The organism is Pantoea osteomyelitidis, assembly GCF_044342975.1.
Lineage (GTDB): Bacteria > Pseudomonadota > Gammaproteobacteria > Enterobacterales > Enterobacteriaceae > Pantoea > Pantoea osteomyelitidis.
Genome location: NZ_JBGFSN010000004.1, coordinates 394,892 through 451,330 on the forward strand (window position 1 = coordinate 394,892; position 56,439 = coordinate 451,330).

Sequence of the window (56,439 nt, forward strand, 5' to 3'; positions counted from 1 at the left end):
ACCTGACCTCGCTGGCCGATCTCAGCGGCTATCTGCATAAGGGCGGCGATTTCAAACTGGCCGCCTCGGCGGAATTTATCGAGCGCAGCGATGCGCTACCGGCGTTTGAAAAATCGTACGGCTTCAAGCTCACTCAGGATCAGCTGCTGTCGCTGGCGGGGGGCGATACGGCGGTCACCATCAAAGCCGCTGCGCAGCAAACCTCCGGCGTGAATGCGGCGATGGCCTACGGCACCGACGGCCCGGTGGCCGCGCTGGGGCTGGAAACCCTGAGCGATCCCAAAGGGGTACAGCCGATCTACGCGCCAACGCCGGTCGTGCGCGAAGCGGTGCTGAAACAGTACCCCGATATGGGTCGCTGGCTACAGCCGGTATTCGCCTCGCTGGATGCCAAAACCCTGCAGCAGCTTAACGCGCAGATTGCGGTAGAAGGGCAGGACGCCAAAAGCGTGGCGGTGAATTACTTACAGCAGAAAAAGCTGCTGTAACCTGAGCGGATCGATCGGGGAATGCGCATTCGCTGTCACCATCCGGTGCCGTTGCTGCTGCTGGCGCTGCTGAGTATTACGCTAAGTAGCCTGCCGTTTCTGACTTATGCCGCCAACCGGCTGGTCTCCGGCCAGCCGCTGACGCTGTGGCAAATCGCCCACGGCTGGCTGCTGTTGCTGCCGCTGGCGCTGCTCTGGCTGCTGGCCGCACGAAGGCCCATGGCATCCACCCGCCTTCTGATGTTGCTGCTGGCGGAACTGCTGCTGGCCGGCATGATTTTCCTCAGCGGCCAGCACGCCGCCTCGCTGGCCCTACAGGGCAGCGCGCTGGCCCGCACCGCCTTCGGCAGCGGCCTGTGGCTCTCCGCCGCGCTCTCCCTGCTGCTGGCCGCCGACGCCATCCGCAATCTCACGCGCAACGCGCTGTGGCGGCTGTTGCTTAACGCTCAGATGTGGCTGCTGCCGCTGCTGATGCTGCTCGGCGGCCAGCTGGCGCAGCTCTCTATCCTGAAAGAGTATGCCAACCGCCAGCAGGTATTTGATCAGGCCTTCTCCCGCCATCTGATGCTGCTGGGCGGCACGCTGCTGCCCGCGCTGCTGGTTGGCGTGCCGCTCGGCATCTGGCTGTACCGACGGTCGCGCTGGCAGTCCGGGGTATTTGGCGTGCTGAACGTGATTCAGACCGTGCCCTCCGTGGCGCTGTTTGGCCTGCTGATTGCGCCGCTGGCGGGGCTGGCGCAGGCGTTTCCAACGCTGAGCAACTGGGGCATCGGCGGCATCGGCGCCGCGCCCGCGCTGATCGCGCTGGTGCTTTATGCACTGTTGCCGCTGGTGCGCAGCGTGGTGGCGGGTTTGCAACAGGTTCCCGCCGAGGTTATTGAAACCGCGCGCGGCATGGGCATGGGGCCGCTGCAGCAGTTCTGGCATGCGGAAGTGCCGCTGGCGCTGCCGGTCTGGCTGGCCGGTTTGCGCGTGGTAGTGGTGCAGACGCTGGGGATGGCGGTGATCGCCGCGCTGATTGGCGCAGGCGGCTTTGGCGCGATCATCTTTCAGGGGCTGCTGAGCAGCGCGCTCGATCTGGTGCTGCTTGGCGTGATCCCGGTGGTGGCGCTGGCGGTAATCCTTGATGCGCTGTTTCGCCTGGTTATTTCCCTGCTGGAGAGAAAAACCGATGATTCATTTTGATCGGGTAAGTAAATATTTTTCCGGCAAGCCCGCCGTGAAAGATCTGACGCTGGAGATTGCCGCAGGGGATTTTACCGTGCTGATTGGCACCTCCGGTTCGGGCAAATCCACCACCTTAAAGATGATCAACCGGCTGATTGAGCATGACGAAGGGCAGATTCGCTTCGCAGGCGAAGAGATTCGCCGTTTCGATGAGCGCACGCTGCGTCGCCGCATGGGCTACGCCATTCAGTCTATCGGTCTGTTTCCCCACTGGACGGTGGAAAAGAACATCGCCACCGTGCCGGTGCTGCTGAAGTGGCCGAAGGCGCGCATCCGGGCGCGGGTGAATGAACTGCTGGCGCTGCTGAATCTCGACCCCACTCTGGCCACGCGCTATCCCCATCAGCTTTCCGGCGGGCAGCAGCAGCGCGTCGGCGTGGCGCGCGCGCTGGCCGCCGATCCCGAAGTACTGCTGATGGACGAGCCTTTCGGCGCGCTCGATCCGGTGACGCGCGGCGCGCTGCAGCAGGAGATGCTGCGCATTCATCGCCTTTCCGAGCGTACCATCGTGCTGGTGACGCACGATATCGACGAGGCGTTAGCGCTGGCGGACCGGCTGGTGCTGATGGACGGCGGCGAAATCATTCAACAGGGCAAGCCAGTTGAGCTGCTCACCCAGCCGAAAACCCCTTTTGTGCGCGACTTTTTTGGCCGCAGCGAGCTGGGAGTGCGTCTGCTTTCCCTCGGGCTGGTGGGAATGTCTGCACGGCGCGGCGAGTGGCTGGACGGGGAAGCGATCGCCGCCAGCCTGACGCTGCGCGAGGCGCTGTCGCAGTTTATTGCCCGTCAGACCGATAAGCTGCCGGTGGTGGACGATCGCCAGCAGCCGCTGGGCGTGCTGCACTTTGCCGATCTGCTGCGCCAGCGCGAGGTAAGCTGATGCGCTGGCGCAAAGATCCGCTGCTGTGGCTGGTGCTGTTATTTATCGCGCTGTTGCTGGCAATGCCTTACAGCGGCCCGCTGTTTGCCTGGTGGTTTCCGCAGTTGCAGCGCCCGCTCTATCAGCAGGACAGCTTCTGGCAGCTGGCGTTGGCGCACATTGTATTGGTGTTTTCAGCCAGCGCGCTGGCGTTGGTGATCGGCGTGGGCAGCGGCGTGCTGGTGACCCGGCGTCACGGACTGCCGTTTCGTCCGCTACTGGAGACCCTCGCCGCCGCCGGACAAACTTTTCCGCCGGTCGCGGTGCTGGCGATCGCCGTGCCGGTGATGGGCTTTGGCGCCTGGCCTGCGGTGATCGCGCTGCTGCTCTATGGTCTGCTGCCGATTTTGCAGGGCACGCTGGCGGGTCTGGATGGCGTGCCCGCCAGCAGCCGCGAAATTGCCGAAGGGGTGGGCATGAGCGCCTGGCAACGGTTATGGCAGGTGGAGCTGGCGCTGGCGGCGCCGGTGATCATCGCCGGGGTGCGCACCTCGGTGATCATTAATATTGGCACGGCGGCCATCGCCTCGACGGTGGGGGCAAAAAGTCTCGGCTCGCCGGTGATTATCGGTCTGAGCGGCTTTAATACCGCCTATGTGATTCAGGGCGCGCTGCTGGTGGCGCTGCTGGCTATCGTCAGCGATCGCCTGTTTGAGCGCCTGCAGCGTTGGCTTAGCGTGAGTGCAGCACGATAGTGTATCCCACCAGCATCATGCCGCCCATGCCGCCGATTGCCATGATGAGAAACAGAAGGGTGATGAAGATTTTTTGCCAGTTCATGAAAAAACCTGATGCGTGTCAAAGAGCAGCGATAATAACGCGGACCGGGCGCAGCACAAAGCGCCGTGCGTGCGTTTTCCTCAGCAACAGAGGGGCAAAACCAGAGCAGAATCAGTCGCTGCCGTGAATATGCACCGAAAAACCCTGCTCCTGCCAGTGACTTAGCTGCTCCTGCTGGCGACGCGTCAGTTTTTTACCGGTCCAGAGAAACAGCGTCTGCCCCGGAAAGAGTTCCGGGCGCGGAATTTCCAGCGGCTCCGCCAGCACATCCACCCGCCAGCCGTGTTGAGAAAGACGCCAGGCTTCCAGCCAGATGCGGGTGCGATCTTCGACGCCCCAGCCAAGAATCAGCGCATCTTTGCCCGCTTTTTTCCGTGCGCCTGTCAGACAGAACGCCACGTAGTCGATCAGCGCGCCATCCAGCAGACTGCACATGGTGCGCGCGGTATTCTGATCCAGACCGAGACGCTGGCGTACCGGCATAAAGACCTGGTCGATCAGCACATCAACCGGGTTTTCGCGTCCGAGCGTGGCGATCTTTGCCCGCAGCTTTGAGGCTTTTGCATGGCGCAGCACGCTCATCAGATCTTCCTGCAGAGGCGCCCAACCGTCATTGACGCTAAGCTTCTCGCCTTCCAGCAGCGCTTTTACCTTACCAACGGGCACGCCGCTCTCTATCCAGCGTTTGATCTCTTCAATACGTTGAACATCTTCATCATCGAACTGACGGTGACCTCCCTCGGTGCGCTGCGGCTTTAACAGGCCATAACGGCGCTGCCACGCACGGAGTGTTACCGGGTTGATGCCACAGCGCTCAGCAACTTCGCCGATACTGTATAAGACCATGTGTTCACCATATTAAGTGCTTTAGCTCTGTTTACCTTAACGAAGCCGGGCAACTTGTACAAACTATTTTGCACTGTACAACTTGATCCCACGCATACTTTCACGCTTAATCTCATACATGAGATATTATTCCCATATATGAGAGGAATCCAATGCAGCAACCTGATACTGAACAGCGTCTGGCCGCACGGCTGGCGGAATTACGCATCACGCGCGGCTGGTCGCTTGATGAACTGTCGCTGGCGACCGGCATCAGCCGTGCCTCATTGTCGCGGATTGAGCGTGGAGAAACCAGTCCCACTGCCGCATTACTGAACCGACTCTGTGTGGCCTATGGCTTAACCATGTCGCGTTTGCTGAGCGAGGTGGAGGAAGAGGCTGCGCTGTTGCTGACGCCTGAACAGCAGCCGCTCTGGCAGGACGAGGAGAGCGGCTTTTATCGCCGCAACCTGTCACCGCCTGCGAATGGCTTCCGGGCCGAGATGGTGGAAGCACAGCTACGCGCCGGGGCGCGTATCGACTACGATGCACCGCCGGTGCAGGGCCTTGAGCAGCATATCTGGCTGCTGGCGGGCGCGCTGGAGATCACCATGGAGGCGCAGCGCTGGACGCTGAGAGCAGGGGATGTGCTGCGCTTTCATTTAACCGGGAAATCCGCGTTTCAGGCCTCTGACATTGAAGGCGCGCGCTATGTGCTGGTGGTATGCCGACCATGATTGATTATGAAGAGTTGAACGCGCCGCAGACGCAACAGGAACTGTCGGCGCTGTGCGAAGTGCTGCGCGCCTGCGTGGCCGACGGAGCGAGCGTGGGCTTTATTAATGCTGCCGACGGCGAGGCGATAGCGCGCTTCTGGCAGGATAGGGTTTACAGCATTGCCAGCGGGGATTGTCAGCTACTGGTGGCGCGGGAGGCGGGACGCATCGTCGCCACCGTGATGGTGTGCTACAGCGGCATGCCTAACGGGCGTCATCGGGCGGAGATCAGCAAGCTGCTGGTGCATCCGCAGGCGCGGCGTCAGGGCATTGCGCGTCGGCTGATGCAGCAGGCGGAAGCGCTGGCGCAGGAGAGTGGGCGAAGCCTGTTGGTGCTCGATACGCGCAGCGGCGATGTCGCCAGCGACCTCTATCTGTCGTTGGGCTGGCAGATTGCCGGGGCGATTCCGTTTTATGCTGAATCCACAGAAGGCGTACTCGACGCCACCACGCTGATGTACAAAAAGCTGGTGTGACCATGAGAATCGGGGAGTCGTCAGATTCCCCTTTTTAGTGCAGATCTTCGCTTTCGGGAATCGCCAGCGCCTGCATAAACAAACGGATAATCTGGTTTATTTTCCGCCCTTTTTTAATTATCAGGCAAAAAGGCGTTTTTAGCCGCAGCGCCTCATCGCTTAATTCCCGTAGCTCGCCCTGTTGAATATAGCGCGCCGCGTAGTGTTCAGGTAAATAACCAATAAAGTGACCGGTAAGAATCAGCATGGCGACGGATTCAACCTGAACCGCCTGAATATGGCTCTCCTGCCGGGTAAAGAGCCGGTTTTTATAACGCTGAGAGACATAAAGATGGTTGATCATCACCTGCTGCTGCAATATTTCTGGCGAAATGGCCGCAGGGCTTAAAGAAAATAAAGTGTGATCCCGTGCGCAATAAAGCCGCGACTGCTCAATATAAAGCGGGAAATAATCAAACTCATTCTTATATTCATAGGCGGGCGCAATAGCGCAATGAAAACGGCCCTCGCTGATACCGCGTTCAATATCATCCAGCTGGGCGGTTTGCAGGCGAATGTGCACTTTTGGGGCGAGCCGGTGCAGCTTTTGCACCGCGCTGGTGACGGGGGAGCGCGGGTCGGAAATGGTGTTGTCCACCACGCTGATGGCGATCTCGCCGAGGATTTCATCGCGACTGTTATGCAGGCGTTCGCGAAAATGATTCAGAGAAACAAACAGCTCAAGCGTGGCCTGATAAACATTCACGCCATATTCCGTCAGCTCAAAGCCCTCACGCCCGCGGCTGCACAGGGTCATGCCGAGGCGGATTTCCAAATCGGAAAGCTGTTTGCTGATTGCCGCCAGGCCGATATTCAGTTCATTGCTGGCTGCGGTTAATCCGCCCGCTTCGACCACGCATTTAAACACACGCAGTAATTTTAAATCGACGTTACTTAATGCCAGAACGGCATTATCACTGCGCGCAGCCGCATTGTTTCCAGATTGGGAAACTTTACTTTCCATATTTGCTATTCAACTCCGGAATTATTGCGGTGAAAGTACAGTGAACCTGAAATGAATACCATTTTCCAGCAAGAAGAAGAAAGAAGTTCTTTCTGTTGCTGCGAACCCGCGCCGATTAAAAATTATTTGTTCCGTTGAAGGGGAATCCGCATGTCTGACAATGCCGAACTGCTGTGGGGCGCACGTTTCAAAGCCGCCCCTGCCGATACCTTAACCACCTTATCGCGCAGCCCGGATTACTATTTCGCTCTGGCTCCTTACGATCTTGCTGGCTGCCGCGCCCATGCCCGTGAGCTGGCGCGCGCCGGACTGCTGAGCAATGACGAACTGGCGACGATGCTGGTCGCGGTAGATGCGCTGGACGCGGATTTTCGCGCCGGTCTGATTGCGCCCATCGCAGCGGACGAGGATGTGCACACCTTTATCGAACGCGCCCTGACCGAGCGTCTCGGCGCGCTGGGCGGCAAGCTGCGCGCCGGTCGCTCGCGCAACGACCAGACGGTGAACGATCTGCGTCTCTATCTGCGCGACAACGGCCGCAAGCTGGTAAGCGCGCTGCTGCAACTGCAACAGGCGCTGGTGGATCAGGCGGCGCAGCATCAGCAGAGCATCGCTCCCGGCTTCACCCATCTGCAACAGGCGCAGCCGATTTTGTTTGGTCATCAGCTGCTGGCCCACGCTCAGGCTTTTTCCCGCGACATCGAACGCATGCAGGACTGGGATCGCCGCAGCGCCTTCTCGCCGCTGGGCGCCGCCGCGATGGCCGGATCGGCGATTGCGCGCCAGCCGGAACAGTCGGCAGCGGAGCTGGGCTATCGCGCCCCCTGTGAAAACTCCATCGACGCGGTGGCGAGCCGCGACTACGCCGCTGAGTTTCTGTTCGTTACCAGCATGATGGGTATTAATCTGTCGCGCCTGTGTGAAGAGATCTGCATGTGGGCGTCACGCCAGTTCCGCTGGGTGGAGCTGCACGACAGCTACGCCACCGGCAGCTCCATTATGCCACAGAAGAAAAATCCGGATATCGCCGAGCTGACGCGCGGCCGCAGCGGTCGCCTGGTCGGCAACCTGATGGCGATGCTCACTACCATGAAGGCGATGCCGCTCTCCTATAACCGCGACCTGAGCGATGACAAACGCAACGTGATTGATGCCGTTAACACGCTGCTGATGGTACTGCCTGCCATGGCTGGCATGGTGGAAACCCTGAGCTTCAACCGGGCGGTGATGCGCGAGCAGGCGCCGGACGGCTTTACCCTCGCAACCGAAGTGGCGGACTGGCTGGCGATGCGTGGCGTGCCCTTTAAGCAGGCGCACGAAATTACCGGCCAGCTGGTGCAGCTGTGCGAGCAGGAAGCGATCGCGCTTTCCGATCTCAGCGACGCGCAGCTACAGGCGGTGGACAGCCGCCTGACGCCCGAGGTGCGCGAAGTGCTGACGCTGGAAGCGGCGATTGCCGCCCGCTCCGGCTACGGCGGCACGGCATCGGCGCGCGTGGCGGAACAGCTGGCGCGTCTGCAAACCCTGATGCAACAGCAACAGCAGTGGGCGGAGAGCTATACGGGGCCGCGCGCCTGAGGAGAAACGGGATGAACAGTCCAACGCAGGTCTCACCGGCAGGCACGCCGGGCAGCGCGCCCGGCTACGACCTTGACCGCTATCACTATGTGCCGCGCCGCTATTACGGCCGCATCTGCGCCTCGATCGCCATCGTTATCGTGCTGGCGGTGCTGGTCAACGCCTTCGCCCACGGCAATATCGAATGGTCGTTTGTCGGGCAGTTCTTTACCGCCAAAGCGATCCTCGACGGCGTGATCAACACCCTGATCATGTCGGTGCTGGCGATGGCGCTCGGCATCCTGTTCGGCGTGGCGGCCGCCATTATGTACATGTCGCCCAATCCGGTGCTGCACTACATCGCGGTAGGCTACGCCTGGATTTTTCGCGGTACGCCGTTGATTCTCCAGCTGCTGCTCTGGTTCAACCTGGCGCTGGTGTTTCCGGTCATCGCCGTGCCGGGCCTGTTTGAAGTGCAAACGGTGCAGATCATGACCCCGTTTCTCGCCGCGTTGCTCGGGCTGAGCATCAACCAGGGGGCTTACACCTCGGAAGTGGTGCGCGCCGGTCTGCTGTCGGTAGATACCGGCCAGTATGAGGCGGCCAAGGCGATCGGCATGCCACGTTTGCAGGCGCTGCAGCGCATCATCCTGCCGCAGGCGATGCGTGTGATTCTGCCGCCGGTGGGCAATGAATTTATCAGCATGATCAAAACCACCAGCCTGGCCAGCATGATCCAGTACTCAGAGCTGCTCTACAACACGCAGAACATCTACTTCGCCAATGCGCGCGTCATGGAACTGCTGTTTGTGGCTGGTATCTGGTACCTGATCGTGGTCACGGTGCTCTCTTTTGGCCAGAGCCAGCTGGAGCGCTACTTCTCACGCGGCCAGCGTCGTCGTCAATGATTCGGGAGCCTGAGCAATGAGAAACATCGTGCGCGCCGTCAAGGTGAACAAATATTTCGACCAGTTCCATGCCCTGAAGGATGTCAGCCTTGAGGTGAACTATGGCGAAGTGATGTGCATTCTCGGCCCTTCCGGCTCGGGGAAAAGCACCTTTCTGCGCTGTATTAACCAATTAGAGAAAGTGGATAAGGGCGGCATCTGGGTCGACAACGAGCTGGCGGGCTATCGCATCGCCGGTAACAAACTCTTTCCGCTGAGCGATCGGCAGATTGCGCGCCAGCGCCTGCAAACCGGCATGGTTTTTCAGCGTTTCAACCTCTTTCCACATAAAACCGCGCTGGAGAACATCATCGAAGGACCGTGCCGGGTGCTGCTGCGCCCTAAGCGTGAAGCGAGCGAAGAGGCGATGGCGCTGCTGGATCGCGTCGGCCTGGCGCACAAAGCCCACGATTATCCGCAATCGCTTTCCGGCGGCCAGCAGCAGCGGGTCGCTATCGCGCGTGCGCTGGCGATGAAACCCAAACTGATGCTGTTTGATGAGCCGACCTCGGCGCTGGACCCCGAAATGGTGGGGGAGGTGCTGGCGGTGATGCGTCAGCTGGCGAAGGAGGGCACCACTATGCTGGTTGTGACCCATGAGATGGGCTTCGCGCGCGAAGTGGCGAACCAGGTGGTGTTCATGGACGAGGGGCGCATCATTGAGCAGGGCGCGCCCGAAGATATCCTGCTGAATCCGCAAAATCCACGCATGAAAAATTTTATCAACGCGATTCTTCTTTAACGCTGACCGGGGTGAATACCATGAAAAAGATGTTGTTAGGTACCGTTGCTGCTGCGCTGTTAATACAAACCTCCACCTGGGCCGCACCCGTGCTGCCGCAGGCGATCAAAGAGAAAGGGGCGCTTACCGTCGCCATTATGCCGAACTATCCGCCGATGGATTTCAAAGATCCCGCCAGCAACCAGCTGACCGGGGTGGATTACGATCTCGGCATGGCGATTGGCGAAAAGCTGGGGATCAAAATCAACTGGCAGGAGATCGCCTTTGAACAGATGGTCAACGCAGTGGTAACGAAACGCGTGGATATGGTGCTCTCCGGCATGACCGACACCAAAGAGCGCCAGAAAGTAGTGAGCTTTATCGACTACTTCAAAACCGGCCCGCAGTTTTACACGCTCGCCGCACGCAGCGAGCTGAAAAGCGCGATGGATCTCTGCGGCAAGCGCGTCGGCACCAGCCGTCGCACCACCTTCCCGCAGGAAATCGCCAGCTGGAGCAAGGCGCACTGCGAAGCGGCCGGCAAGCCCGCCATTGTGGTGGTCGGGGCGGAAGGCAGCGCCGATGCGCGTACCCAGCTGCGCCAGCGCCGTCTGGATGCAGCGGTGCAGGGCAGCGAAACCCTGCCTTACATCATGAGTCTGGAGAAGAACACCTATAAGCCGCTGGATAAAGCCTTTGCCTTCCAGTACACCGGCATGGCGATCGATAAAAACAACCCGGCGCTGGTGACGGCCGTACAGCAGGCGATCGACGCGATGATCGCTGACGGCAGCTACGGCAAAATCCTTGCTAAATGGGGCCTGAGCGATAACGGCATCACTGCCGCGATGGTCAACCAGGGCTGACGGCGGAGAGAACAATGCAACAGCAGAGATCGCCGCGCTGGCCTGAGGGCAAACGCGGCTGTATGGCGCTGGCTTTCGATCTTGATGGCCCCACCGGCGATGCCATGCTGAATGGCAGCCTCTGGTCAACGCCGGAATATTTTACCTTCGGCGCCTATGGCCCGTTTCGCGCGCTGGGACGTCTGCTTGATCTGCTGCGGGCGTTTCAACTGCCCGCCACCTTTTTCGTTCCGGCGTGGGTGGTGGAACAGTGGCCGCAGCAGTGTCAGGCGATCGTTGAGCAAGGGCATGAGGTGGCTTATCACGGCTATCGCCACGAATCTTTCTACGCCCTGAAGCCGGACGAACAGCGCGCGGTCATGGCGCAGTCGGCGGCTATCTTCTCCCGCTACCTCGGCATCCGCGCCACCGGCTTTCGCACGCCGTCCGGGGACTGGCACAGCGAAACGCCGACGATTCTGAAAGAGGCGGGGGTAATCTACTCCAGCAGCATGCGTGGTGACGATCGGCCCTACGCGATTTCGGTGCCCGGCCACGCGCCGCTGGTGGAGATTCCGGGAAAATGGGAGATGGATGATTACGCCTCGCTGGCCTATACCCGCCAGCCCGATTTCCCGAAGGGGGGCGACCGCATCGCCAGCTATGCCTTAACGCTGGATAACTGGCGGCGCGAGTTCAACGGCGCGATGGCAGAAGGCTTATGCCTCACTACGCTGTTTCATCCCAAAATCTCCGGCCAGCCGGGACGCATTTTGCTGCTGGAGCAGCTGTTTGATGATATGACGCAGCGCAAGGATGTCTGGTTTGCCCGCTGCGATGCCGTGGCGCAGTGGTATTTGCAGGAGCAGCATGATGAATGAGACGAGTCGCTGGCCGCACGGACATCGCTCCGCCGCGGTGATTACCCTGGATTTCAACGATATTCACGGCATTTTAACCCAGGCGCCCGCCGTGGCCGGGCGCGAAAAAACCCTTTCCGTCTGGCGCTACGGCACGCTGCGCGGCGTGGATCGTCTGCTGAGGCTGTTGGAAGAGAAAGCGGTGATGGCGACCTGGTGCCTGCCTGGCGTGGTAGCGGAGGAACAACCGCAGCTGCTGCAACGCATCGTCGCGGCGGGACACGAAATCGCCTGCAGCGGCGACCGCCATGAGGATTTTTCTGCGCTGTCGCTGGAGGAACAAATTCTCAGCGTTCGCTGCGGCTGTGAGCGGCTGGAAACGCTGAGCGGCCAGCGGCCACGCGGTTTTCGTACTCCGGCCGGGCAGTGGAAGCCCGGTCTGGCACAGGCGCTGACGGCGCTGGGCCTGCGCTGGTCATCCAGCTGGCGCGGCGACGATCTACCCTATTTTCATCCCGGCACCACGCTGGTGGAGCTGCCGCTGCACTATGAGTTGGAGGATGAGCCTTATTTCGCCTTCAACCTCAGCCCGGCGATTCCGCCCGGCCAGTCGCGCATCGCCTCTTATCAGGAAACCCTGAACAATATGAAGCTCGATTTTCAGGGCTTTCACCGCTTTGGCCTCTGCTATCTGCTGCGCCTGCATCCGGAAATCATCGGCACCACAGGACGTATCGGCCTGCTGAGCGAGCTGCTGGATGAGCTGCAACGGCATGATGTCTGGCTCGCCACTGCCGGTGAGATCGCTGAACACTGGCAGCAGCAGCCCGCTAACGATGCGGCGCATCCCGCTGAGGTATTTGCCCGCCTGTCAGGAGTCGCACATGAGTAATGAACTGGCGCAGCTGGCGACCTTTATCGCTGAAACCGCTTTTGCGCAGCTGCCGACGCCGCTGATCGAGCGGGCGAAACGGCATCTGCTGGATACCTTCGGCGCCGCGCTGGCGGGCAGCGACAGCGATATCTGGCGGCGCTGCGCCGAACTGGCGGCGGCGGAGGGCGGAACGGCAGAGGCGGCGCTCTGGGGCAGCAATCAGCAGGTCAATGCTCGCCAGGCTGCCTGGCTGAACGGCGTCGCGGCGCATATGTATGAGCTGGACGATACCGGCGGCTGCGATCACTCCGGCGCGGTGGTGGTGCCTGCGCTGCTGGCGGTACTGCCGCACTGCGCGCAGCCGGTCAACGGCGAGGCGCTGATCGTGGCGATGGTGATCGGTTATGAGGTAGGGCGGCGCGTGCTGGAAGCGTGCGGCGGCTATTCGGCGCATAACAGCGCGGGATGGCACTCTACCGCCAGCTGCGGGGTATTTGGCGCGGCGGCAGCGGCGGCGTCGCTGATGCAGTTGAACATCGCGGAGTGCGCGTCGGCGTTAGGCATTGCGGCCAGTTTCAGCGGCGGGCTGTGGGGCTTTATTCATGACGGTTCGCAAACCAAAAAACTGCATGCCGGTCGCGCCGCCGAGGCAGGCGTCCAGGCGGCGCTGCTGGCGCGTGCGGGGATCAGCGGGCCAGAGGCGGTGTTCAGCGATCGCTGGGGCAGCTTTCTCAACACTTTCGCCCCGACGACGCAAAATCCCGCCGCGCTGGTGAGCGATCTCGGCGCGGTATGGAAGCTGGCGCGCTGCTCCATCAAACCTTACGCCTCCTGTCGCGGCACCCACGCCGCGATTGATGCGTTAGGCATACTGCTTGAGCGGCATCAGCTGGTTACGCGCGACATTCGCTGCATCCGCGTGCGGCTCAACCCGTTCCTGTTGGAAATGTGCGGAGGCCGCGAGGTCGCCAGCCTGGCGGCGGCGCAGATGAGCCTGCCTTACGCGCTGGCGGCGCGCGCGCTCTATGGTGCGCCCGGTCTGGACGCTTATGCAGAGGCAAGGCGGCTAAGTCCCGAGACGCAAAGCCTGATGCAGCGTATTGTGCTGGAGCCGGACCCCAGCCAGAGCAACGACGAGGAGCCGCGGGTTTTAGTGGAAACAGAGCAGGGCGCACGCTGGCAGCAGCATGTGCCGGTGCCGTCGGGCGCGCCGGGCAATCCGCTGAGCGATGCGGCGCTGTTCGCCAAGTTTCAACTGCTGGCGCGCCGCGTGCTGCCTGAGGCGCAGGCGCAGGCGTTGCAATTACAAGTACTTGAGCTGGAGCAGTGCGCTGATGTCACAGGCTTAACAGACCTGCTGCGTCTGCGTTAAAAAGGCGCCCGAACGGGCGCCTGAGCGGTCAGAGCCGGGCAGCGAGCGCCGTGACGCGGGCAATCGCCTCGTGTAAACGCGCCTCACTGACCGGTTCACTCATATTCTCCATATCGGGCGCGCGTACTGATTCATGGACAATCAGCGCCAGCTCCTGCGCATCGAGCGGCGCAATCTGCGCCAGCGTCAGCGGTACGCCGCAGGCGCGGGCCAGCGCCATCTCCTGTAACAGCTCCGCATCGTCGCGGTTTTCCAGCGCCAGCAGGCACAGGTTGCCGAAACCCACCAGCAAGCCGTGACCAAATTCGCGCGTTTTGTCGCAGAAGGTGAAACCTTCATAAATGGCGTGCGCTGCCGCCGCGTGCGCGCCGTTGCTCATCAGCGAGGTGAGGCCAGCCCAGGTAAAAATCGCATCGAGCACCTGATCGAGCGCCGCACTGCTGTTGCCGTTCTGCACGGCGGCGTAAGCGTCGGGCCCATGTTCAGCGATAACGTCATAACAGATTTTGCTGTGCGCCAGCGAGGAGAGGGCGTTGCCGCTGCGCGCCGGATGACGCTGGCTCACCGCGCGGAACTCGTACCATTTGGCTAAGGTATCTCCCAGCCCGGCGGCCAGCCAGCGCGGCGGCGCGTTAGCCAGCAGGTCGCTGTCGATAAACACCGCTGCGGGCGCCTGCGGCAGCGGGAAAATATCGACAAAGTTGCCGCTGTCATCGTAGCGAATGCTCAGGGGCGTCACGGCGGAGCAGGTGGCGGCGATGGTGGGTATGGTGATAACCGGCAGGCGAAGCTGCGCCGCTACCGCTTTACAGGTATCCAGCGACTTGCCGCCGCCGACGCCAATAATCACCTCCGCCTGCAGCTGGCGGGCCATTTCCGCCAGACGCGTAATGTGCGTCAGCGAGGTTTCGCCGCCAAACCACTCCTGCGCCAGCAGCTCGACGCCCGCGGCGTGGAGCTGAGCGCGCACCGGGGTTTCCACGGCGCGCAGCGCCTGTTTGCCGCCGATCAGCAGGGCGCGGTGGCCCAGATCGGCGCACAGCGCGCCAAGCTGATTCAATACGCCGGCACCGCGCAACACGCGGGCCGGAAAGGCCAGTTGAAGTTGGCTCATTTTTTTATCTCCGGGTAACGGACGCCGGGCAGCACGCACAGCATTTCATAAAGGATATTGGCGGCCAGCTGCGACGTGGTGCCGCTGATGTCATAAGGTGGGGAAACCTCCACCAGATCGCCGCCAATCAGATTCAGGCCACGACAGCCGCGCACGATCTCCAGCCCCTGCATCGACGTCAGGCCGCCCACCTCGGGCGTGCCGGTACCCGGTGCCCAGGCGGGATCGAAGCTGTCGATATCATAAGAGAGGTAAACCGGGCCGCTGCCCAGCCGGTCGCGCACCTCTGCCATCAGCGGCGCGAGGGAGCGATACCAGCACTGCTCGGCGGGAACCAGATGAAAACCGCGATCCACGCCCCACTGAAAATCATCCGCCGCGTAGCCCTGCGCCCGCTGGCCGATCTGCACCACGCGCGCGCAGTCAAGCAGCCCTTCCTCAACGGCGCGGCGAAAAGTGGTGCCGTGGGCGATTTTTTCACCAAACATCTCGTCGTTGGTATCGGTATGGGCATCCACATGAATTAACCCCAGCGGGCCATGCTTTTTCGCCAGCGCCCGCAGGATGGGCAGCGTCAGGGTGTGATCGCCGCCGAGCGTCAGCGGCGTTAATGGGTAACTATTCAGATGAGTATAAAACGCCTCAATGATGGTTACCGACTTTTGCAGGCTGTAGGTGTTGATCGGCACGTCGCCCAGATCGCCGACTCGCAGCGACTCAAAGGGGGCGGCGCCGGTGGCCATATTATAAGGGCGGATCATTACCGAATCGGCACGAATCGCACGCGGGCCGTAGCGCGTGCCGCTGCGCTGGGAGGTGCCGATATCAAGTGGCACGCCGATAAAGGCGACGTCGAGATTGTCCGGCGACTCGACGGCAGGCAGACGCAGCATGGTGCCGCGCCCGGCAAAGCGCGGCATCTCATTGCCGCCCTGCGGTTGTGGAAAGGAAGAAGCGAAATCACTCATCAGCGAACAGCCCCGACAGTAAACATAAAGGCTCATCATGGCGCGCCGCCGCGTCGGGAAAAATCCTTGACAGCAGATAATCAGTTCAGGGATTACTTAACTAACGAGCGCAAATTCTGAAGGAAGAACGGCTGTGCATAATCTGCCTAATCTTAAACTGCTGCACATTTTTACCAGCGTGGTGCGCTGCCAGGGCTACTCACGCGCGCAACAGACGCTGAATATGACGACCCCGGCTATCAGCGGCTATATGAGCGAGCTGGAGACGCAGCTGGGCTTTGTGCTCTGTCAGCGCGGACGCGGCGGCTTCTCTCTCACGGCGAAGGGCGAGCAGTTTTATCATTACAGCGTTGAGATGCTGGAGACGCTGGAAGGATGGCAGCAGCAGGTGGAGACGTTGAAAAACCAGCAGGGCGGCACTTTTTCCCTCGGCGTGGTCGATGCCACCGTGACCGATGCTACTCTGGGTCTGCCCGCCGCCATCGCCTGTTTTAATCAGCGCTTTCCGGCGGTGTTTCTTAACCTGAGCGTGCGCGATCCCAACGAGCTACAACAACATCTGCTGGAGGACCGGCTCGATCTGGCGGTGGGCCATTTTCCGCTGCGCGCCAGTAATCTGGTAACGGTACCGCTGTATGAGGAGCAGCACTGGCTCTACTGCAGTCCCGCGCACCCGCTGGCGCAGCGCGCAACCAGCGTGGCGGAAGTGCAGCGCACCGGCATGGTGACGCGACGCTACTGGAATCAGGCGGAGCTGAACAAGCGCGGCTTCCGACAGAGCAACGCCTCGGTGGAGAGCATCGAGGCGCAGCTGACGCTGATCCTATCCGGGCGCTATATTGGCTATCTGCCGGCGCACTATGCGCACAGCTGGGAGCAGAAGGGCGCACTCTGCCGCTTGCTCCCTGACCATTTTCACTTCCGCGCGCCGTTCTCCTTCGCATTTCGGCGCGGTCGCAGTCGGGAAGTGCTGATCCGCGCGATGCGCGAAATTCTGAATACATCCCGAAAAATCATAACGGAAAGCTGACGTTGTCAGCATACTGTGTAAAAATACAGGCCATTTTCCACGGGCAGTGACGGTTATGGCCTTAACAGCAGCGATAAAAAGCCAGATAGCGCAGTGGTACAAAGCGCTGCAACAGCAGGTGCCCGATTTCATTCCGCGCGCGCCGCAGCGTCAGATGATTGCCGAAGTGGCGAAGATCCTGGCGGGCGACGAGGGACGGCATCTGGCCATTGAAGCGCCGACCGGCGTCGGCAAAACGCTCTCCTACCTGATCCCCGGCATCGCGGCCAGCCGCGCTGGCGAAAAGCGGCTGGTGATCAGCACCGCCAACGTGGCGTTGCAGGATCAGATCTTCAGCAAAGATCTGCCGCTGCTGAAAAAAATCATTCCCGATCTCTCCTTTACCGCCGCCTTTGGCCGCGGGCGTTATGTCTGTCCGCGCAATCTCGCCGCGCTGGCGGCAGATGAGGATCAGCAGGGCGACCTGCTGCTTTACCTGGATGACACCCTCAGCTCCTCGAAAGAAGAGCAGACGATCTGCGGTCGGCTGGAGAAATCCCTGAGCCGCAACCAGTGGGATGGCCTGCGCGACCATACTGATGAAGCGATCGGCGACAGTCTGTGGCAGCGCCTCTCCACTGACAAAGCGAACTGCCTGGGGCACCACTGTCGCTGGTATCGCGAATGTCCTTTCTTTGTCGCGCGCCGGGAGATTGAGCAGGTTGACGTGGTGGTGGCGAACCATGCGCTGGTGATGGCTGCGATGGAGAACGAATCGGTGCTGCCGCCCGCGAAAAATCTGATGTTAGTACTGGATGAAGGCCACCATCTGCCGGAGGTGGCGCGCGATGCGCTGGAGATGAGCGCCGAGATCACGCCGGGCTGGAGCAGCCTGCAGCTCGATCTGTTTGTGCGTCTGGTTGACACCATCATGACGCAGTTTCGTCCCAAATCGCCGCCGCCGCTGAGCAATGCGGAGCGGCTGAAGGCGCACTGCGATGAGCTGCGCGAGCTGCTGAACGTGCTCTGCGCCGCGCTGACGCCGCTGCTGCCGCCGGACAATCAGCCGGGCGAATTCCGCTTTGTGCTTGGCGAGCTGCCGGAGGAGCTGCTGGCTATCTGCGCGCGCCTGTTCAAGCTGAGCGATGCGCTGCGTGGGCTGGCGGAAGGGCTGCTGAACGAACTGGGCGAGCAGACCGGCAAGGCGGATGTGGTGCGCCTGCACCGCACGCTGATCCAGCTTAACCGCCACTTCGGCTGGCTGGAGTCGATCAGCAAACTGTGGCGGCTGGCGGCGCTGGAGAAGGCGTCCAATGCGCCGGTGTCGAAATGGATTTCGCGCGAGCTGCGCGAGGGGCAGGCGCATCTGCTGTTCCACTGCGCGGGCATTCGCGTCAGCGATCAGCTGGAGAAACTGTTGTGGCGCAAGGTGCCGCATGTGGTCGTGACCTCCGCTACGCTGCGCTCGCTGAACAGCTTTAACCGTTTGCAGGAGATGTCCGGGCTGAACGAAAAGGCGGGGGATCGCTTTGTGGCGCTCGACTCGCCGTTCAACCATGTCGATCAGGGCAAGCTGGTGATCCCGCAGATGCGCTATGAGCCGTTGATGGCGAACGAGGCGGAACACATTGCCGAGATGGCGCACTTCTTCCGCCAGCAGATGGCAGAGAAGAAGCACAAGGGGGTGCTGGTGCTTTTCGCCAGCGGGCGCGCCATGCAGCAATTTCTCTCTCACGTTACTGATTTACGCCTTTCTATGCTGGTGCAGGGCGATCAGCCGCGCTACCGGCTGGTTGAGTTGCATCGCAAGCGCGTGCAAAAAGGCGAAACCAGCATTCTGGTAGGGCTGCAATCCTTCGCGGAGGGGCTGGATCTCAAGGGCGAACTGTTGTCGCAGGTGCATATCCATAAAATCGCTTTTCCGCCGGTAGACAGTCCGGTAATTTTGACGGAAGGGGAGTGGCTGAAAAGCCTGAAGCGCTACCCGTTTGAGGTACAGAGTTTGCCCAGCGCCTCCTTTACCCTGATTCAGCAGGTGGGACGCCTGATTCGCAGCCATCAATGCTATGGCGAAATCGTGATTTACGATCGACGGCTACTCAGTAAAACCTACGGCTCGCGGCTGCTGGCGGCGCTGCCGGTGTTTCCGATTGAGCAACCGGCGATGCCGGAAGGCAAAGCGCCGAAAAGCGCGCCAGGCCGAAGCGGAAAACCGCGTCGATCCACGACCAGGAAAAAGGCGTAACCTGACGGCGCCCTGATGATTTGACTTTACACTGTGGCCGCGTCTGGCACGCGGCCCCCGGAGCGGGAAGCGAGTGATGGAACTGAATAAAATTATCAAAGAGGTGGGGCGCGGTAAAAATCACGCCAGGGATATCGATTTCGCCACCGCGCAGGCGCTTTACTGCGCCATGCTGGCGGGCGAGGTACCGGATCTGGAGCTGGGCGGTTTACTGATCGCCCTGCGCATCAAAGGCGAAGGCGAAGAGGAGATGCGCGGCTTCTACCAGGCGATGCAGCAGCAGATGATGCGGCTGCAACCTCCCGCCGGGCGCGCCATGCCGGTGGTGATCCCCAGCTATAATGGCGCGCGTCGTCAGGGCAACCTGACCCCGCTGCTGGCGCTGCTGCTGGTTAAACTTGGTTTTCCGGTGCTGGTACACGGCGTCAGCGACGATCCCACGCGCGTCACCAGCGAAGCGGTGTTTGCTGAACTGGGCATCGCGCCGGTGGAAAGCGCCGATCAGGCGCAGGCGAAGCTGGATAACGGCGAGCTGGCGTTTATCACCATCGATACGCTCTGCCCGCCGCTGGCGAAACAGCTGGCGCTGCGCTGGCGCATGGGGGTGCGCAACAGCGCCCACACGCTGGCGAAGCTGGCGACGCCCTTTGCGGAAACCGCCGCGTTGCGTCTCTCCAGCGTGTCGCACCCGGAATATGTGCCGCGCGTGGCGAAGTTTTTCAGTGACATTGGCGCGCCGGGCATTCTGCTGAACGGCACCGAAGGGGAGGTTTACGCTAATCCGCAACGCTGCCCGGCGATCAGCTTTATTCGTGGCGCAGAGGCGGAAGCGGAAGTCTGGGTTGAGCGTCAGCCCGAGGTGAGCGTGACGCTGCCCGCGTCGAAAGAGGCGGCGGTCACGGCACGCTGGATTGAGCAGGTACTGGAACAGCGTATTCCGCTGCCGCAGGCGTTTCGTCTGCAGATCGCCTGCTGTTTACGGGCGACCGGTCGCAGCAGCTCGCTGGATGAGGCGCTCGCCACGCTGGACGCAGCAGGCTACTGATCCACAGGGCGGCCTGCGTGCCGCCTTATCGCTTCAGTACGTTCTCCACCAGCGCCTGCCAGAAGCGGATAGCCACGGGGATCAGCGCATCGTTGAAGTCGTAGCAAGCGTTATGCAAGGGCGCGGACGGGGTTGCCCCATCGGCGCCCAGCCAGAAGTAGGCGCCCGGACAACTCTCCAGCATACAGGCGAAATCTTCAGACGCCATCGACGGATTCACCTGCCAGCGCACGTTTTCGCTACCCAGCATCTTCTGCGCCGCATCGCGCACCTGTTCCGCCGGTTGCGCATGGTTTGCCGTGACCGGATAGCCCGGATACCAGTGAATTTCGCCTTCCACCGCAAACGGACGGGGCAGGGAGGTGACAAACTCTTCGATCAGGCCGCGCACCTTATGGCGCACGTCGCTTTGCAGACAGCGCACCGTGCCGCGCAGCGTGATTTGCTCTGGGATCACATTAATCGCTTCGCCGCCCTGAATTTGCGTGACGCTGACCACCGCCGAAGCGAGGGGCGACAGGCGACGTGAGGGGATCGTTTGCAGCGCCAGAATCAGCTCAGCGGCTACCACCATGGGATCGGCGCCGCTTTCCGGCATCGCGGCATGGCAGCTTTTGCCGCTCAGGGTAATTTCAAAGGAGTCCAGCGAGGCCATCATAGCGCCCGGATTCACCGCCAGCGTTCCCAGCGGTAGGCCCGGCCAGTTATGCATGGCGTAGATGTTTTCCATCGGGAAGCGTCGGAACAAACCCTCTTCTACCATCTTGCGCGCGCCGCCAAGATTCTCTTCCGCAGGCTGAAAAATGAAATGCACCGTGCCGCTGAACTGCCGCGTCTGCGCCAGCTGTTTTGCGGCGGCGAGCAGAATGGCGGTATGACCATCATGACCGCAGGCGTGCATCACGCCCGGACGCTGCGAGCGCCAGGGGGAATCGCCTTTTTCCGTGATCGGCAGCGCATCCATATCGGCCCGCAGGCCAATGGTCGGGCCGGGGCCATTTTCCAGCGTCGCAATGACACCGGTGCCCGCCAGGCCGCGATGCACCTGCAGGCCGAAAGCGGCGAGCTGCTGCGCAACAAATTCGCTGGTCTGGTGCTCCTGATAGCCAAGTTCAGGCTGGCGATGAAGCTGTTGGCGCCAGCGGATGGCTTCTTCGATCAGAGCAGTCGGCAGGGTCATAACGGATGAAATCTCCTTGCGGCGCGATGCGTCCGACACGGCGGAACATCGAAAAATTCTGAATCTTCACTGTAGTGGCAAGCGCAGGGGGACGTCTATCTCAACAAAGGAGAAAAGTGGCTCAAGGCTAAATCAAAATGGAATAAGTCAGAACTAAAAGGGGAGGGGGCCAGCCTGTTGGCCGCGAAGATTGCCAGGGGGCTTTTGATTCGGCCCCCTGGCACGGCCACATGTGCTGCGGCCCCTGAAACTGCCTGCCGCCCGGCCAGGCGGCCCAACTCACCTCTGCATCGGCAGCTTTAACCCATGCTCTTTCGCGCAGGCCTGCGCCTGCTCATATCCCGCATCGGCATGACGCATAACGCCGGTGGCGGGATCGTTCCACAACACGCGGGCGAGTCGCACGTCGGCGGCTTCGCTGCCGTCACAGACAATCACTACCCCGGCATGCTGGGAAAAACCCATGCCCACGCCGCCGCCGTGATGCAGGCTGACCCAGGTTGCGCCGCCTGCGGTATTCAGCAGGGCGTTAAGCAACGGCCAGTCGGATACCGCGTCAGAGCCATCCTTCATCGCTTCCGTTTCCCGGTTAGGTGAGGCGACGGAGCCGCAGTCCAGATGGTCGCGGCCAATCACAATCGGCGCCTTCAGCTCGCCGTTGCGCACCATCTCATTAAAGGCGAGACCAGCACGGTGACGCTCTCCCAGACCCAGCCAGCAGATGCGCGCCGGTAAGCCCTGGAAGGCGATGCGCTCCTGCGCCATATCCAGCCAGCGATGCAGGTTTTTATCTTCGGGAAACAGTTCTTTCAGTTTGGCGTCGGTTTTATAGATATCTTCCGGATCGCCCGACAGCGCCACCCAGCGGAACGGCCCTTTGCCTTCACAAAACAGCGGACGGATATAGGCGGGAACGAAGCCCGGAAAATCGAAGGCGTTAGCGACCCCTTCATCCAACGCTACCTGCCGAATATTGTTGCCGTAGTCCACCGTCGGCACGCCCATATGGCAAAAATCAAGCATCGCCTGCACATGCACCGCCATCGAGGCGCGTGCCGCTTTCTCTACCGCCTTCGGCTGGCTGGCGCGTTCCTGCTGCCAGCGCGCCAGGCCCCAGCCGATGGGCAGATAGCCGTTCACCGGATCGTGCGCCGAGGTCTGATCGGTCACGATATCGGGCTTCATGCCGCCCGCTTTGGCGCGTTTCACCAGCTCAGGCAGCACTTCCGCTGCGTTGCCCAGCAGGCCCACAGAGATCGCTTTCTTCGCTTTGGTCGCCTCGTCGATCAGCGCCAGCGCCTCGTCCAGCGTCCAGGCTTTGTGATCCAGATAACGCGTGCGCAGACGAAAATCGATGCGTGACTCCTGGCACTCAACCGCCAGCACGCAGGCGCCGGCCAGCACTCCTGCCAGCGGCTGCGCGCCGCCCATGCCGCCCAGGCCCGCCGTAAGGATCCAGCGGCCACTGAGGTCGTTGCCATAATGTTGACGGCCCGCCTCGACAAAGGTCTCGAAGGTGCCCTGAACGATGCCCTGAGCGCCGATATAGATCCAGGAGCCCGCCGTCATCTGGCCGTACATCATCAGGCCCGCTTTATCCAGCTCGTGAAAATGGTCCCAGTTGGCCCAGTGCGGCACCAGGTTGGAGTTCGCCAGCAGCACGCGCGGCGCATCCGCATGGGTACGGAACACTCCCACCGGTTTGCCCGACTGAATCAGCAGCGTCTCTTCCGGCTGCAACGCGCGCAGGGAACGCAGAATCTGCTCAAAGCATTCCCAGTTGCGCGCCGCTTTGCCAATGCCGCCATACACCACCAAATCTTCCGGGCGCTCGGCGACCTCAGGATCGAGATTGTTCTGGATCATGCGGTATGCCGCTTCAATCAGCCAGTTGGCGCAGTGCAGCTCGCTGCCATGCGGGGCGCGTACTTCTCGTGCTATCGCCTGGGTCAGGGTTTCGCTCATTCTCTGTTCCTTAATTCAGTGATTAATCAAAGGGCGCGGCTCGGCAGCAGCGCGGCAAGCGGTTGTGGCCAGCTGTAGCGGCTGGCCCACTGGCGCATCTTCTCGATATCGGGCGCCAGTAAGCGATCCTGATCGAGAAAGGCCACCTGTTGACGAATGTCTGCCAGCTCCTGCTCCAGCAGCGCGGAGCTTTGCAACGGACGGTTGAAATCGATGCCCTGCGCGGCGGCCATCGCCTCAATGCCCACTACCGCGGCGGTGTTGAAGCACATGCTGCCGAGTCGGCGTGCGGCATAGGTCGCCATGGAAACATGATCTTCCTGGTTGGCGGAGGTCGGCAGGCTGTCGACGCTGCCGGGATGCGCCAGAGATTTGTTCTCAGAGGCCAGCGCGGCGGCGGTAACCTGTGCGATCATAAAGCCGGAGTTGATGCCACCTTCACGCACCAGGAAGGGCGGCAGGCCGGAAAGGCCGGTATCGAGCAGCAGCGCCAGACGACGCTCAGAAATCGCGCCGATTTCCGCTACCGCCAGCGCAATGATGTCGGCAGCAAAGGCCACCGGCTCGGCATGGAAATTCCCGCCGGAAATGACGTCGCCGCTGTCGCTGAACACCAGCGGGTTATCGGAGGCGGCGTTGGCTTCAATTTGCAGCACGCGCGCCGCATGGGTGAGATTGTCGAGGCAAGCGCCCATCACCTGCGGCACGCAGCGAACAGAGTAGGGATCCTGGACGCGACCGCAGTTGGCGTGCGAGCCGAGAATTTCGCTGCCTTCGATCAGCGAGGTGACCGCGGCGGCCACGGCAATCTGTCCGTGTTGCCCGCGCGCCTGGTGAATACGCGCATCGAAAGGTTTCAGCGATCCTTTAATCGCCTCCAACGACAGCGCGCCAGCCAGCAGGCCCGCCGCAAAGACGTTCTCCGCTTCGAACAGGCCGCGCAACGCCAGCGCGCCGGAAACCTGCGTGCCGTTCAGCAGCGCCAGACCCTCTTTCGGGCCGAGTACAAACGGCTTCAGGCCGACACGCGCCAGGCCTTCAACCGCCGGAATCAGTTTGCCCTCAACCCGTACTTCGCCTTCGCCCAGCAGCATCAGCGACAGATGGGCCAGCGGCGCCAAATCGCCTGATGCGCCTACCGAGCCTTTTTCCGGAATGCAGGGCATTACGCCAGCGTTAAACAGCGCAATCAGCGCATCCACCAGTTCGATACGTACCCCGGAGTGACCGCGCGCCAGGCTGATAACTTTGGTCGCCACGATAAGCCGCGCCACGTTATCGGGCAGCAGATCGCCCAGCCCGACGCTGTGAGAGAGCACCAGATTACGCTGGAGTTCCGCCAGCCGTGCCGCGGGGATCTCTGTTTGCGCCAGCTTGCCGAAGCCGGTATTGATGCCGTAAACCACCTTGCCTGAGGCGACGATCGCCTCGACCGTTTCCCGCGCCTGCAGAATCGCCTCGCGAGCGCCCTCATCCAGCGCAATGGTAACGCCGCCCTGATACAGGGTGCGCAGCGTATTGAGATCAACCTCACCGGGAATAAGGCGGCATACCTGAACCGAACCTGACATAATCTACTCCTGTCTATACAAGATTACTGCTGACGACGCGCTTCTGCCGTAAGGTCTTGAGCACGCGTCCTGTTATCGATAAAGCGAGTGAAACATAAGTGTCTATTCTTGTCTATACAAGTAGCAAAGCCTGTGCCAAATCGATCACAGTTTTTTCAGTGCCGTTGCAGCGCTGTTAACCCGAAAGCAGCGCAGGCTCTGCACCACCAGCTGGCAAGGGATGCACAATAAGCGTGCCGTGAGGCCGTTTAGATGTATATACATTTGCGGGCGGATACAGTAAACTTGCGTCATTATCAGGGGAAGAGAGGAAAAGGATATGGTCGAGCAGACGGCAATTGCACAACTTGCGGCAGCCATGAGCGATGAGCCTGCCCCCATCTACCAACGCGTTAAACAGGCGATCGTCAGCCAGATTCGTGACGGCAACTGGAAAGCGAATCAGCGTGTGCCTTCCGAGAGCGAGCTGGTGAATGAGCTGGGCGTCAGCCGCATGACGATTAATCGTGCGCTGCGCGAGCTAACCGGCGAAGGCTTTCTGGTGCGTATGCAGGGCGTCGGCACCTTTGTGGCCGAGATGAAAGGCTATACGGCGATGCTGGAAGTGCACAATATTGCCGATGAAATTGCCCAGCGCGGCCATCTCCACAGCAGCACGATTTTATCGCTCGGGCAGATAAAAGCCGATCCTGAGCAGGCAGCGGTGTTGGGCTTAGCTACCGGCCAGACCATTTTCCATTCGATGATCGTCCATTACGAAAACGATCTGCCGGTACAGCTTGAGGATCGTCTGGTGAACCCGCTGGTAGCGCCCGACTATCTCAGTCAGGATTATCACAGCCAGACCCCTTACACTTACCTGATGCGCGTCGCGCCGCTGACCGCCGGGGAGCACATTGTGGAAGCGGTGCTGCCGGACATCCGCCAGCGCAAGCATCTGGCGCTGGATGAGCATGAACCCTGTCTGCTGATCCGCCGACAGACCTGGAGCGATAACAAGATCGTCACCTATGCGCGCCTGCTTTATCCCGGCTCGCGCTATAAGTTACTCGGGCGCTTCAAGGCACACGGCTGAGGCGGATAAACAGCAGGCTGGCCTCTGCGCTGGCGGGCGTGAGTTCACTATTTTCATCCACCCACCAGATGCCTTCACTCTGTTGCAACGGCTGTGCGCCATTCAGCAGCCAGCGTCCGGCCAATACCTGGCAAACGCCATGTTCGCTTTGCCGCGCGTCTGACGTAACTTCGACGACTGCGTTCCAGGCTCCGCGACGCGTCATAATATTAAAGTCTTCGCTGCGTCCGCCGCTGAGCCGGGCATGCAGCGCCAGTTCGCCCGCAAAGGCCCAGGGCTGAAGAGGCACAAGCTGATGCTGAAGGCTATCGCCTGATAACGTGACAGGGTCACCCTTTAGCAACGTGATCACGCGATCGATGCCGGGAAAAAGGGAAAAGTCTCCGTCCGCCGCCAGCGTCGCAATGCTGGCGCGCCAGGCAAATTCCGCTTCGCCCGGCGGAAAGCTGATGATCTCGCGCGTTTCGCCGCCGCCGTTGCGCCAGCGGCTGACCGGCAGATCCTGATAGCGATAAAGGGCGTTCATCGCAACGCCTCCATCGCCTGCATAAAGCGGTCGGCACAGGCTTCCTGCTGCGCATGCTGCCCTTGCTGAATCACCGCGTGGCCCGCGACATAGACGTCGCGAATCTGATCGCGGCGACCGGCAAACAGCCAGCGGTTGAGCAGGGCGCTTTCATCGACGCTGCTCAGCCAGGCATCTTGCTGTAAAACCAGCCAGTCGGCACGATAACCTGGCGCCAGTGCGCCGCTGCGAATGCCGCACGCCTGCGCACCGCCGCGTGCCGCTTCGCGCCAGAGCAGGTCGCCCACCGAGGGTTGTCCGGGAGCGACGATGCGGTTTCGACGACGATCGCGCAGTCGCTGTCCATACTCCAGCCAGCGCAGCTCCTCCTGCACATCCAGCGAAACGTGGCTGTCAGAGCCGATGCCCCAACGTCCCGCCTGCGCCACGTACTCCACGGCGGGGAAGATGCCGTCGCCGAGATTCGCTTCGGTGGTAGGACACAGCCCGGCGACCGCGCCGCTGGCGGCGAGGCGGGTAATTTCGCTGCTGTCCAGATGCGTGGCGTGGATCAGGCACCAGCGGGCATCGACGTTAAAGCGATTTAGCAGCCAGTTCACCGGACGTTCGCCGCTCCAGGCAAGGCAATCATTTACCTCTTTTTCCTGCTCTGCCACATGAATATGCACTGGCAGCGCGGTATCGCTGGCCGCCAACACCTCGTGCATCTGCGCTTCGCTCACGGCGCGCAGCGAATGAAAACAGAGTCCCTGATTGTGCAGCGGCTTATCCTGTAGCCAGCGCTGCAATCGCGCCTGCTGTTGCAGATAATGTTCTGTTTGCTGAATAAAGCGGCGCTGACCCGGCTGCGCAGGCTGCGCGCCGAAGCCGCCATAGCTGTAGAGCACCGGCAGCAGCGTCTGGCCGATACCGGCGCGCTCCGCTGCTGCGATGAGCTGTTGCAGCATGGCATCATCGGCATAGGGCTGGCCCTGCGCATCGTGATGAAGATAATGGAATTCAGCAACCTGGGTATAGCCGCCTTTCAGCATGTCGATATAGAGCCAGGCGGCGATATCACCCATCTGCTCCGGCGTCAGGCGTCCCACCATGCGGTACATCAAATCGCGCCAGGTCCAGAAGCTGTCTTGCGGATCGCCCGCCACTTCAGCCAACCCCGCCATGGCACGTTGAAAAGCGTGCGAATGCAGATTTGGCATCCCTGGCAGCAGTGCGCCATCCAGCGCCACGGCACCTTCCGCGCTCGCCTGCGAGGCGATGTCGCTGATAAATCCTGCCTCATCCACCGTGATGCGCACCTGCTGATGCCAGCCATCAGCCAGCAGGGCGCGCGGGGCAAAAAAAATCGCCATGGTTGATCCTCATGCGCTGTAGTTGTATATACATATACATACTTTAACCCACAGTGTAAATCGCACTGCGTAACGAGGATGGCGGGATGGCAGAGGAAAACAGCGTCGACACGCTCTGGCTGGGCGCCGATCTGGTCACCATGCGTGACGGTAACTACAACCTGATCCCCGATGGCGCGATCGCGGTCAGGGATGAGCAGATCGTCTGGATCGGGCCGCGTGGGGAGATGCCCGCCTTTAAGGCCAGGAAACGCACCGAGTTTGCTGGCGGCATCATCACGCCGGGGCTGGTGGATTGCCATACGCACCTGGTATTCGGTGGCGATCGCAGCCAGGAGTTTGAACAGCGGCTGAACGGCGTGAGCTATGCGGAGATTGCCGCGCAGGGCGGCGGCATTCTCTCCACGGTGCGCGCTACGCGGGCGGCGTCGCAGGCTGAACTGGTAGCCTCGGCCCGCTGGCGGCTGCAGCGCTTGCTGGCGGAAGGCGTCACCACGGTTGAGATCAAATCGGGTTACGGGCTGGATGAGGAGAGCGAGCTGCGCATGTTGCGCGCGATTCGTCAGCTGGCGGAGAGCGTAGCGGCGGATGTGCGCGCTACCTGCCTGGCGGCGCACGGTTTTCCGCCGGAGTTCAAAGAGAACCCGCAGGGTTGGGTCGACCTGATCTGTGAGCGACTGCTGCCGCGCGTACAGCAGCAGGGGCTGGCAGATGCGGTGGATGCCTTCTGCGAGCATCTGGCCTTTTCGCCGCAGCAGGTTGAGCAAGTTTTCCGCGCCGCGCAGGCGCTCGGGCTGCCGATCAAACTGCATGCCGAGCAGCTCTCCCCGCTGGGGGGCGCGGCGCTGGCGGCGCGTCTCGGCGCGCTCTCCGCCGATCACCTTGAGTACGCGCAGGAGAGCGATGTGCAGGCGATGGCGGCGCATGGTACGGTAGCGGTGCTGCTGCCGGGCGCTTTTTATCTGCTGCGTGAAACCCAGCGGCCGCCGGTTGAGTTGTTCCGTCGCTATGGTGTACCCATGGCGCTGGCGAGCGACGCCAATCCCGGCACCTCGCCCGCGCTCTCGTTGCGTCTGATGCTCAATATGGGCTGCACGCTGTTTGGCATGACGCCGCAAGAGGCGCTGGCGGGCGTGACCCTGTGGGGCGCAAAAGCGCTGGGACTGGAAAAAACGCACGGTTCGCTGGAGGCGGGCAAGGTGGCGAACTTTGTTCACTGGCCGCTGGCGCGCCCGGCTGAGCTGGTTTACTGGCTGGGGGGCGAGCTGCCCTGTGAGGTAATTTATCGTGGAGAAGCGCAATGACACCTTTTCATTTTACCCAGGGTAAGCTGCCGTTGCTGGTGAGCATTCCCCATGCCGGGACGTTGCTGACGCCGGAAGTGGAGCAGGGACTCAGCGAGGCGGCGAGCGGCCTGCCCGATACCGACTGGCACATCCCGCTGCTGTTTGATTTTGTCCGCGACCTGGGCGCCAGCGTGTTAATTGGGCGCTATTCGCGTTTTGTCATCGATCTGAACCGCCCGCCAGATAACCAGCCGCTCTACACCAGCGCCACCACCGGGCTGTTCCCCGAGACGCTGTTTGACGGCACGCCCACCTTTGCGCCCGGAAAGACACCAACGGCGGCGCAGCGCCAGCATTATCTGGACGCCATCTGGCATCCTTATCATCAGCAGATTCAGCAGGAACTGGCGCGCATCAAAGCGGAGTTCGGCTATGCGCTGCTGTTTGACGCGCACTCCATCGCCTCCGTTATTCCACGTTTGTTTGACGGACGGCTGCCCGATCTCAATATCGGCACTAATGATGGCGCCAGTTGCAGCGCGGCGGTGAGCGCTGGTTTGCAGGCGGTCTGTGAACAACAATCTGACTACAGCTGGGTGATCAATGGCCGCTTCAAAGGGGGCTACATTACCCGCGCTTACGGCAGGCCGGAGCAGGCGCAGCAGGCGGTGCAACTGGAGTTGGCGCAGTGTAACTATATGGATGAAACGCCGCCGTTCACTTGGCGACAGGAACGCGCCATGCAGCTGCAAAAAACACTGAAGCCCTTGATCCACGCCCTACTGGAGCAGGGCGCAGAGTCGGTCAGGCTTTAGATTTGCGCGCGTCGGGACGGGTGAGATCGAAACGCTGCGCCTCGCTGATGGCGTAATAGGCGGAAGGGCCGCCAGCGCGCAGGATCGGCTGCGCTTTGGCGGTCTGATAGATACCTTCCTCCAGCAACGATTCATCGATGTGGATCGCGACGGCTTCGCCCAGCACCAGCCAGCTGTCGATCTTCTCTCCCTGCGCATCCAGCAGCTGGATGCACTGCGTCAGGCGACACTCGAAATTCACCGGACTTTCCGCCACCAGGCTCGCTTTAACCAGCGTGGCGGGCAGCGGCGTCAGGCCCGTCAGGGCGAACTCATCCTGTTCCGCCGGAACTGAAGCGGAGCTTTCGTTCATCGCTTCAGCCAGTGGTCGCGTCGCCAGATTCCAGACAAACTCTTTGGTTTCGCTGATGTTGCGCACGCTATCTTTCCAGCCGGTGCTGGAGAAGCCAATGATCGGCGGGTGATAGTTAAAGCAGTTAAAAAAGCTGTAGGGCGCAAGATTACGCGCGCCGCTGGCGCTGACGGAGCTGATCCAGCCGATCGGACGCGGGCCGATAATCGCGTTCAAGGGATCGTGCGGCAGGCCGTGACCGGCCCGGGGCTGATAGGTGTAGCGTTGGCGCGTCATAACGTCTCCGGAAAAGGAAAAGGATTTACTAACATAGCTGCTCAGCATCCGGTGAGAAAGGCTGAAACGGGTAAGCGAATTGTGCGGGTTTATTTCCCCGCCTGGAATCGGTATCTTACGCGCGCCGCGTTAACCTGAGAGAAGCCATGAACAAGCCCGCCGAAAAAAACGTTTTCCATCCGCGCAATCGCCATCAGGGCGAATACGATTTTGCCGCTCTGACGGCCGCACATCCGCCGCTCGCGGCCAAAGTGCGGCCCAACGGCTGGGGCGCGCTGTCGATCGATTTCGCCGATCCTGAGGCGGTGCTGCTGCTGAATCAGGCGCTGCTGAAGCTGTTTTACCAGCTGGAGTGGCAGCTGGCGCCGGGCTTTCTTTGCCCGCCGGTGCCGGGCCGGGCCGATTATCTGCACTATCTGGCGGATCTGCTGGCTGCGGACAGCGCCGGTGCGATCCCGCGCAATATCGATCTGCTGGATATTGGCTGCGGAGCAAACTGCATCTATCCGCTGATTGGCAACGCGGAATATCACTGGCGCTTTACCGGTTCCGATATCTCAGAAGAGGCGTTGAAAGGCGCGAATGCCATTATCGCGGCGAATCCGGGCTTGCAACGCAGCGTGCGTCTGCGTCGCCAGAAGCGCGAGGACGCGATTTTTCAGGGTATCATTCATAAGAATGAGTTCTACCACGCCACGATTTGTAATCCGCCGTTCCACGCCTCCGCCGCCGAGGCGCAAGGCGTTTCTCAGCGTAAAGCGCGTAATCTCGGCCTGAAAAAAAGCGCGCCGCTCAACTTTGGCGGTCAGCACAATGAGCTGTGGTGTAAGGGCGGAGAAACGGCCTTTATCAGCCAGATGATGCGTGAGAGCGTGGAATTTGCCCGCCAGTGCGTCTGGTTCACCTCGCTGGTCTCGCGCAAAGAAAATCTTCCCGTGCTGCGTGACCAGCTGAAGGCGCTGTCGGTCAGCGATATCCGTATCATTGAAATGGCGCAGGGGCAGAAGCAGAGTCGCTTTATTGCCTGGAGCTTTATGCCGCAGGCGGCGCGGGCGCAGCGGCTGAAAAAATAATTGCGGTCATGCAGAGCGGCGGGCCAGGCCCGCGCGCTCTGCCAGGGAGTTACAGCGGTGGCGGCAGCGCCGGTACGCTGGCTGCCGCTGCCACATCGCTGCCGGTCTGCATCACTTCCACCGTTTGATGCGGCGCTTTGATCCCGGCGGCATCAAAATGCTTTTTCACCTGGTCATCCAGCGCAAAGCGCACCGTCCACTGCTTCAGCGGCAGGGTGGTGAAGGAGACGCGCACGGTAAAGGCCTGATTGGTTAAGCCGACCAGCCCGGCAAAGTTGGGTTCGCCAATCACCAGCGCGCGGATCTCCTCGTTTTTCAGCAGCTCCTTCACGGCTTCCTGCAGCGCCGCTTTTACCCGTTCGGTATCTTCGTTGCGATCGACATCATAATTGGCGACGAACGAGCCGATGCCGCGCACAAAGTTGGCGAAGGTGGTGATCGAGGACCAGGGAACAATATGATATGCCCCGGTATCCTGACGCACTCCGACCGAGCGGATCGACATACGCTCCACCGTGCCGGTCAGCGCGCCGATGGTCACCAGATCGCCGGTGTTCATGCCGTTCTCAAACTGGATAAAGATGCCGGTAATGATATCTTTCACCAGCGTTTGCGACCCGAACGATACCGCCAGACCGAGCGCACCGGCTCCCGCCAGCAGCGGCGCGATGTTGACGCCGATTTCCGACAGCAGAATCATAATGGTAATGGTGCTGATCACCACCGCCAGCGCGTTACGGAACAGGGTCAGCAGGGTGCGCGTGCGTGCGCTGGGCATCGGTCGGCCGTGGGAATCAGAAGCGAGTCGGCTCTCGATCAGGCTGGCCAGCACCGTCCAGCCCACAGCGGAAAGCAACAGGATCATCACGATACGGATCAGGATATCCACCAGCCTCTCCCCGGCGCCCACCGTCAGCCAGTGCCAGAGATCGAACAGATTCCAGGCGTTAAGCAACAGCAGCAGCGCGGCGAATACCGTCAGAATGCGCGCCAGCTTCAGCATCATATTTACCCAGTCGTTGACGCGCTTTTGCAGCTCCGGATAGTTCCGACGCAGCTCCGGCGACAGGATGATGGTTTTGGCAATCCAGCGCGACAGCACGCCGGAGATAATGGCTGCAATGCCAACAATGGCCAGGCTGCGAACCGTGGCGGACATCATAAATTTCAGGCTGTCGCCCGGATTGAAGATAGAGAAGAGGAACAGCGCAATAAAATAGGCGCTCGCCAGCCAGTGCCAGACCATCGCAAAGGCGCGGATGAACAGGGCGAAAAAGGCCAGCGATCGGTTGGCGAGGGCGAGCAACGCCTGCTGAATAGTCCGTTTGTTATGGAAAATCAGCCACAGCGCCCAGCTGGTCATAATGCCCATAATCACCACGTTAAGCAGCGCAGAAACCTGAAGATTGACCTGGTTAGCGACAATCGGGACGATCACCAGCAAGCCATAGCCAATCACGCCGCTCAGCCAGCTCAGTCGCGTGTTCCAGTAAATGGCGCGCTGATTGCTGAGATGGAAAAAGCGCAGTGCCGGATAGCGCGGGCAGAAGATCAGCCGCAGCACGGCTTTGAAAAATTCAATCAGGGCAAAGGCGTTTAAAAACAGGCCCTGCTGATAGGAAATGGTGCGGTTGCCGCCGTTATAGTTGTCGCTGATAATCTGGCCGATAAACAGCGCCAGCGCCAGCAGCAGCAGGTCGATGACAAAGGCGGCGCTGATAGTCAATGGCAGATGGAACCAGCTGGTGCGTTCGCTGTTTTTCTGTCTTCCCCAGCGGCCGAGGCGGCGGTAAACCGGCGATATCAGGCGGCGCAATAGCCAGTAAAAGGCGAACAACGCCAGCGCCAGCCCGACGAAATGGTTCAGGGCGTTAAGAAAGGTTTTCTTATTAAACGCCTTATGCGGCGCATAGACGATGTTGTTATGCAGATGAATAAACTGCGTCGCTACCACTCCGCCATAGCGCCGGGTAACGTCGGTCACGCTTTGCAGCACGGTTTTCTCTTCCGGCTCCGCATCAGGCGGCGTTAAAATCGGCTCAGCCGTGGAGGAAGGGCTGGTCGCCGCACCGCGCAACTGCTCAATCAGTTCCTGGCGCGACTGGTCGTTTTCCAAAATATTCGCCAGCGCGGCATAAGCCGCTTTTTTCTCTTCAATACTCGGCGCGCCATCCGCCGTTGTCGTCGCGGTCGGCGTGGTTTGTTGTTTTGCTGCCACAGCCGCCTGCGTCAGGGAAACAGCCTGTGCGGCGGGAACCAGACCCAGGAAAAAAACAACACAAAACAGTAACCACCCCAGTACGGCTTTCTGGCGTGGATGGGCTGATGACATAACAAACTCCTTCAACAACGCGCACGTTGCGCAAGAGAAAAAGTATAGTCACGGATTCGGTAGTGAATGTTCTGAAAGGGATTTTTCGCACCAGAAGCTTATGCGCAGAAAAAGAGCGGGTTGACAGCGGGGCAATAAAAAAGGCGGGGTTAGCCGCCTTCTTGTCTGAATCAATTATTCGCTACTGACTTACTCAATGTTGGCTTCAATGAACCACAGGAATTTATCCAGGTCGCGAGACGCCGCAGTGAAGATATCAGCGGTGTCTTCATCGTTAACTTCACTGATCGCTTTACGCACGTCATTGGCAACCAAACCATAACGATCGGCCAGCGCTTTCAAATGATCCTGCACGCTGTGAATGTTAAGCGGGTAGCTCTGTAGCGGCGTTCTGTCGCTCACTACCTGTGAAGTACCCAGCGCTGTGCCGCCTAACTGCACAACACGTTCGGCAATGGTGTCCTGATGGTCGGTAATCGCAGTACGGAAACCATCCAGCATTTCATGGACGCCGATAAAGTTGCCGCCGCGCATATTCCAGTGAGCCTGTTTGGTAATCAGCGACAGATCGATGAATTCAACTACCATACGGTTGAGCACCTCGATTGTGGCTTTTTTGTCGTTCTCTGCCACATCATTACGGGTGTAAATCAGATCGGTAGAATTAGTTTTAACCAGTTTTGCGGTACTCATCATTTCAATCCTCTGTTTGATGGGTTTCCTAATCAAGCACGGAAATAAGTATAGCAGCATTATCCGGGCTTGCAGCAAAGGAATAATCGATGACAGGAATAGTTAATAGAAAAAACAGCAGCCTGGCTGCGAAAATAGCGTGTAAGATTAATCGAAAATAGCAATGTCTGTGTAAATGACTAAAAAATAAGATTTTATGCTTGAAGCTGACGATAAGTTGTCTGTTTGTTTCAAAATGATAACGGTTGCGCTCAATGTTGGTTAAAAATAAAAAGTATTCACTAAATAATAATTATTCAGCCTGCCAGCAGAACAGGCTGGATATTGTCAGCTTTTATCGAGAGGATTAATATCTACCGCTTTCAGCGCGTTACTTCTGGGCTTCATCGTCAGAGTCGAACCGGCTGACGCGATAATGATCGCCAGCAGCGCCAGGCACTGTGCGCCGTTCAATGTCTCGCCAAGGAACAGGATGCCTGAAAGCGCCGCCATAGCGGGCTCCAGACTCATCAGCGTGCCGAAAATACGCGCCGGAAGCCGCGTCAGCGCCATCATTTCCAGCGAATAGGGCAGGGCGCTGGAGAGTAGTGCCACCAGCAGCGCTATGGGTAGAATGCCCCAGTGCCAAATACCCGGCTCGGCAAAAGTTAACCCCAGCGGAACAAATATCACCGAGGCGACCAGCGATCCCATCGCCACGGTTGCCGGGCCATGTTCCGCTCCGGCGCGCTGCCCGGCGACGATATAAAAAGCCCAACAGGTGCCTGCGCCCACCGCCAGCAATGCGCCGAGCGGATCGATATGCGACACGCCCTGACCAAACGGCAGTAAAAACCAGAGGCCCACCACTGCCAGCAGCACCCAGACGAAATCCAGCGCGCGGCGTGAACCCAGCAGCGCCAGCGTCAGCGGCCCGGTGAACTCAAGGCCGACCGCCACACCCAGCGGGACGGTACGGATCGACAGATAGAACAGGTAATTCATGCACCCCAGCGCCAGGCCATACATCAGCAATGGCGTGCGCTGCGCACGGGTGAAGCGCAGACGCCAGGGTTTAAAAATAACACACAGGATCAGGGTGCCCAGACCAAGGCGCAGAGCGGTAATGCCTGGCGCGCCGACGGCAGGAAAAAGCGATTTTGCCAGCGACGCGCCGCCCTGCAGTGACAGCATCGCAATCAGCAAAACCGCAACGGGAATCAAAGACGGCGAGAGCGCTTTTATTGAAGAAGAGGACATCCTGTTAACCATTCCTGTTATTAAGCGGACAGGCGATCAGTGTAATGGATTCAGCGACGAAAAGAGACGAGATATAAGCGAAGCGCAAAGAATCAAATGGGGAAGATTTAAACAGTTTTAGCGCCATTTTAGTAAAGAAACGTCAGGTTACTTTAGGAAAATACTTAAAAAACAACGGCGCGGGAAAAGAATTACATTACCAAAAAATGAGGTTTTTTATAAGCAAAATGAATGACATAGGAAACTTCATTAACTTTCTGTTACACCAAACAATCTGTTAGACAACAAAATACGGGCAGAGTTTCTCGCTAAGTTTTGTTATATTTTCAGCGTTGTCAGGAGAAGAAGTATTATCACATTTGAGGTGGTTATGAAAAAAATTGCATGTCTTTCAGCACTGGCTTGTGTTCTGGCAGTTTCTGCAGGTTCCGCAATGGCGCAGAGCACCGTAACAGGTGGTTATGCACAAAGCGATATGCAGGGCGTGGCGAACAAAGCAAACGGCTTCAACCTGAAATACCGTTACGAAGATGGCTCTAACCCGCTGGGCTGGATCGGTTCTTTCACCTACACCGAAAAAGATCATACTACCGGTGGCGGCGTTTACGATAAAGGCCAGTACTACGGCATTACTGGTGGTCCGGCTTATCGTCTGAACGACTGGGCGAGCATCTACGGCGTAGTGGGTATCGGCTACGGCAAATTCCAGCAGAACGGTCCGGCACGCGACAAATCTGACTCCAGCGACGTAGGCTTCTCCTATGGCGCCGGTATGCAGTTCAACCCGGGCATCGAAAACGTTGCTCTGGATGTGGGTTACGAGCAGAGCCGTATCCGCAATGTCGACGTAGGCACCTGGATCGCTGGCGTAGGTTACAGCTTCTAAGTTTTTGCTTAGACCAGTTGTATAAACGGCCCTTAACGGGCCGTTTTTGTTTTTAATGCTTTCTGCATTGCGTTGATTAATTTTATCTTTTCTGCCGCGCTGTTGCATTCGGGTTGATTATCCTGCGGGATAGTGACGACAGGGATATACGGCTCGGGAAAGAAGCAGGCAAGAGCGCCTTTCAGCCAGGCGACAAAAAGGCATGAAGATCAAAGCGTACCCTGGAACAGATTCAGCCGCGCCAGATCAGATTCGGGCAGGCGCGTTCTGTTTTCTTGCCGGTCAGCTTTTCAAGCAACATCAGACGCAGAGCAAAAGGCGAGCGAGAAAAGAGACAGAGTAGAGACTTCGCATCCATCGCTGGCGCTTTCTTCTCAACCTGGAAGCACTTGCCGCAGTCGAAGCAACATTTCATCGTGCTCATAGGAACCTCCCGATCAGTGACGACGCAGTAGCAGACAAAGCCCTGCAACGAATAACAGAAACATCAGCAACAACCAATAGGGTTCGTGCATAACTGCCTCCCCGCTGCGTGCCTGCCTGCTTATATTATCAACAAATATAGCACTGGCTATACCCCTTAGCCAATGCTATTTACGAAAAATTTGAGCTTCTTTGTGCCTGGTTTACAATGTGCACCAGCAAATCCGCATCGCAGGTACAGTGCGGCGTATTATAAAGAGGAAGTTGAATGAGTCGTCGTGCGAAAAGCGCTGTAGCCAGCCCCCAGGGGCCGCTTAAAGAGATAGAAGAGCATGTCGAAGGTTTTCGACAGGTGCGTGAAGCCCATCGTCGTGAATTAATTGACGACTATGTTGAGCTGATTTCTGATCTCATCCGGGAATTCGGTGAAGCGCGCCAGGTCGATATGGCGGCACGTTTAGGGGTGTCGCAGCCCACGGTAGCAAAAATGCTGAAGCGCCTTAGCAGCACGGGCCTGGTGGAACAGGTGCCCTACCGCGGCGTTTTTCTGACGCGGGAAGGGGAGAAGCTGGCGGAAGAGAGCCGGGCGCGTCATCATATTGTGGAAACCTTCCTGCTAGCGCTGGGCATCAGCCCGGAAACGGCACGTCGCGATTCCGAAGGCATTGAACATCACGTCAGTGATGAAACCTTGGCCATTTTTCAGAAGTTTTACGAAAGTCGTTAATTCCTGAGGCACCCGGCCAGATGGCAATCCTGTTTCGCTCGTTTTTGCATGACCGTATTTTGCATCTGCTGGCGGCCTGCGGCCTTGTCCTGCTGACTGTGGCCCATTTCCGCTGGCAGGCGCTGCCAGCGGCCATCGACTGGCATACTATCGTGACGCTGGCGGGCCTGCTGATGCTCACCAAGGGACTGGAAAAAAGCGGCTATTTCGATGTGGCGGGGGCGCGTCTGATTCAGCGCTTCCGCCATGAACGCGCGCTGGCGCTGTTTATGGTGGCGACCGCGGCGCTGCTCTCCACCTTTCTCACCAACGACGTTGCGCTCTTTATTCTGGTGCCGCTGACGCTGACATTGCGTAAATTCTCGCGTCTCCCCATCTCCCGGCTGATTATTTTTGAAGCGCTGGCGGTCAATGCCGGTTCGCTGCTGACCCCGGTCGGCAACCCACAAAACATTCTGTTATGGACACGCGGTTCGCTGAGCGTGGCGGGATTCATCTGGCAGATGCTGCCGCTGGCTGTGCTGCTGATGGCTTCACTGCTGCTGCTGACCTGGCGGTCTTTCCCGGCCAGGACGATTGAAAAACAGGGGCAGGGCGATCCGCTACGCTGGCAGAAGCCGCTGTTTGCCATCAGCGTACTGCTCTACCTGATGTTTGTCGCGGCGCTGGAGATGAAGCTCACCCCCTGGGCGCTGCTGCTGGTGGCACTCTGTTATCTGGCGATGGCGCGTCAGGTATTGCTGAGCATTGACTGGAGCCTGCTGGCGGTATTCATCGTGATGTTTATCGATGTCTATCTGCTGACGTGCCTGCCGGCGCTGCAGCCGACCATCGATGCGCTGGCGCATCTGAGCGAGGCGAAGCTTTATCTGGTGGCGATTGGCCTGTCGCAGGCAATCAGCAATGTACCGGCCACCATTCTGCTGTTGCAAAAGCTACCCTCATCGGAGGCGCTGGCCTGGGCGGTGAACATTGGCGGATTCGGTCTGCTGCCCGGCTCCCTGGCGAACCTGATCGCCTTACGTATGGCAAAAGACCGCCGCGTCTGGTGGCAATTTCATCTTTTTTCTCTACCGATGCTGTTCTGGGCCATGGTCAGCGGCTGGCTGCTGTTGCGTATACTGTGACAGCGCAGCGGATATAAACCTGCGCAAATGCGCGGCAATATTCTTTGCGGCTTAATAATGCCTTATCGCTTTCTTCACGCCTTATTCTCACTGGCTGTTTTTCTTTTTTGCAGAAATTAATCGCTGTGGTTTAACAACTGCTGTTCAGAATAAGCAAAATAGCCTCATGTCAGGACAATTTTGTAATAAGCGACGGACGCTTCGAGAGCAAAATTGCCACTGAAATGATGTTGTTGCAGGAAATGCCACTTTTCTGGGGTTCTGTAAAGAAACAGTGGAATTTGTCAATTTCCCATCTATGGTTAATTTGACCGTTTTATGCCCGAGGACCGGGCCACAGCCAGCGAAGAGAACCATGAGCGACACTGAAAATAAATCGTCAAAAAACGGCGACAGCCCACAGGAAGAGACCAAAAATAACGCTAACGAAAGTCAGGACCAGAATAAACAGGATGATCAAAACAAGGATCAGCCCGAGCGTAAGCGTCCCGGCAAAAAGCCAATCATTATCCTCGCCATTATCGTGGTCATTATGTTGCTGGTTGGCTTTTACTTCTGGTTCAGTACCCGTAACGAAGAGACCACCGATGACGCCTTTACCGAAGGCGATGCGGTCACTATCGCGCCGAAAGTCTCTGGCTATGTGGTAAACCTGCTGGTCAATGATAACCAACGGGTCAAAAAAGGCGATCTGCTGGTTGAGATCGATCCGCGCGACGCCCTTGCTCAGCGCGAGCAGGCACAGGCCCAGCTTGGCCTGGCGCAGGCGCAGCTGCATCAGGCGGAAGCGCAGCTGGCACTGTCCCGCGTGCAGTATCCGGCGCAGCGTGACCAGGCGCTGGCCGATCAGGCCAAAGCGCAGGCGAATTTAATGAATACCCAGGCAGATTATCGCCGTCAGCGCGGCGTCGATCCGCGCGCCACCACACAGCGCAATATCGACAGCGCCGCCGCCCAGCTCCGTTCAGCCGAAGCGCAGCTGCAAAGCGCAAAAGCGCAGGTGGAGGTCGCCTCTCAGGTGGCGCTGCAAATTCGCCAGCAGGAAACCAATGTGGAAGCGCGTCGCCAGCAGGTGCAGCAGGCGCAGGCGCAGTTAAGTACCGCCGAGCTGAATCTCTCTTATACCCAAGTTCGCGCCCCCTATGATGGTTTCGTTACCAAGCGCAACGTCCAGCCCGGTACGCTGGTGCAGGCGGGAACCTCGCTCTTTTCGCTGGTCTCGCCTCATATCTGGATCACGGCCAACTTCAAGGAGTCACAGCTGGAGCGCATGAATCCGGGCGACAAAGTGGCGATTAGCGTTGACGCCTGGCCGGATATGAAGCTGGAAGGCCATGTCGACAGTATCCAGATGGGTTCCGGCTCCCGTTTCTCCACCTTCCCGTCGGAAAACGCCACCGGCAACTATGTGAAGATCGTACAGCGTGTTCCGGTGAAAATTGTCATCGACAAAGGACTGGATCCCAATCATCCGCTGCCGCTGGGTCTGTCGGTTGAACCGAAGGTAACAGTGGAATGAGTCAGAACCAGAGCTGGCAGCCAGCCAGCAATCCGTGGCTGGTGGCGGTAACCGTTACGCTGGCGGTGTTTATGGAGATCCTCGACACCACCATCGTCAACGTGGCGCTGCCGCATATCGCCGGCTCGCTCTCCTCCAGCTATGACGAATCCACATGGGTGTTGACCTCCTACCTTGTGGCGAATGGCATCGTACTGCCTATTTCGGCGTTCTTTTCACGCCTGTTTGGTCGCAAGCAGTTTTTCCTGATCTGTATCGTGATGTTCACCATCTGCTCTTTCCTGTGCGGCATCGCGACGGAGCTTTGGCAGATTATTCTGTTCCGCGTGCTGCAGGGCTTTTTCGGCGGCGGATTGCAGCCGGTGCAGCAGTCAGTGTTGCTGGATTACTTTTCGGCGAAGGACAGGGGCAAGGCGTTTGGTCTCTCGTCTATCGCCATCATCGTCGCCCCGGTGCTCGGCCCGACGCTGGGCGGCTGGATCACCGATAACTACAGCTGGCGCTGGGTGTTCTTTATTAACATCCCGGTGGGCATTCTTACCGTGCTGGCGATCTACCAATTGCTGGAAGATCCGCCGTGGGAGCGCAAGCTGTCGCGCGACAAGCTGAGCATCGACTATATCGGCATCAGCCTGATTACGCTCGGGCTGGGCTGTTTGCAGGTCATGCTCGATCGCGGCGAAGATGATGACTGGTTCGGCTCAAACTTTATTGTGCTGTTCGCCATTCTGGCGGCCATCGGCATTGTTGGCGCGGTCTACTGGCTGATGTATACCCGTCGCCCGGTAGTGGATATCCTGGTGATGCGTGACCGTAATTTCTGGGTTTCCAGCCTGTTGATGGCGGGGATGGCGATGATCCTCTACGGCAGCTCCGTGGTGCTGCCGCAGCTGGCGCAGCAGGATTTGGGTTATACCGCGACCTGGTCAGGGCTGGTGCTTTCGCCAGGTGCAATCCTCATCGTATTGACGATTCCGCTGGTGCTGAAGCTAATGCCGCTGGTGCAAACGCGCTACATCATCGCTTTCGGCTTTACCTGTCTGATGGTGGCGTTTCTCTATTCCACCACCCTGACGCCGGACGTCGATTTCAAAACGCTGGTGCTGATGCGCAGTGCGCAATCGATCGGACTCGGCTTTCTGTTTGTGCCGTTAACCACCATCGCCTACACCACCGTTCCGCAACGGCTGAACGCTGATGCGTCAGCGCTGTTTACCATGTTCCGCAACGTGGCTGGATCGATTGGCATTTCGCTCTCCACCGCCGCGATCACCGAGCGCGAACAGGTACGCTCGGCGCACATGGCGCATAACATGACGCCGCTGAATGAGCAGTTCAACATTACCGTGCAGCACTGGGCGCAGGCGATCCGCGACTTTACCTCTGCGGTGGGCGATCCCGTGACGCTGGCGACCGGACAGCTCTACCAGGAAATGGTGGCGCAGAGCCGTATTCTCGCTTATATCGACGTTTTTTCAGGCCTGAGCATTGTGGCGCTGATTTTGATTCCATTTTGTTGGCTGCTGTCGCCGATCAAGAGCGAAGGCAGCGCAGGAGCACACTGACATGAAGGTTATGTTTTACTCATTACGCGGGAGAAAACTCAGCACGCTGACGCTGGCGCTCTGGCTGGCAGGTTGCAGCGTCGGACCCGATTATCAGCCGCCGAAAACGCAGACGCCGGGGAGCTTTCACGATCTTTCATCGCAGGCCGCTTCCCGTCCGCTGTCAGCCGCCACCAGCCCGCTCTGGTGGAAAAACTTTAACGATCCGCAGCTGAATAGCCTGATTGAGCGCGCCATTGCCGGTAACCTTTCGTTGCAGCAGGCAGTATTGCGCATCGCCGGCGCGCGCGAGCAGCTGTCCCAGGCGCGCGGTAATTTTTTTCCCTCGGTTAACGGTTCGGCGCAAATAACACGCCAGCAACTCGGCCTGAAAGGTTTGCTGGAATCAAACGGCGCTTACGACCAGCTGGACAGCGATGTGGCTAACCAGCTCAACAGCCTGACGCAGCCGGTAAATCTCTATCAGGGCAGCTTTGACGCCAGCTGGGAGATCGATCTTTGGGGCAAAGTGCGCCGTCAGGTCGAGGCGGCGAATGCGCAGCAGCAGGAGGCGATTGAGCAGCGCAACGACGCGCTGGTCTCGCTGGAGGCGGAAGTCGCGCGCGCTTATCTGCAGCTGCGCGGCGCGCAGGCCACCATCCAAACGTTGCAGCAGCAGATCGCGGTAGCGCAGCAAACCTGGGAGCTGACCCAGAGCCAGCAGCGTAACGGCCTGGCACCGCTGACCGATGTGGAAAATGCCCGCGCTCAGCTCGCCTCGCTGCGGTCGCAGTTGCCGCAGTATCAGTCTCAGGCGCGCCAGGCGATGAACGGCCTGGCGGTACTCTTGGGGAAAACGCCGGGCGCGCTGGATAATGAACTGATCGCAATCAAAGCGTTGCCTGCGCTGCCGCCGCAGGTGGCGGTGGGCATTCCCTCTACGCTGGCGCGCCGCCGTCCCGATATTCGCCAGGCGGAAGCGACGCTGCATGCGCAAACCGCCAATATTGGCGTCTCGGTGGCGCAGCTGTTCCCGAGCCTGTCACTGACCGGCGAGCTGGGGGTGCGCAATACCGACGCCAGCTATCTGGATAACTGGAGCAGCCATTTCTACAGCTACGGTCCATCGCTGTCGATTCCGATTTTTCAGGGCGGTCGACTGGTCTCCAGCGTCAGGCTGGCGCGCGCGCAGCAGGCGAGCGCAGCGCTGGACTATCGTCAGACAGTGTTGACGGCGCTGCAGGATGTGGAGAATGCGCTGGTCAGCTATCGCGCCGATCAGCAGCGCGTAACGGAGCTGGATGAGACCACCGGCGCGCTGCAGCGCGCCTTCGATCTGGCCAGCGACAGCTATCGTCAGGGGATATCCACCTTTATCGAGGTGCTGGATGCGCAGCGCCAGTTGGCGCAGGCGCAGCAGCAATCCACCCAGGCGCGTATGCAGAGCACGCTCGATCTGGTCGCGCTCTATAAAGCGCTGGGCGGCGGCTGGGAGGCGTATCAGCAGGTTAATCTGCCAAAGTTTGACGTGTTTGGTCCGGCCACCCAGGCGTACTAAGCGCTTTTACTGAATAAAGAAGGAGGAGGCAATCTCCTCCTTCTGGCAAAACTGATCGCTGCTGTATGCCTGCCCGCCGCGCTTTTAATAACATCTTGTTTCGCTTTCCACGCTTGAAATTTTGCCACACGCGCTAGCGCTTTTTACGGAGGCGCGAAGCTTACTCCAGTGTTAGCTAATTTCCTCATTTCACTGATATTCTCGCGCTTATTGCTGAGCCTGATGCGAATCTGAAACAGAATAACTATTCACTGCATAACGGGATAACTTTTGATGAAGAAAAGCGTCTGTTCATCTCCGCTGTTAAAAGTGATCTAAACACAAACTCCGCTGATACCCATTTCCAACCCGTTTTATAATCAGTTTATTCCTGGATGTTTTTAACCCGAAAAACGATGTGAAATGTCGCAGTTGTTACCTCATCATCAGCAAGATATAGAAAAACGCGGAGACCCTTGGCAAAAATTTTCCTTGCTGAATAGTACTCTCTCGTCGGGACAACAATAACTGGAACAATAAACTGTATAAACAGCAACGATTGTGATGGAATCGATTCCTCGCCTGGCGAACACTACCTTTCCGGTAGTGTTAATTTAGCGTTAATAAGAAAAAGAAGCGTCGTTACCCCAACTGCTGGCGGAAAATGCGCAATTGAGAAATAACTTTTGTACAAAATTAATTTATTTTTTTATTTGAATTAGGTAATCTTGGCGCTACAGTTAAATTAACCCTCTTTAGCAAGGACATTGTGATGAGTGATGCATTTAAAGTTCTGAACAACATTCGTACATTACGCGCTCAGGCGCGTGAGCTGCCGCTGACCGATCTGGAAGAAATTCTGGAGAAATTAACCGTTGTCGTGACCGAGCGTCGCGAAGAAGTGGAAGCTGAAGAAGCGCAAAATCGCGAAAAAGAAGAGAAGCTGACAAAATACCGCGAAATGCTGCTGGCTGACGGTATCGATCCAAATGAATTACTGGGCGCGCTGGAAACCGGTAAAAAACGCACCAAGCGTGCGCCGCGTCCGGCTAAATATTCTTACACCGACGAAAACGGCGAAGAAAAATCGTGGACCGGCCAGGGCCGTACCCCGGCTGCAATTAAAAAAGCGCTGGATGCAGGTAAAAGCCTGGACGATTTCCTCATTAAATAAGCTTCACAATCCTTGTAAGCGGGAGCCGGGTGCCTGGTTAAGGCCTCCGGCTTTTTTCATTAAAGCTATTTGAGTTGAATAAGCCTGGCGGTAATAAGGTTATCGTGACAAACAGGCATTACGCTCACCGCCCGTTATTATCCCGTGCTTAATCAGCGTGAAACAAACATCAAACTCACTATATCCGGTGCCACTTCAATGCCTTTACGTTCCTTACCGGCTCAACGGTAGCATGCGGCGGTCGCCTTCTGGCATAATGCCCGCTATTCCCTCATTCCACTGCGCAATCTAAGGTCACCTCCGTGTTAGTTACCAGCAATATCACCATGCAGTTTGGCAGCAAGCCTCTGTTCGAAAATATCTCCGTAAAATTTGGCGGCGGCAATCGTTACGGTTTAATCGGTGCTAACGGCAGCGGTAAATCCACCTTTATGAAAATACTGGGCGGCGATCTCACGCCAACGGCAGGTAACGTCTCTTACGATCCCAACGAACGTATCGGTAAGCTGCGTCAGGACCAGTTTGCTTTTGAGCAATACAGCGTGCTGGATACCGTAATCATGGGCCACCATGAATTATGGGAAGTAAAACAGGAGCGTGACCGCATATATGCCCTGCCCGAAATGAGCGAAGAGGAAGGTTATAAAGTAGCCGACCTGGAAGTGCTGTACGGTGAAATGGATGGATATAGCGCAGAATCGCGTGCGGGTGAATTATTACTGGGCGTCGGTATACCGGTTGAACAGCATTATGGGCCAATGAGTGAAATTGCGCCGGGCTGGAAGTTACGTGTTCTGCTGGCGCAGGCATTATTTTCCAATCCCGATATTTTGTTGCTGGACGAACCCACCAACAACCTGGATATCGATACTATTCGCTGGCTGGAACAGGTGCTGAATGAACGTGACAGCACCATGATCATCATTTCGCACGATCGTCATTTTTTGAATATGGTCTGCACCCATATGGCCGATATGGATTACGGTGAATTACGCGTTTATCCAGGCAATTACGACGAATATATGACGGCGGCGACTCAGGCGCGCGAGCGTTTATTAGCCGACAACGCGAAGAAAAAAGCGCAGATTGCCGATCTTCAGTCTTTCGTCAGCCGTTTTAGCGCAAACGCGTCAAAATCGCGTCAGGCGACCTCAAGGGCGAAACAGATTGATAAAATTAAGCTGGATGAAGTGAAAGCTTCCAGCCGCCAGAATCCTTTTATTCGTTTCGAGCAGGGGAAAAAACTGTTCCGTAATGCGCTGGAAGTCGAAGCGCTTACCAAAGGGTTTGATCAAGGGCCGCTGTTTAAAAATCTTAACCTGTTATTAGAGGTTGGCGAAAAGCTGGCGGTATTAGGCGCGAACGGTATCGGTAAAACCACCTTAATGAAAACCCTGGTCGGCGAATCCGCGCCGCAAAGCGGCACCATTAAATGGTCGGAAAATGTGCGCATCGGTTATTACGCTCAGGATCATGCGGAAGATTTCGCCAATGACCTCAGCGTATTTGACTGGATGAGTCAGTGGAAGCAGGAAGGTGACGATGAACAGGCCGTGCGCAGTATTCTGGGACGCCTGCTTTTTTCCCAGGACGATATTAAGAAGCCAGCTAAAGTGCTGTCGGGTGGTGAGAAGGGACGGATGCTGTTTGGCAAGCTGATGATGCACAAGCCCAACGTTCTGATTATGGATGAACCCACCAACCACCTGGATATGGAATCGATCGAGTCGCTGAATATGGCGCTGGAATCTTATGAAGGCACGCTGATTTTCGTTTCCCACGACCGTGAGTTTGTCAGCTCGCTGGCGACACGTATCCTGGAAATTAAAGCGGAGCGCGTGGTCGACTTTACCGGTAATTATGAAGATTATCTGCGCAGCCAGGGTATTTCGTAACTTCCTGCCGGATTAAAAAAAGCGCCTGCGTTAACGCACAGGCGCTTTTTTATACCACAGGCCGCTTAATGGCCTGAGCCGCATACTTCACAGTGCGGATCTTTCGCCACCTTCATTTCCTGAAACTGTAGCGTCATCGCATCATACATCAGCAGCTTGCCAGCGACCGACGCGCCGTAGTGGGTCAACACGCGGATTGTCTCCATCGCTTGGAGAGCACCGATCACCCCCACCAGCGGCGCCATGACTCCCGCTTCAACGCAGCTCAGCGTTTGCGCGCCGAACAGGCGGCTGATGCAGCGGTAGCAAGGCTCATGTTCCTGCCAGGTAAAGACGCTAAGTTGTCCTTCCATACGGATCGCCGCGCCGGAAACCAGCGGGATCTTCGCGGCAAAGCTGAGGCGGTTAAGCTGCTCGCGCGTCTCAACGTTGTCGGTGCAGTCGAGCACCGCATCATGATGCGCGATCAGCGCAGCCAGCGCCGCATCGTCAAGCCGTTCATTGATCGTGTCGATTTTGCAATGGGGATTGCGCGCGCGCAGCTCGGCGGCGGCGGAATCGACTTTCGCCATGCCCAGGGTGGCGTCGCGATGGAGGATCTGCCGTTGCAGATTGGAGAGCGAGACGGTATCGAAGTCGAGCAGCGTCAGCTGTCCGGCGCCCGCGCTGGTAAGATAAGGCACGGCGGCGCAGCCCAGCCCGCCGAGGCCGACAATCAACACCCGCGACGCCTTCAGCTGTTCCTGACGATCAAAATCGAAGCCGCGCAGCACAATCTGACGGTTGTAGCGCAGCGTCTCTTCATCGTTGAGTTCCGGCAGCATTATCCCCCCAGCAGCTCATTGAAAGGCTCAATTTCAACCCATTCTCCGGCTTCTACCGTGCCGCGTTCGCGCTCCAGCACGATAAAGCAGTTGGCAAGGGCAAAGGAGCTGAAAACATGCGAACCCTGATTGCCGGTGCTGCGCACTTCCAGCGTGCCGTCGGCGGCCGGCGCGTAGATACCGCGCTGGAAATCAAGGCGGCCAGGGGATTTTTTGATGCGTTCCGCCGCCCGCACGCGCTGACGCGGCGGCAGAGCGGCGGCGCGCTGGCCGGTCAGCTTCGCCAGCAGCGGCTGCACCAGCTGATAAAAAGTGACCGCAGCGGAAACCGGATTGCCCGGCAGGCCGCAGAACCAGCTGTTTTTCAGACGACCAAAGGCGAAGGGCTTGCCCGGCTTGATCGCCAACTTCCAGAAGGTGATCGCCCCCAGCTCCTCCAGTATCGCTTTGGTATAATCCGCTTCGCCCACCGAGACGCCGCCGGTACTGATCACCACATCAGCCTGACGATCCGCCTCTTCAAAGGCACGACGCAGCGCTGCCGGGTCGTCACGCACCAGACCGATATCGATCACCTCGCAGCCGAGCTTGTTCAGCATCAGCGACACGGTGAACCGATTGGTGTCGTAGATCTGGCCCGCCGCCAGCGGCTGGCCTACCGGCTGCAGTTCGTCGCCGGTAGAGAAAATGGCGACGCGCAGTTTGCGTAATACTTTCAGCTGCGCAATGCCCAGCGAGGCGAGCAGCGGCAGTTCCGCGGCGCCGAGCCGCACGCCCGCATCAAGGATCTGCGCATCCGCCTGAATATCCTCGCCGATACGACGAATATTCTGTCCTGCCGTGACCGTGGCGTTAATCACAATGCCGCCAGCATGACTTTCTGTTTCCTCCTGCATCACCACCGCCTCGCAGCCTTCCGGGATCGGCGCGCCGGTCATGATGCGTACCGCGCTGCCCGCTGGCCATGTGCCGCTAAAAGGCGCGCCGGCAAAGGCTTTTCCCGCAATAGCTAACGGCTGACCCGGTTGGATATCCGCCAGACGCACGGCATAGCCGTCCATCGCCGAGTTATCGAAAGAGGGAACGGCGCCCGGCGAGCAGACCGGCTCGGCGGTAATGCGTCCCACCGCTTCCTGCAGGGAAACGGTGACGCTGTCTGCGATCGGTGTGAGCTGCGCCAGCATTTTGCCCTGCGCCTCTTCAAGGGAGATCAATCCTGCGGTAAAGCTTTCCATATCGGTTCCAGTCTGCGTTATCTCTGTGAGCCTATTATGGTGGCAATTGCGCGCAGAGTCACATGCGGGCCAAAAGCGCCAGCCACAATAAAAGCTTATGACCGCAAAGTGCAGTTTCCGCTTTACAACCCCTGGCAGGCTTTCTATAGTCAAAAATTGCTTAAAAAAGATGAAAACCATTTTAAATCAGTATTTTCACGCCGGTTCATCCACAGGATAAAGCGTTATGGTCAAAGCAGTGATCGCCATTCATGGCGGGGCGGGCGCCATTACGCGCTCAGCAATGAGCGTTGAAAAAGAGCAGCGCTATCGCCTGGCACTGAAAGAAATTGTCGCCTGCGGGCAAAAAATCCTCGCCGACGGCGGCAGCGCGCTGGATGCGGTAACCGAAGCGGTGCGTCTGCTGGAAGAGTGTCCGCTGTTTAACGCCGGTAAAGGCGCTGTTTTTACTCATCAGGGCACCCATGAACTGGATGCCAGTATTATGGATGGCCGCACGCTGGAGGCGGGCGCGGTAGCGGGCGTCAGCCGCATTCGTAACCCGGTGCTGGCGGCGCGCGCGGTGCTGGAACATAGCCCGCATCTGCTGTTTATCGGCGCGGGCGCTGAGCAGTTTGCTGCCAGCCAGGGGATGGAACAGGTAGAGCCTGATTTTTTCTCTACGCCGGAGCGCCGGGAGCAATTACAGCGCGCGTTGCAGAGTCAACAGACGCTGCTGGATCATGATGGCGAAGCGCAAAGCCAGAGTGATGACCCGCTCGATCCGGATCGTAAATTTGGCACCGTGGGTGCGGTAGCGCTCGATCTCAATGGCAACCTGGCGGCGGCGACCTCAACCGGCGGCATGACCAACAAGCAGGCCGGACGCGTGGGCGATACGCCGCTGCCCGGCGCGGGCTGCTACGCCAGTAATGAGAGCGCGGCCATCTCCTGCACCGGCACCGGCGAAGTTTTTATTCGTCTGCTGGCGGCTTACGATGTCGCCGCGCAAATGACTTACGCGGGCCTTTCGCTGGCAGAAGCGAGCCGCAAGGTGGTGCAGGAGAAAATACCGGCGCTCGGCGGCAGCGGCGGCCTGGTGGCGGTGGATAAACAAGGCAATGTGGCGCTGCCTTTCAACAGTGAAGGCATGTATCGCGGCTATGCGTACGTCGGCGGCGACGTGGACGTGGCTATCTATCGTGAAAGCTAAGGAGCAAGCATGACGGAGAGGCAGCGAACCGCGCAGCTTCCGGACGATCAGGTACTGGCGGTGCGGCAGCTCAGCGTTAACTTTCAGCATGAGGGGCGCGTCACTGAAGCGGTGCGCCAGCTCTCCCTTGACGTCAGGCGCGGCGAAACGCTGGCGCTGGTAGGCGAATCGGGTTCGGGAAAATCGGTGACGTCGCTGGCGCTGATGCGGCTGATAGAACAGACGGGCGGTGAGATGAGCGGCGAAATCCTGCTGCGTCGCCGCAACGGTGACATGCTGGATGTCATGCGCGCCTCCGCCTCGCAGATGCGCCGGGTGCGCGGCGCCGATATGGCGATGATTTTTCAGGAGCCGATGACCTCGCTCAATCCAGTGTTCCCGGTGGGCGAGCAGATTGCGGAATCGGTGCGTCTGCATCAGGGCAAAAGCCACCAGCAGGCGCTGGCGGAAGCGCGGCGGATGCTCGATCTGGTGCGCATCCCGGAAGCGCAAAACGTGCTGTCGCGCTTTCCTCACCAGCTCTCCGGCGGGATGCGGCAGCGCGTGATGATCGCCATGGCGCTCTCCTGCAAACCGGCGCTGCTGATTGCTGACGAACCCACCACCGCGCTGGACGTCACCATCCAGGCGCAGATTCTGCAGCTGATCCGCGTGCTGCAAAAAGAGATGCAGATGGGCGTCATCTTTATTACCCACGATATGGGGGTAGTGGCGGAGATGGCCGATCGCGTACAGGTGATGTATCGCGGCGACGTGGTGGAAACCGCGCCGGTGCAGCAGCTGTTCGACCAGCCGCAGCAGCCCTATACCCGTGCGCTGCTGGCGGCGGTGCCGAAGCTGGGTTCCATGCGCGGCCAGCCGCTGCCGGCAAAGTTCCCGTTATTGCACAGTGGCGAAGCCTCAACAACGCGCGCGCCGCAGGATACGGTACGCTACGGAGGCGAGCCGATTTTGCAGGTGCGCGAGCTGGTAACGCGCTTTGATATTCGCGGCGGGCTGTTTAACCGCGTAAAGCGCCGCGTGCACGCGGTAGAGAAGGTGAGTTTCGATCTGCGCGCCGGTGAAACCCTGGCGTTGGTCGGGGAGTCGGGCTGCGGCAAATCCACCACCGGACGGTCGCTGCTGCGGCTGGTCGCCAGCCAGGGCGGCACCATCACCTTTAACGGCCAGCGCATCGATCAATTGCAGGGAGCGGCGCTGGCCCATCTGCGACGCGATATCCAGTTTATCTTTCAGGATCCTTACGCCTCGCTCGATCCACGTCTTACCGTCGGCTTCTCCATTATGGAGCCGCTGCTGGTGCACAAGATCATGGGACGCCGCGAGGCGGAAAAGCGCGTTGCCTGCCTGCTGGAGCGCGTCGGCCTGCTGCCGGAACATGCGCAGCGCTATCCCCATGAATTTTCCGGCGGCCAGCGTCAGCGTATCTGCATCGCCCGCGCGCTGGCGCTGAATCCTAAGGTAGTGATTGCTGACGAATCCGTTTCCGCGCTCGACGTCTCGATTCAGGCGCAAATCATTAACCTGATGCTCGATCTGCAACGTGAATTCGGCATCGCCTTTCTGTTTATCTCACACGATATGGCGGTGGTGGAACGGATCAGCCATCGCGTGGCGGTGATGTATCTGGGGCAGATTGTTGAGATCGGGCCGCGCCAGGCGGTATTTGAACAGCCGCAGCACCCCTATACCAAAAAGCTGATGGCCGCCGTGCCGGTGGCCGATCCGGCGCATCGCCGACGCGAACGCGCGTTGCTGGTGGATGAAATTCCCAGTCCGATTCGTCCGCTGGGCGACGAGCCGGAAGTCGCGCCGCTGCTGGAAGTTTCGCCGGGACATTTTGTGGCGCGTCACGGCATCTGCGGAAGTTAACGCGCAAAGCATTACCGATATCGCCGCACCGGCGACACGCACTGACAGGAGAACGAGTAACATGATCAACATGACGCGTAAAAGTTTGTTGACCGCCGGATTGCTGAGCAGCGTCATTGCGCTGCCCGCCTGGGCGGCAAAAGATGCGGTCATCGCCGTGGCATCAAACTTCACCACGCTGGATCCTTACGATGCCAACGACACGCTGTCTCAGGCGGTAGCGAAATCTTTCTACCAGGGACTGTTTGGCTTCGATAAAGATATGAAGCTGACTAACGTGCTGGCGGAAAGCTATCAGGCGAGCGCCGATGGCCTGACCTACACCATCAAACTGCGCTCCGGCATTAAATTCCAGGACGGCAGCGATTTTAACGCTGAAGCTGTAAAGGTTAACCTCGATCGCGCCAGCGACCCGGATAATCATCTCAAACGCTACAACCTGTTTAAATACATCGGCACCACCGAAGTGGTGGATCCCACTACGGTGAAAATCACCCTGAAGCAGCCGTTCTCCGCGTTTATCAATAACCTGGCGCATCCGGCTGCGGCGATGATTTCTCCCACCGCGCTGAAGAAATATGGCAAAGAGATTGGCTTCCATCCGGTGGGCACCGGCCCTTATCAGTTTGTTACCTGGAATCAGACCGATTTCGTCAAGGTGAGCAAGTGGGACGGCTACTGGAAAAAGGGCTATCCGAAGCTGGACAGCATTACCTGGCGCCCGGTGGTGGACAACAATACGCGCGCCGCGATGTTGCAAACCGGCGAAGCGAGTTTCGCCTTTCCGGTGCCGTTCGAGCAGGCCAAACTGCTGGAGAAAAACAGCAAGCTTGATGTGGTGACCACGCCGTCGATCATGCAGCGCTACATCAGCCTGAACGTGACGCAGAAGCCTTTCGATAACCCGAAAGTGCGTGAGGCGCTGGAGTATGCCATCAATCGTCAGGCGCTGGCAAAAGTCGCCTTCGCCGGTTACGCCACGCCCGCAACCGGCGTGGTGCCGCCCGCTATCGACTTCGCCCAAAGCTATCCGCCGGTGCCTTACAATCCGGCCAAAGCGCGCGAGCTGTTAAAGGAAGCGGGCTATCCAAACGGTTTTGAAACCACGCTCTGGTCCTCTCACAACCACAGCACCGCGCAGAAAGTGTTGCAGTTCACCCAGCAGCAATTGGCGCAGGTGGGCGTGAAGGTGAAAGTCACGGCAATGGATGCGGGCCAGCGCGCGGCGGAAGTCGAGAGCAAGGGGCAGAAGGAGAGCGGGGTACGCATGTTCTATACCGGCTGGTCAGCGTCGACCGGCGAAGCGGACTGGGCGCTGACGCCGCTGTTCGCCACCACCTCCTGGCCGCCTGCGATCTTTAATACTGCTTTCTACAGCAACCCGCAGGTAGATAAGGATCTGGCTGACGCGTTGAAAACCACCGATCGCGATCAAAAAGCGAAGCTGTATAAAGATGCGCAGGATCATATCTGGAACGATCATCCCTGGATTCCGCTGGTGGTGGAGCAACTGCTCTCCGCGAACAGCAAATCGCTGAGCGGTTTTTATGTGATGCCCGATACCTCGTTTAATTTTGATGAGGCCGATTTGAAGTAACTGTCGCGCCAGCCCGGTTCGGGCTGGCGTCAGCTGCGCAGGAAATCGCATGCTTAACTATTTTTTCAAACGCTTGTTGGGGTTGATCCCCACGCTGCTGATCGTGGCGGTGCTGGTGTTTCTGTTTGTGCACCTGCTGCCGGGCGATCCGGCGCGTCTGATTGCCGGGCCGGAAGCGGATGCCTCGGTGGTGGCGCTGGTACGTCAGGAGCTGGGACTCAATCAGCCGCTGCCGCAGCAGTTCTGGCACTTTATCCTTAATGCGCTGCAGGGCGACTTTGGTCAATCGATGGTATCAAAACGTCCGGTTGCTGACGAAATCGCCACGCGCTTTTTCCCCACGCTCTGGCTGACGCTGAGCAGCATGGTGTGGGCGGTGATTTTTGGCATGACTATCGGCATCGTCTCTGCCGTGTGGCGTAACCGCTGGCCCGATCGCCTTGGCATGACGCTCGCCGTCTCCGGCATCTCTTTTCCCGCCTTTGCTCTCGGCATGCTGCTGATGCAGGTCTTCTCAGTGGAGCTGGGCTGGTTGCCCACCGTGGGCGCCGACGGCTGGAAACATTACATCTTGCCTTCGATTACCCTGGGCGCCGCCGTTGCGGCGGTGATGGCGCGTTTTACCCGCGCCTCCTTTGTGGAGGTGATGCAGGAAGATTACATGCGCACCGCGCGCGCCAAAGGGGTACGCGAATCGCTGGTGGTGGTGAAGCATGGCCTGCGCAACGCCATGATCCCGGTGATTACCATGATGGGGTTGCAGTTCGGCTTCTTGCTGGGCGGCTCGATCGTGGTGGAGGTGGTGTTCAACTGGCCAGGCCTGGGGCGACTGCTGGTGGATTCGGTGGAAATGCGCGACTACCCGGTCATTCAGGCGGAAGTGCTGCTCTTCTCGCTGGAGTTCATTCTTATCAATCTGGTTGTCGATCTGCTTTATGCGACGATTAACCCGGCTATTCGCTACAAATAAGGAGTCGCAATGAAAAACTGGCGACGCGAAGCGGCATTAAAAGCCATGCCGGTGATAACGGACAACCGGGTGCGCACCCCCTGGTACGAATTCTGGCGGCGTTTTCGCCGTCAACATGTGGCGATGCTGGCCGGGCTGTTTGTGCTGCTGCTGGTGGTCATCGCGTTTATCGCGCCCTGGATTGCGCCTTTTGACGCGGAGAACTACTTTGATTATGACCGGCTTAACGAAGGGCCGTCGATTCTGCACTGGTTCGGGGTGGATTCGCTGGGACGCGATATCTTCAGTCGCGTGCTGGTGGGAACGCGCATCTCGCTGATTGCCGGTTTCTTCTCGGTCGCCATCGGCACGGTGATCGGCACGCTGTTTGGCCTGCTGGCGGGCTATTACGAAGGGTGGTGGGATCGCATCACCATGCGCGTCTGCGACGTGCTGTTCGCTTTTCCCGGCATTTTGCTGGCGATTGCGGTGGTGGCGATCATGGGCAGCGGCATGGCTAACGTCATCGTGGCGGTGGCGATTTTTAGTATTCCGGCCTTTGCCCGCCTGGTGCGCGGCAACACGCTGGTGCTGAAGCATCAGACGTTTATCGAGTCGGCGCGCAGCATTGGCGCCTCCGACTGGACCATCCTGATGCGCCATATTCTGCCGGGCACGGTATCGTCGATTGTGGTCTATTTCACCATGCGCATCGGCACTTCGATTATCACCGCGGCCAGCCTGTCGTTTCTCGGTCTTGGCGCGCAGCCGCCGACGCCGGAGTGGGGCGCGATGCTCAATGAGGCGCGCGCCGATATGGTGATTGCGCCGCACGTGGCGATTTTCCCCAGCCTCGCCATTTTTCTGACGGTGCTGGCCTTTAACCTGTTGGGCGACGGTCTGCGCGACGCGCTCGATCCAAAGCTGAAAACATGAAACCTTTCGATTACGAGCAGGATTTTGCCAATACCGATTTTCGCCAGCACCCCGAACGTTATCAGGTGGGACGCGGCGAGCAGGGTGTGCTGATGGTAGAGCCCTACAAAAGCGAGATCCTGCCGCACTGGCGTTTTCGCACCGTGGAGCTGGCGCAGAAATCTGCCGACGAAATTCTGGCGCTGTTTGAAAAGTACCGCGAGCAGAATGATTTTGTCGGTATGGATATGGCGCGTAAATTCATTCAGATGGGTTATACGCGCGCGCGACGCTACAGCAACCACAAGGGCGGACGCAAATATGATGCTGACGGAAACGAGCTGCCACGGGGAAGAGACGAAGAAAAGGCCGCTGCGGCGGCCATTTTTAAGGGATACTGGGATCGGCTGCGGGCCGATGAGGACTATCTGGCGCGCAAAAAAGCGCACCAGCAGAAGTACGGTTAAACCCTGCTGCCCCAGAGATCGTACTCGTCGGCGTTTTCAACCTTAACGCGCACCACGTCGCCCGGCTTCAGCTGGGTTTCGCCGTTGAGATAAACCGCGCCGTCGATTTCCGGTGCGTCCGCCATGCTGCGGCCAATCGCGCCTTCTTCATCCACTTCATCGATCATCACCAGAATTTCACGGCCCACTTTTTCCTGGAGGCGTTCAGTGGAGATCTGCTGCTGAAGCTGCATAAAGCGATCGTAACGCTCTTCTTTAACCGATTCCGGCACTTGATCCGGCAGCTGGTTAGCGGTTGCCCCTTCTACCGGGCTGTATTTGAAGCAGCCAACGCGATCGAGACGCGCTTCCTTCAGGAAGTCCAGCAGCATCCGGAAGTCTTCCTCGGTTTCGCCCGGAAAGCCGACGATAAAGGTCGAGCGCAGCGTCAGCTCGGGACAAATTTCACGCCAGCGCTTGATGCGTTCCAGAGTACGCTCAACCGCGCCCGGACGCTTCATCAGCTTGAGGATACGCGGACTGGCGTGCTGCAACGGGATGTCGAGGTAAGGCAGAATTTTACCTTCCGCCATCAGCGGAATCACATCATCCACGTGCGGATAAGGGTAAACGTAGTGCAAACGCACCCAGACGCCGAGCTTCGCCAGCTGCTCGCACAGGCTGACCATGCTGGTTTTCACCGGCGCGCCGTTCCAGAAACCGGTACGGTGCTTAACGTCAACGCCATAGGCCGAGGTGTCCTGCGAGATCACCAGCAGCTCTTTCACGCC

The 56,439-nt window shown here is 58.9% G+C and carries 51 protein-coding genes (2 of these 51 only partly in view); 34 read left to right on the plus strand and 17 right to left on the minus strand.

The features are described 5' to 3' along the window. The 4 genes in view from osmF to ABU178_RS06870 are tightly spaced (at most 21 nt apart) and all read left to right on the plus strand, a layout consistent with a single transcriptional unit that may run on beyond the window. Positions 1 to 488, plus strand: partial view of a glycine betaine ABC transporter substrate-binding protein OsmF gene (gene osmF / locus ABU178_RS06855; RefSeq protein ID WP_397215721.1) — the 3' portion only. 370 nt of this gene lie to the left of the window's left edge; the window shows 488 of its 858 coding nt (coding positions 371–858); its start codon lies off the left edge, out of view; its stop codon occupies positions 486 to 488. Between the two features lie 21 nt (positions 489 to 509). Beyond that, positions 510 to 1,673 carry an ABC transporter permease gene (locus tag ABU178_RS06860; protein WP_397213232.1) on the plus strand — a complete coding sequence of 388 codons (1,164 nt, stop codon included), beginning with the start codon at positions 510 to 512 and terminating at the stop codon, positions 1,671 to 1,673. Next, the gene (locus tag ABU178_RS06865) at positions 1,660 to 2,595 is read left to right on the plus strand and encodes an ABC transporter ATP-binding protein (RefSeq protein ID WP_397213234.1); all 936 of its coding nucleotides are present in this window, start codon (positions 1,660 to 1,662) and stop codon (positions 2,593 to 2,595) included. The genes ABU178_RS06860 and ABU178_RS06865 overlap by 14 nt, the downstream gene beginning before the upstream one ends. Further along, positions 2,595 to 3,329, plus strand: a complete 735-nt coding sequence (locus tag ABU178_RS06870) for an ABC transporter permease (protein ID WP_397213236.1) — start codon at positions 2,595 to 2,597, stop codon at positions 3,327 to 3,329. Before ABU178_RS06865 ends, ABU178_RS06870 begins: the two co-directional genes overlap by 1 nt. A 196-nt stretch (positions 3,330 to 3,525) precedes the next feature. Here the strand turns inward: ABU178_RS06870 and ABU178_RS06875 are convergent, their stop codons facing one another. Further along, complete coding sequence (locus ABU178_RS06875) at positions 3,526 to 4,260, minus strand: MerR family transcriptional regulator (RefSeq protein WP_397213238.1); 735 nt, start codon at positions 4,258 to 4,260, stop codon at positions 3,526 to 3,528. 152 nt (positions 4,261 to 4,412) lie between these two features. Between ABU178_RS06875 and ABU178_RS06880 the strand changes: the two genes are divergently transcribed. Together ABU178_RS06880 and ABU178_RS06885 are read left to right on the plus strand one after the other, a co-directional pair. Further along, complete coding sequence (locus ABU178_RS06880; RefSeq protein WP_397213240.1) at positions 4,413 to 4,976, plus strand: helix-turn-helix domain-containing protein; 564 nt, start codon at positions 4,413 to 4,415, stop codon at positions 4,974 to 4,976. Further along, positions 4,973 to 5,491, plus strand: coding sequence for a GNAT family N-acetyltransferase (locus tag ABU178_RS06885; protein WP_397213242.1), 519 nt, complete (start codon positions 4,973 to 4,975; stop codon positions 5,489 to 5,491). Before ABU178_RS06880 ends, ABU178_RS06885 begins: the two co-directional genes overlap by 4 nt. Before the next feature lie 34 nt (positions 5,492 to 5,525). Here ABU178_RS06885 and ABU178_RS06890 read toward each other — a convergent pair whose 3' ends face one another. After that, positions 5,526 to 6,494: a LysR family transcriptional regulator gene (locus ABU178_RS06890; RefSeq protein ID WP_397213244.1), complete on the minus strand. Its 969-nt coding sequence runs from the start codon at positions 6,492 to 6,494 to the stop codon at positions 5,526 to 5,528. Between the two features lie 150 nt (positions 6,495 to 6,644). Between ABU178_RS06890 and argH the strand changes: the two genes are divergently transcribed. The 7 genes from argH to ABU178_RS06925 are packed head-to-tail and all read left to right on the plus strand — an operon-like array spanning position 6,645 to position 13,670. Continuing rightward, positions 6,645 to 8,072, plus strand: a complete 1,428-nt coding sequence (gene argH, locus ABU178_RS06895; RefSeq protein ID WP_397213246.1) for an argininosuccinate lyase — start codon at positions 6,645 to 6,647, stop codon at positions 8,070 to 8,072. Positions 8,073 to 8,083: 11 nt separating this feature from the next. After that, positions 8,084 to 8,959, plus strand: a complete 876-nt coding sequence (locus ABU178_RS06900; RefSeq protein ID WP_397213247.1) for an amino acid ABC transporter permease — start codon at positions 8,084 to 8,086, stop codon at positions 8,957 to 8,959. 16 nt (positions 8,960 to 8,975) lie between these two features. Beyond that, on the plus strand, positions 8,976 to 9,740 hold the full coding sequence (locus tag ABU178_RS06905) for an amino acid ABC transporter ATP-binding protein (protein ID WP_397213248.1): 765 nt from the start codon (positions 8,976 to 8,978) through the stop codon (positions 9,738 to 9,740). A gap of 20 nt (positions 9,741 to 9,760) precedes the next feature. After that, a complete protein-coding gene (locus ABU178_RS06910; protein WP_397213250.1) occupies positions 9,761 to 10,585 on the plus strand; it encodes an ABC transporter substrate-binding protein in 825 nt (274 codons plus the stop codon). 14 nt (positions 10,586 to 10,599) lie between these two features. Beyond that, complete coding sequence (locus tag ABU178_RS06915) at positions 10,600 to 11,445, plus strand: polysaccharide deacetylase (RefSeq protein WP_397213252.1); 846 nt, start codon at positions 10,600 to 10,602, stop codon at positions 11,443 to 11,445. Further along, on the plus strand, positions 11,438 to 12,316 hold the full coding sequence (locus ABU178_RS06920; protein WP_397213254.1) for a polysaccharide deacetylase: 879 nt from the start codon (positions 11,438 to 11,440) through the stop codon (positions 12,314 to 12,316). Before ABU178_RS06915 ends, ABU178_RS06920 begins: the two co-directional genes overlap by 8 nt. After that, positions 12,309 to 13,670 carry an MmgE/PrpD family protein gene (locus ABU178_RS06925; protein WP_397213255.1) on the plus strand — a complete coding sequence of 454 codons (1,362 nt, stop codon included), beginning with the start codon at positions 12,309 to 12,311 and terminating at the stop codon, positions 13,668 to 13,670. The genes ABU178_RS06920 and ABU178_RS06925 overlap by 8 nt, the downstream gene beginning before the upstream one ends. 28 nt (positions 13,671 to 13,698) lie before the next feature. Here ABU178_RS06925 and ABU178_RS06930 read toward each other — a convergent pair whose 3' ends face one another. Further along, the gene (locus ABU178_RS06930; RefSeq protein WP_397213257.1) at positions 13,699 to 14,784 is read right to left on the minus strand and encodes an iron-containing alcohol dehydrogenase family protein; all 1,086 of its coding nucleotides are present in this window, start codon (positions 14,782 to 14,784) and stop codon (positions 13,699 to 13,701) included. Then, positions 14,781 to 15,752 (minus strand): agmatinase, encoded by a 972-nt coding sequence (speB, locus tag ABU178_RS06935; protein WP_397215723.1) that lies wholly within the window; start codon positions 15,750 to 15,752, stop codon positions 14,781 to 14,783. Before speB ends, ABU178_RS06930 begins: the two co-directional genes overlap by 4 nt. Positions 15,753 to 15,885: 133 nt before the next feature. On the opposite strand from speB, the gene ABU178_RS06940 reads away from it, so the two are divergent. The 3 genes from ABU178_RS06940 (at position 15,886) to ybiB (ending at position 20,051) form a co-directional block, all read left to right on the plus strand. Continuing rightward, entirely contained in the window at positions 15,886 to 16,782 is an 897-nt protein-coding gene (locus ABU178_RS06940; protein WP_397213259.1) for a LysR family transcriptional regulator, read from the plus strand. Positions 16,783 to 16,837: 55 nt separating this feature from the next. Continuing rightward, positions 16,838 to 19,006, plus strand: coding sequence for an ATP-dependent DNA helicase DinG (dinG, locus tag ABU178_RS06945; protein WP_397213261.1), 2,169 nt, complete (start codon positions 16,838 to 16,840; stop codon positions 19,004 to 19,006). A gap of 76 nt (positions 19,007 to 19,082) precedes the next feature. Next, positions 19,083 to 20,051 carry a DNA-binding protein YbiB gene (gene ybiB / locus ABU178_RS06950; RefSeq protein ID WP_397213263.1) on the plus strand — a complete coding sequence of 323 codons (969 nt, stop codon included), beginning with the start codon at positions 19,083 to 19,085 and terminating at the stop codon, positions 20,049 to 20,051. Positions 20,052 to 20,076: 25 nt separating this feature from the next. Here ybiB and ABU178_RS06955 read toward each other — a convergent pair whose 3' ends face one another. The 3 genes from ABU178_RS06955 to hutH form a co-directional block, all read right to left on the minus strand. Next, positions 20,077 to 21,231, minus strand: a complete 1,155-nt coding sequence (locus ABU178_RS06955; RefSeq protein WP_397213266.1) for a M20 aminoacylase family protein — start codon at positions 21,229 to 21,231, stop codon at positions 20,077 to 20,079. Between the two features lie 279 nt (positions 21,232 to 21,510). After that, the gene (hutU, locus tag ABU178_RS06960) at positions 21,511 to 23,196 is read right to left on the minus strand and encodes a urocanate hydratase (protein ID WP_397213268.1); all 1,686 of its coding nucleotides are present in this window, start codon (positions 23,194 to 23,196) and stop codon (positions 21,511 to 21,513) included. 26 nt (positions 23,197 to 23,222) lie between these two features. Next, positions 23,223 to 24,767: a histidine ammonia-lyase gene (gene hutH, locus ABU178_RS06965; protein WP_397213270.1), complete on the minus strand. Its 1,545-nt coding sequence runs from the start codon at positions 24,765 to 24,767 to the stop codon at positions 23,223 to 23,225. Positions 24,768 to 25,086: 319 nt separating this feature from the next. On the opposite strand from hutH, the gene hutC reads away from it, so the two are divergent. Next, positions 25,087 to 25,842 (plus strand): histidine utilization repressor, encoded by a 756-nt coding sequence (hutC, locus tag ABU178_RS06970; RefSeq protein WP_397213271.1) that lies wholly within the window; start codon positions 25,087 to 25,089, stop codon positions 25,840 to 25,842. On the opposite strand, the gene ABU178_RS06975 is transcribed toward hutC, so the two are convergent. Together ABU178_RS06975 and ABU178_RS06980 are read right to left on the minus strand one after the other, a co-directional pair. Next, positions 25,826 to 26,368, minus strand: coding sequence for a HutD family protein (locus ABU178_RS06975; protein WP_397213273.1), 543 nt, complete (start codon positions 26,366 to 26,368; stop codon positions 25,826 to 25,828). The genes hutC and ABU178_RS06975 overlap by 17 nt on opposite strands. Next, entirely contained in the window at positions 26,365 to 27,720 is a 1,356-nt protein-coding gene (locus tag ABU178_RS06980) for a formimidoylglutamate deiminase (RefSeq protein ID WP_397213275.1), read from the minus strand. The genes ABU178_RS06975 and ABU178_RS06980 overlap by 4 nt, the downstream gene beginning before the upstream one ends. Before the next feature lie 86 nt (positions 27,721 to 27,806). Between ABU178_RS06980 and hutI the strand changes: the two genes are divergently transcribed. Further along, positions 27,807 to 29,024, plus strand: a complete 1,218-nt coding sequence (gene hutI / locus ABU178_RS06985; protein WP_397213277.1) for an imidazolonepropionase — start codon at positions 27,807 to 27,809, stop codon at positions 29,022 to 29,024. Further along, positions 29,021 to 29,821, plus strand: coding sequence for an N-formylglutamate deformylase (hutG, locus tag ABU178_RS06990; protein ID WP_397213279.1), 801 nt, complete (start codon positions 29,021 to 29,023; stop codon positions 29,819 to 29,821). The genes hutI and hutG overlap by 4 nt, the downstream gene beginning before the upstream one ends. Here hutG and ABU178_RS06995 read toward each other — a convergent pair. Beyond that, entirely contained in the window at positions 29,811 to 30,449 is a 639-nt protein-coding gene (locus tag ABU178_RS06995) for a flavin reductase family protein (protein WP_397213281.1), read from the minus strand. The two genes, hutG and ABU178_RS06995, sit on opposite strands and share 11 nt — an antisense overlap. Before the next feature lie 146 nt (positions 30,450 to 30,595). Here ABU178_RS06995 and rlmF point away from each other — a divergent pair, with 146 nt between their 5' ends. Then, on the plus strand, positions 30,596 to 31,522 hold the full coding sequence (gene rlmF / locus ABU178_RS07000; RefSeq protein WP_397213282.1) for a 23S rRNA (adenine(1618)-N(6))-methyltransferase RlmF: 927 nt from the start codon (positions 30,596 to 30,598) through the stop codon (positions 31,520 to 31,522). A 49-nt stretch (positions 31,523 to 31,571) separates the two neighbouring features. Here rlmF and ybiO read toward each other — a convergent pair whose 3' ends face one another. From ybiO to rhtA, 3 genes are all read right to left on the minus strand, one after another. Further along, positions 31,572 to 33,854, minus strand: coding sequence for a mechanosensitive channel protein (gene ybiO / locus ABU178_RS07005; protein WP_397213284.1), 2,283 nt, complete (start codon positions 33,852 to 33,854; stop codon positions 31,572 to 31,574). A gap of 189 nt (positions 33,855 to 34,043) precedes the next feature. Next, complete coding sequence (gene dps, locus ABU178_RS07010; protein WP_397213286.1) at positions 34,044 to 34,547, minus strand: DNA starvation/stationary phase protection protein Dps; 504 nt, start codon at positions 34,545 to 34,547, stop codon at positions 34,044 to 34,046. Between the two features lie 327 nt (positions 34,548 to 34,874). After that, positions 34,875 to 35,786 (minus strand): threonine/homoserine exporter RhtA, encoded by a 912-nt coding sequence (gene rhtA / locus ABU178_RS07015; protein ID WP_397213288.1) that lies wholly within the window; start codon positions 35,784 to 35,786, stop codon positions 34,875 to 34,877. Between the two features lie 370 nt (positions 35,787 to 36,156). Here rhtA and ompX point away from each other — a divergent pair, with 370 nt between their 5' ends. Continuing rightward, positions 36,157 to 36,672 (plus strand): outer membrane protein OmpX, encoded by a 516-nt coding sequence (gene ompX / locus ABU178_RS07020; RefSeq protein ID WP_397213290.1) that lies wholly within the window; start codon positions 36,157 to 36,159, stop codon positions 36,670 to 36,672. A 232-nt stretch (positions 36,673 to 36,904) separates the two neighbouring features. On the opposite strand, the gene ABU178_RS07025 is transcribed toward ompX, so the two are convergent. Beyond that, positions 36,905 to 37,096, minus strand: a complete 192-nt coding sequence (locus ABU178_RS07025; RefSeq protein ID WP_397213292.1) for a hypothetical protein — start codon at positions 37,094 to 37,096, stop codon at positions 36,905 to 36,907. A 267-nt stretch (positions 37,097 to 37,363) separates the two neighbouring features. Between ABU178_RS07025 and mntR the strand changes: the two genes are divergently transcribed. The 7 genes from mntR to ABU178_RS07060 all read left to right on the plus strand — a co-directional run bounded on the left by mntR (position 37,364) and on the right by ABU178_RS07060 (position 46,618). After that, positions 37,364 to 37,822 carry a manganese-binding transcriptional regulator MntR gene (gene mntR / locus ABU178_RS07030; protein WP_397213294.1) on the plus strand — a complete coding sequence of 153 codons (459 nt, stop codon included), beginning with the start codon at positions 37,364 to 37,366 and terminating at the stop codon, positions 37,820 to 37,822. A gap of 20 nt (positions 37,823 to 37,842) precedes the next feature. Continuing rightward, positions 37,843 to 38,949 carry an SLC13 family permease gene (locus tag ABU178_RS07035; protein WP_397213296.1) on the plus strand — a complete coding sequence of 369 codons (1,107 nt, stop codon included), beginning with the start codon at positions 37,843 to 37,845 and terminating at the stop codon, positions 38,947 to 38,949. Positions 38,950 to 39,304: 355 nt separating this feature from the next. Continuing rightward, a complete protein-coding gene (locus tag ABU178_RS07040; RefSeq protein ID WP_397213298.1) occupies positions 39,305 to 40,468 on the plus strand; it encodes an HlyD family secretion protein in 1,164 nt (387 codons plus the stop codon). Then, positions 40,465 to 42,033: a DHA2 family efflux MFS transporter permease subunit gene (locus ABU178_RS07045; RefSeq protein ID WP_397213300.1), complete on the plus strand. Its 1,569-nt coding sequence runs from the start codon at positions 40,465 to 40,467 to the stop codon at positions 42,031 to 42,033. Before ABU178_RS07040 ends, ABU178_RS07045 begins: the two co-directional genes overlap by 4 nt. Position 42,034: 1 nt before the next feature. Beyond that, positions 42,035 to 43,570, plus strand: a complete 1,536-nt coding sequence (locus ABU178_RS07050; protein ID WP_397213302.1) for an efflux transporter outer membrane subunit — start codon at positions 42,035 to 42,037, stop codon at positions 43,568 to 43,570. A gap of 751 nt (positions 43,571 to 44,321) precedes the next feature. Continuing rightward, positions 44,322 to 44,723, plus strand: a complete 402-nt coding sequence (locus ABU178_RS07055; RefSeq protein WP_397213304.1) for an H-NS family histone-like protein — start codon at positions 44,322 to 44,324, stop codon at positions 44,721 to 44,723. Positions 44,724 to 45,025: 302 nt separating this feature from the next. Continuing rightward, complete coding sequence (locus tag ABU178_RS07060) at positions 45,026 to 46,618, plus strand: ABC-F family ATPase (protein WP_397213306.1); 1,593 nt, start codon at positions 45,026 to 45,028, stop codon at positions 46,616 to 46,618. A 65-nt stretch (positions 46,619 to 46,683) separates the two neighbouring features. On the opposite strand, the gene moeB is transcribed toward ABU178_RS07060, so the two are convergent. Both moeB and moeA read right to left on the minus strand, forming a co-directional pair. Then, a complete protein-coding gene (moeB, locus tag ABU178_RS07065; RefSeq protein ID WP_397213308.1) occupies positions 46,684 to 47,442 on the minus strand; it encodes a molybdopterin-synthase adenylyltransferase MoeB in 759 nt (252 codons plus the stop codon). Then, complete coding sequence (gene moeA / locus ABU178_RS07070; protein WP_397213310.1) at positions 47,442 to 48,677, minus strand: molybdopterin molybdotransferase MoeA; 1,236 nt, start codon at positions 48,675 to 48,677, stop codon at positions 47,442 to 47,444. The genes moeB and moeA overlap by 1 nt, the downstream gene beginning before the upstream one ends. Before the next feature lie 226 nt (positions 48,678 to 48,903). Between moeA and ABU178_RS07075 the strand changes: the two genes are divergently transcribed. The 6 genes from ABU178_RS07075 (at position 48,904) to ABU178_RS07100 (ending at position 55,669) form a co-directional block, all read left to right on the plus strand. Beyond that, entirely contained in the window at positions 48,904 to 49,869 is a 966-nt protein-coding gene (locus ABU178_RS07075) for an isoaspartyl peptidase/L-asparaginase family protein (RefSeq protein ID WP_397213312.1), read from the plus strand. Between the two features lie 9 nt (positions 49,870 to 49,878). Continuing rightward, positions 49,879 to 51,741: a glutathione ABC transporter ATP-binding protein GsiA gene (gene gsiA, locus ABU178_RS07080; RefSeq protein WP_397213314.1), complete on the plus strand. Its 1,863-nt coding sequence runs from the start codon at positions 49,879 to 49,881 to the stop codon at positions 51,739 to 51,741. A gap of 61 nt (positions 51,742 to 51,802) precedes the next feature. After that, a complete protein-coding gene (gene gsiB / locus ABU178_RS07085; protein WP_397213316.1) occupies positions 51,803 to 53,338 on the plus strand; it encodes a glutathione ABC transporter substrate-binding protein GsiB in 1,536 nt (511 codons plus the stop codon). A gap of 49 nt (positions 53,339 to 53,387) precedes the next feature. Further along, complete coding sequence (gene gsiC / locus ABU178_RS07090; RefSeq protein WP_397213318.1) at positions 53,388 to 54,308, plus strand: glutathione ABC transporter permease GsiC; 921 nt, start codon at positions 53,388 to 53,390, stop codon at positions 54,306 to 54,308. A 9-nt stretch (positions 54,309 to 54,317) separates the two neighbouring features. Next, on the plus strand, positions 54,318 to 55,223 hold the full coding sequence (gsiD, locus tag ABU178_RS07095) for a glutathione ABC transporter permease GsiD (RefSeq protein WP_397213320.1): 906 nt from the start codon (positions 54,318 to 54,320) through the stop codon (positions 55,221 to 55,223). Beyond that, positions 55,220 to 55,669 (plus strand): DUF4385 domain-containing protein, encoded by a 450-nt coding sequence (locus tag ABU178_RS07100; RefSeq protein WP_397213322.1) that lies wholly within the window; start codon positions 55,220 to 55,222, stop codon positions 55,667 to 55,669. The genes gsiD and ABU178_RS07100 overlap by 4 nt, the downstream gene beginning before the upstream one ends. Here the strand turns inward: ABU178_RS07100 and rimO are convergent. Then, on the minus strand, positions 55,666 to 56,439 hold the 3' portion of the coding sequence (rimO, locus tag ABU178_RS07105) for a 30S ribosomal protein S12 methylthiotransferase RimO (RefSeq protein ID WP_397213324.1). The gene runs 558 nt beyond the window's last position; only the last 774 of its 1,332 coding nucleotides appear in the window; its start codon lies off the right edge, out of view; its stop codon occupies positions 55,666 to 55,668. The two genes, ABU178_RS07100 and rimO, sit on opposite strands and share 4 nt — an antisense overlap.

What these genes read in the sequence shown, in the direction of transcription:
- rlmF (WP_397213282.1), top strand. Translation starts at nt 30,596, where the DNA reads ATGAACAAGCCCGCCGAAAAAAACGTTTTCCATCCGCGCAATCGCCAT.
- ABU178_RS06890 (WP_397213244.1), bottom strand. Translation starts at nt 6,494, where the DNA reads ATGGAAAGTAAAGTTTCCCAATCTGGAAACAATGCGGCTGCGCGCAGT.
- gsiA (WP_397213314.1), top strand. Translation starts at nt 49,879, where the DNA reads ATGACGGAGAGGCAGCGAACCGCGCAGCTTCCGGACGATCAGGTACTG.
- ABU178_RS06925 (WP_397213255.1), top strand. Translation starts at nt 12,309, where the DNA reads ATGAGTAATGAACTGGCGCAGCTGGCGACCTTTATCGCTGAAACCGCT.
- ABU178_RS06915 (WP_397213252.1), top strand. Translation starts at nt 10,600, where the DNA reads ATGCAACAGCAGAGATCGCCGCGCTGGCCTGAGGGCAAACGCGGCTGT.
- ybiO (WP_397213284.1), bottom strand. Translation starts at nt 33,854, where the DNA reads ATGTCATCAGCCCATCCACGCCAGAAAGCCGTACTGGGGTGGTTACTG.
- ABU178_RS06955 (WP_397213266.1), bottom strand. Translation starts at nt 21,231, where the DNA reads ATGACCCTGCCGACTGCTCTGATCGAAGAAGCCATCCGCTGGCGCCAA.
- ABU178_RS07075 (WP_397213312.1), top strand. Translation starts at nt 48,904, where the DNA reads ATGGTCAAAGCAGTGATCGCCATTCATGGCGGGGCGGGCGCCATTACG.
- ABU178_RS06980 (WP_397213275.1), bottom strand. Translation starts at nt 27,720, where the DNA reads ATGGCGATTTTTTTTGCCCCGCGCGCCCTGCTGGCTGATGGCTGGCAT.
- gsiC (WP_397213318.1), top strand. Translation starts at nt 53,388, where the DNA reads ATGCTTAACTATTTTTTCAAACGCTTGTTGGGGTTGATCCCCACGCTG.
- gsiB (WP_397213316.1), top strand. Translation starts at nt 51,803, where the DNA reads ATGATCAACATGACGCGTAAAAGTTTGTTGACCGCCGGATTGCTGAGC.
- argH (WP_397213246.1), top strand. Translation starts at nt 6,645, where the DNA reads ATGTCTGACAATGCCGAACTGCTGTGGGGCGCACGTTTCAAAGCCGCC.
- ybiB (WP_397213263.1), top strand. Translation starts at nt 19,083, where the DNA reads ATGGAACTGAATAAAATTATCAAAGAGGTGGGGCGCGGTAAAAATCAC.
- ABU178_RS07035 (WP_397213296.1), top strand. Translation starts at nt 37,843, where the DNA reads ATGGCAATCCTGTTTCGCTCGTTTTTGCATGACCGTATTTTGCATCTG.
- ABU178_RS07055 (WP_397213304.1), top strand. Translation starts at nt 44,322, where the DNA reads ATGAGTGATGCATTTAAAGTTCTGAACAACATTCGTACATTACGCGCT.
- ABU178_RS06905 (WP_397213248.1), top strand. Translation starts at nt 8,976, where the DNA reads ATGAGAAACATCGTGCGCGCCGTCAAGGTGAACAAATATTTCGACCAG.
- gsiD (WP_397213320.1), top strand. Translation starts at nt 54,318, where the DNA reads ATGAAAAACTGGCGACGCGAAGCGGCATTAAAAGCCATGCCGGTGATA.
- hutI (WP_397213277.1), top strand. Translation starts at nt 27,807, where the DNA reads ATGGCAGAGGAAAACAGCGTCGACACGCTCTGGCTGGGCGCCGATCTG.
- hutU (WP_397213268.1), bottom strand. Translation starts at nt 23,196, where the DNA reads ATGAGCGAAACCCTGACCCAGGCGATAGCACGAGAAGTACGCGCCCCG.
- dinG (WP_397213261.1), top strand. Translation starts at nt 16,838, where the DNA reads ATGGCCTTAACAGCAGCGATAAAAAGCCAGATAGCGCAGTGGTACAAA.
- ABU178_RS06880 (WP_397213240.1), top strand. Translation starts at nt 4,413, where the DNA reads ATGCAGCAACCTGATACTGAACAGCGTCTGGCCGCACGGCTGGCGGAA.
- ABU178_RS06910 (WP_397213250.1), top strand. Translation starts at nt 9,761, where the DNA reads ATGAAAAAGATGTTGTTAGGTACCGTTGCTGCTGCGCTGTTAATACAA.
- ABU178_RS06975 (WP_397213273.1), bottom strand. Translation starts at nt 26,368, where the DNA reads ATGAACGCCCTTTATCGCTATCAGGATCTGCCGGTCAGCCGCTGGCGC.
- mntR (WP_397213294.1), top strand. Translation starts at nt 37,364, where the DNA reads ATGAGTCGTCGTGCGAAAAGCGCTGTAGCCAGCCCCCAGGGGCCGCTT.
- ABU178_RS07100 (WP_397213322.1), top strand. Translation starts at nt 55,220, where the DNA reads ATGAAACCTTTCGATTACGAGCAGGATTTTGCCAATACCGATTTTCGC.
- ABU178_RS06870 (WP_397213236.1), top strand. Translation starts at nt 2,595, where the DNA reads ATGCGCTGGCGCAAAGATCCGCTGCTGTGGCTGGTGCTGTTATTTATC.
- ABU178_RS07050 (WP_397213302.1), top strand. Translation starts at nt 42,035, where the DNA reads ATGAAGGTTATGTTTTACTCATTACGCGGGAGAAAACTCAGCACGCTG.
- hutC (WP_397213271.1), top strand. Translation starts at nt 25,087, where the DNA reads ATGGTCGAGCAGACGGCAATTGCACAACTTGCGGCAGCCATGAGCGAT.
- ABU178_RS06865 (WP_397213234.1), top strand. Translation starts at nt 1,660, where the DNA reads ATGATTCATTTTGATCGGGTAAGTAAATATTTTTCCGGCAAGCCCGCC.
- ABU178_RS06930 (WP_397213257.1), bottom strand. Translation starts at nt 14,784, where the DNA reads ATGAGCCAACTTCAACTGGCCTTTCCGGCCCGCGTGTTGCGCGGTGCC.
- ABU178_RS07040 (WP_397213298.1), top strand. Translation starts at nt 39,305, where the DNA reads ATGAGCGACACTGAAAATAAATCGTCAAAAAACGGCGACAGCCCACAG.
- speB (WP_397215723.1), bottom strand. Translation starts at nt 15,752, where the DNA reads ATGAGTGATTTCGCTTCTTCCTTTCCACAACCGCAGGGCGGCAATGAG.
- ABU178_RS07025 (WP_397213292.1), bottom strand. Translation starts at nt 37,096, where the DNA reads ATGAGCACGATGAAATGTTGCTTCGACTGCGGCAAGTGCTTCCAGGTT.
- ABU178_RS07045 (WP_397213300.1), top strand. Translation starts at nt 40,465, where the DNA reads ATGAGTCAGAACCAGAGCTGGCAGCCAGCCAGCAATCCGTGGCTGGTG.
- ABU178_RS06900 (WP_397213247.1), top strand. Translation starts at nt 8,084, where the DNA reads ATGAACAGTCCAACGCAGGTCTCACCGGCAGGCACGCCGGGCAGCGCG.
- rhtA (WP_397213288.1), bottom strand. Translation starts at nt 35,786, where the DNA reads ATGTCCTCTTCTTCAATAAAAGCGCTCTCGCCGTCTTTGATTCCCGTT.
- ABU178_RS06995 (WP_397213281.1), bottom strand. Translation starts at nt 30,449, where the DNA reads ATGACGCGCCAACGCTACACCTATCAGCCCCGGGCCGGTCACGGCCTG.
- moeA (WP_397213310.1), bottom strand. Translation starts at nt 48,677, where the DNA reads ATGGAAAGCTTTACCGCAGGATTGATCTCCCTTGAAGAGGCGCAGGGC.
- ABU178_RS06875 (WP_397213238.1), bottom strand. Translation starts at nt 4,260, where the DNA reads ATGGTCTTATACAGTATCGGCGAAGTTGCTGAGCGCTGTGGCATCAAC.
- moeB (WP_397213308.1), bottom strand. Translation starts at nt 47,442, where the DNA reads ATGCTGCCGGAACTCAACGATGAAGAGACGCTGCGCTACAACCGTCAG.
- ABU178_RS06920 (WP_397213254.1), top strand. Translation starts at nt 11,438, where the DNA reads ATGAATGAGACGAGTCGCTGGCCGCACGGACATCGCTCCGCCGCGGTG.
- ompX (WP_397213290.1), top strand. Translation starts at nt 36,157, where the DNA reads ATGAAAAAAATTGCATGTCTTTCAGCACTGGCTTGTGTTCTGGCAGTT.
- ABU178_RS06885 (WP_397213242.1), top strand. Translation starts at nt 4,973, where the DNA reads ATGATTGATTATGAAGAGTTGAACGCGCCGCAGACGCAACAGGAACTG.
- hutG (WP_397213279.1), top strand. Translation starts at nt 29,021, where the DNA reads ATGACACCTTTTCATTTTACCCAGGGTAAGCTGCCGTTGCTGGTGAGC.
- dps (WP_397213286.1), bottom strand. Translation starts at nt 34,547, where the DNA reads ATGAGTACCGCAAAACTGGTTAAAACTAATTCTACCGATCTGATTTAC.
- hutH (WP_397213270.1), bottom strand. Translation starts at nt 24,767, where the DNA reads ATGTCAGGTTCGGTTCAGGTATGCCGCCTTATTCCCGGTGAGGTTGAT.
- ABU178_RS06860 (WP_397213232.1), top strand. Translation starts at nt 510, where the DNA reads ATGCGCATTCGCTGTCACCATCCGGTGCCGTTGCTGCTGCTGGCGCTG.